The sequence below is a fragment of the Stenotrophomonas sp. YJH_SMC_64 genome (assembly GCF_059371375.1).
This window is the reverse complement of sequence record NZ_JCAFUN010000002.1, coordinates 1-51,410: the sequence shown is the minus strand read 5'-3', so window position 1 is coordinate 51,410 and position 51,410 is coordinate 1. Positions and strand designations below refer to the sequence as shown.

Annotated in this window: 61 protein-coding genes, 1 tRNA gene, 1 pseudogene and 1 riboswitch; of the genes and pseudogenes, 43 read left to right on the top strand and 20 right to left on the bottom strand. The window is 66.4% G+C overall.

What is annotated here, in order from left to right; all coding sequences use genetic code 11:
* Positions 1-302: 302 nt before the first annotated feature.
* Both AC5P9L_RS01915 and AC5P9L_RS01910 read left to right on the top strand, forming a co-directional pair.
* Positions 303-663, top strand: a pseudogene (locus AC5P9L_RS01915) (hypothetical protein); the annotation flags it as partial.
* A 214-nt stretch (positions 664-877) separates the two neighbouring features.
* Positions 878-1,108 (top strand): YybH family protein, encoded by a 231-nt coding sequence (locus AC5P9L_RS01910; RefSeq protein ID WP_227415191.1) that lies wholly within the window; start codon positions 878-880, stop codon positions 1,106-1,108.
* 172 nt (positions 1,109-1,280) lie between these two features.
* Here AC5P9L_RS01910 and AC5P9L_RS01905 read toward each other — a convergent pair whose 3' ends face one another.
* Positions 1,281-1,685, bottom strand: coding sequence for an NUDIX hydrolase (locus AC5P9L_RS01905; protein ID WP_108270455.1), 405 nt, complete (start codon positions 1,683-1,685; stop codon positions 1,281-1,283).
* A gap of 107 nt (positions 1,686-1,792) precedes the next feature.
* Between AC5P9L_RS01905 and AC5P9L_RS01900 the strand changes: the two genes are divergently transcribed.
* The 3 genes from AC5P9L_RS01900 to AC5P9L_RS01890 all read left to right on the top strand — a co-directional run bounded on the left by AC5P9L_RS01900 (position 1,793) and on the right by AC5P9L_RS01890 (position 3,502).
* Entirely contained in the window at positions 1,793-2,290 is a 498-nt protein-coding gene (locus tag AC5P9L_RS01900; RefSeq protein ID WP_111189152.1) for a GNAT family N-acetyltransferase, read from the top strand.
* Positions 2,291-2,429: 139 nt separating this feature from the next.
* Entirely contained in the window at positions 2,430-2,882 is a 453-nt protein-coding gene (locus AC5P9L_RS01895) for a GNAT family N-acetyltransferase (RefSeq protein ID WP_231914702.1), read from the top strand.
* 74 nt (positions 2,883-2,956) lie between these two features.
* Positions 2,957-3,502, top strand: a complete 546-nt coding sequence (locus AC5P9L_RS01890; RefSeq protein ID WP_049449127.1) for a DUF4124 domain-containing protein — start codon at positions 2,957-2,959, stop codon at positions 3,500-3,502.
* 10 nt (positions 3,503-3,512) lie between these two features.
* Here AC5P9L_RS01890 and AC5P9L_RS01885 read toward each other — a convergent pair whose 3' ends face one another.
* On the bottom strand, positions 3,513-4,154 hold the full coding sequence (locus AC5P9L_RS01885) for a flavin reductase family protein (RefSeq protein ID WP_262101691.1): 642 nt from the start codon (positions 4,152-4,154) through the stop codon (positions 3,513-3,515).
* Between the two features lie 290 nt (positions 4,155-4,444).
* Here AC5P9L_RS01885 and AC5P9L_RS01880 point away from each other — a divergent pair, with 290 nt between their 5' ends.
* Both AC5P9L_RS01880 and AC5P9L_RS01875 read left to right on the top strand, forming a co-directional pair.
* Complete coding sequence (locus AC5P9L_RS01880; protein WP_227415193.1) at positions 4,445-4,672, top strand: hypothetical protein; 228 nt, start codon at positions 4,445-4,447, stop codon at positions 4,670-4,672.
* 124 nt (positions 4,673-4,796) lie between these two features.
* Positions 4,797-5,066, top strand: a complete 270-nt coding sequence (locus tag AC5P9L_RS01875; protein ID WP_005408911.1) for a hypothetical protein — start codon at positions 4,797-4,799, stop codon at positions 5,064-5,066.
* 259 nt (positions 5,067-5,325) lie between these two features.
* On the opposite strand, the gene AC5P9L_RS01870 is transcribed toward AC5P9L_RS01875, so the two are convergent.
* A complete protein-coding gene (locus tag AC5P9L_RS01870) occupies positions 5,326-6,402 on the bottom strand; it encodes an alpha/beta hydrolase family protein (protein ID WP_099497499.1) in 1,077 nt (358 codons plus the stop codon).
* A 261-nt stretch (positions 6,403-6,663) separates the two neighbouring features.
* On the opposite strand from AC5P9L_RS01870, the gene AC5P9L_RS01865 reads away from it, so the two are divergent.
* A complete protein-coding gene (locus tag AC5P9L_RS01865) occupies positions 6,664-7,182 on the top strand; it encodes a P-loop nucleotide/nucleoside kinase family protein (RefSeq protein WP_080398518.1) in 519 nt (172 codons plus the stop codon).
* 10 nt (positions 7,183-7,192) lie between these two features.
* Here AC5P9L_RS01865 and AC5P9L_RS01860 read toward each other — a convergent pair whose 3' ends face one another.
* The gene (locus AC5P9L_RS01860) at positions 7,193-8,110 is read right to left on the bottom strand and encodes a LysR family transcriptional regulator (RefSeq protein ID WP_227415194.1); all 918 of its coding nucleotides are present in this window, start codon (positions 8,108-8,110) and stop codon (positions 7,193-7,195) included.
* 103 nt (positions 8,111-8,213) lie between these two features.
* Between AC5P9L_RS01860 and AC5P9L_RS01855 the strand changes: the two genes are divergently transcribed.
* The gene (locus tag AC5P9L_RS01855; protein ID WP_005412841.1) at positions 8,214-9,233 is read left to right on the top strand and encodes an aldo/keto reductase; all 1,020 of its coding nucleotides are present in this window, start codon (positions 8,214-8,216) and stop codon (positions 9,231-9,233) included.
* Positions 9,234-9,253: 20 nt separating this feature from the next.
* Positions 9,254-9,664, top strand: coding sequence for an SRPBCC family protein (locus AC5P9L_RS01850; protein ID WP_005408917.1), 411 nt, complete (start codon positions 9,254-9,256; stop codon positions 9,662-9,664).
* Positions 9,665-9,722: 58 nt separating this feature from the next.
* Here the strand turns inward: AC5P9L_RS01850 and AC5P9L_RS01845 are convergent, their stop codons facing one another.
* Complete coding sequence (locus AC5P9L_RS01845) at positions 9,723-10,217, bottom strand: DUF6265 family protein (RefSeq protein WP_043034343.1); 495 nt, start codon at positions 10,215-10,217, stop codon at positions 9,723-9,725.
* A 134-nt stretch (positions 10,218-10,351) separates the two neighbouring features.
* Here AC5P9L_RS01845 and AC5P9L_RS01840 point away from each other — a divergent pair, with 134 nt between their 5' ends.
* Positions 10,352-11,185, top strand: coding sequence for an AraC family transcriptional regulator (locus tag AC5P9L_RS01840; protein WP_005408919.1), 834 nt, complete (start codon positions 10,352-10,354; stop codon positions 11,183-11,185).
* Positions 11,186-11,188: 3 nt separating this feature from the next.
* On the opposite strand, the gene crcB is transcribed toward AC5P9L_RS01840, so the two are convergent.
* Positions 11,189-11,581: a fluoride efflux transporter CrcB gene (crcB, locus tag AC5P9L_RS01835; protein WP_005412844.1), complete on the bottom strand. Its 393-nt coding sequence runs from the start codon at positions 11,579-11,581 to the stop codon at positions 11,189-11,191.
* A gap of 82 nt (positions 11,582-11,663) precedes the next feature.
* A riboswitch (Fluoride riboswitch) is annotated at positions 11,664-11,727 on the bottom strand.
* A gap of 22 nt (positions 11,728-11,749) precedes the next feature.
* Complete coding sequence (locus AC5P9L_RS01830) at positions 11,750-12,151, bottom strand: transcriptional regulator (protein ID WP_005408921.1); 402 nt, start codon at positions 12,149-12,151, stop codon at positions 11,750-11,752.
* 111 nt (positions 12,152-12,262) lie between these two features.
* Between AC5P9L_RS01830 and AC5P9L_RS01825 the strand changes: the two genes are divergently transcribed.
* Together AC5P9L_RS01825 and AC5P9L_RS01820 are read left to right on the top strand one after the other, a co-directional pair.
* Positions 12,263-12,472: a helix-turn-helix domain-containing protein gene (locus AC5P9L_RS01825; protein ID WP_005408922.1), complete on the top strand. Its 210-nt coding sequence runs from the start codon at positions 12,263-12,265 to the stop codon at positions 12,470-12,472.
* A gap of 352 nt (positions 12,473-12,824) precedes the next feature.
* Positions 12,825-13,061 carry a hypothetical protein gene (locus AC5P9L_RS01820; RefSeq protein ID WP_005408923.1) on the top strand — a complete coding sequence of 79 codons (237 nt, stop codon included), beginning with the start codon at positions 12,825-12,827 and terminating at the stop codon, positions 13,059-13,061.
* Position 13,062: 1 nt separating this feature from the next.
* Here AC5P9L_RS01820 and AC5P9L_RS01815 read toward each other — a convergent pair whose 3' ends face one another.
* The gene (locus AC5P9L_RS01815; RefSeq protein ID WP_227415195.1) at positions 13,063-14,106 is read right to left on the bottom strand and encodes a 4Fe-4S dicluster domain-containing protein; all 1,044 of its coding nucleotides are present in this window, start codon (positions 14,104-14,106) and stop codon (positions 13,063-13,065) included.
* Positions 14,103-14,390: a hypothetical protein gene (locus tag AC5P9L_RS01810; protein WP_005408925.1), complete on the bottom strand. Its 288-nt coding sequence runs from the start codon at positions 14,388-14,390 to the stop codon at positions 14,103-14,105. Before AC5P9L_RS01810 ends, AC5P9L_RS01815 begins: the two co-directional genes overlap by 4 nt.
* A 178-nt stretch (positions 14,391-14,568) precedes the next feature.
* On the opposite strand from AC5P9L_RS01810, the gene AC5P9L_RS01805 reads away from it, so the two are divergent.
* Both AC5P9L_RS01805 and hemN read left to right on the top strand, forming a co-directional pair.
* Positions 14,569-15,006 (top strand): group III truncated hemoglobin, encoded by a 438-nt coding sequence (locus AC5P9L_RS01805; RefSeq protein WP_049396364.1) that lies wholly within the window; start codon positions 14,569-14,571, stop codon positions 15,004-15,006.
* Positions 15,007-15,050: 44 nt separating this feature from the next.
* Complete coding sequence (gene hemN, locus AC5P9L_RS01800; protein WP_043034401.1) at positions 15,051-16,460, top strand: oxygen-independent coproporphyrinogen III oxidase; 1,410 nt, start codon at positions 15,051-15,053, stop codon at positions 16,458-16,460.
* A gap of 23 nt (positions 16,461-16,483) precedes the next feature.
* Here hemN and AC5P9L_RS01795 read toward each other — a convergent pair.
* A tRNA-Leu gene (locus tag AC5P9L_RS01795) sits at positions 16,484-16,570 on the bottom strand.
* A gap of 128 nt (positions 16,571-16,698) precedes the next feature.
* Between AC5P9L_RS01795 and AC5P9L_RS01790 the strand changes: the two genes are divergently transcribed.
* The 4 genes from AC5P9L_RS01790 to AC5P9L_RS01775 all read left to right on the top strand — a co-directional run bounded on the left by AC5P9L_RS01790 (position 16,699) and on the right by AC5P9L_RS01775 (position 20,801).
* The gene (locus AC5P9L_RS01790; RefSeq protein ID WP_172711782.1) at positions 16,699-17,133 is read left to right on the top strand and encodes a BLUF domain-containing protein; all 435 of its coding nucleotides are present in this window, start codon (positions 16,699-16,701) and stop codon (positions 17,131-17,133) included.
* 142 nt (positions 17,134-17,275) lie between these two features.
* Entirely contained in the window at positions 17,276-18,562 is a 1,287-nt protein-coding gene (locus AC5P9L_RS01785) for a nucleotide sugar dehydrogenase (protein ID WP_005408982.1), read from the top strand.
* Positions 18,563-18,617: 55 nt separating this feature from the next.
* Positions 18,618-20,240, top strand: coding sequence for an FMN-binding glutamate synthase family protein (locus AC5P9L_RS01780; RefSeq protein WP_005412910.1), 1,623 nt, complete (start codon positions 18,618-18,620; stop codon positions 20,238-20,240).
* 99 nt (positions 20,241-20,339) lie between these two features.
* Positions 20,340-20,801, top strand: a complete 462-nt coding sequence (locus AC5P9L_RS01775; protein ID WP_109337195.1) for a GNAT family N-acetyltransferase — start codon at positions 20,340-20,342, stop codon at positions 20,799-20,801.
* 52 nt (positions 20,802-20,853) lie between these two features.
* Here the strand turns inward: AC5P9L_RS01775 and AC5P9L_RS01770 are convergent, their stop codons facing one another.
* Entirely contained in the window at positions 20,854-22,101 is a 1,248-nt protein-coding gene (locus tag AC5P9L_RS01770; RefSeq protein ID WP_171968342.1) for a TIGR03862 family flavoprotein, read from the bottom strand.
* Positions 22,088-22,522 (bottom strand): FKBP-type peptidyl-prolyl cis-trans isomerase, encoded by a 435-nt coding sequence (locus AC5P9L_RS01765; protein WP_005408986.1) that lies wholly within the window; start codon positions 22,520-22,522, stop codon positions 22,088-22,090. The genes AC5P9L_RS01770 and AC5P9L_RS01765 overlap by 14 nt, the downstream gene beginning before the upstream one ends.
* A 70-nt stretch (positions 22,523-22,592) precedes the next feature.
* Between AC5P9L_RS01765 and AC5P9L_RS01760 the strand changes: the two genes are divergently transcribed.
* The 4 genes from AC5P9L_RS01760 (at position 22,593) to AC5P9L_RS01745 (ending at position 25,806) form a co-directional block, all read left to right on the top strand.
* Positions 22,593-22,958, top strand: a complete 366-nt coding sequence (locus AC5P9L_RS01760) for a DUF6164 family protein (RefSeq protein WP_005408987.1) — start codon at positions 22,593-22,595, stop codon at positions 22,956-22,958.
* 295 nt (positions 22,959-23,253) lie between these two features.
* Complete coding sequence (locus AC5P9L_RS01755) at positions 23,254-24,021, top strand: sulfurtransferase (RefSeq protein ID WP_005408988.1); 768 nt, start codon at positions 23,254-23,256, stop codon at positions 24,019-24,021.
* Positions 24,022-24,244: 223 nt separating this feature from the next.
* Positions 24,245-25,240, top strand: a complete 996-nt coding sequence (locus AC5P9L_RS01750) for an LLM class flavin-dependent oxidoreductase (protein WP_099561642.1) — start codon at positions 24,245-24,247, stop codon at positions 25,238-25,240.
* 68 nt (positions 25,241-25,308) lie between these two features.
* On the top strand, positions 25,309-25,806 hold the full coding sequence (locus AC5P9L_RS01745; RefSeq protein WP_005412916.1) for a pyridoxamine 5'-phosphate oxidase family protein: 498 nt from the start codon (positions 25,309-25,311) through the stop codon (positions 25,804-25,806).
* A 92-nt stretch (positions 25,807-25,898) separates the two neighbouring features.
* Here AC5P9L_RS01745 and AC5P9L_RS01740 read toward each other — a convergent pair whose 3' ends face one another.
* Positions 25,899-26,558: an exopolysaccharide biosynthesis protein gene (locus AC5P9L_RS01740; protein ID WP_065183389.1), complete on the bottom strand. Its 660-nt coding sequence runs from the start codon at positions 26,556-26,558 to the stop codon at positions 25,899-25,901.
* Positions 26,542-27,846, bottom strand: coding sequence for a hemolysin family protein (locus AC5P9L_RS01735; protein WP_227415196.1), 1,305 nt, complete (start codon positions 27,844-27,846; stop codon positions 26,542-26,544). The genes AC5P9L_RS01740 and AC5P9L_RS01735 overlap by 17 nt, the downstream gene beginning before the upstream one ends.
* Before the next feature lie 292 nt (positions 27,847-28,138).
* Here AC5P9L_RS01735 and AC5P9L_RS01730 point away from each other — a divergent pair, with 292 nt between their 5' ends.
* A complete protein-coding gene (locus tag AC5P9L_RS01730) occupies positions 28,139-28,765 on the top strand; it encodes a DUF47 domain-containing protein (protein ID WP_079221423.1) in 627 nt (208 codons plus the stop codon).
* Positions 28,766-28,778: 13 nt separating this feature from the next.
* Positions 28,779-29,900, top strand: a complete 1,122-nt coding sequence (locus tag AC5P9L_RS01725) for an inorganic phosphate transporter (RefSeq protein ID WP_005408993.1) — start codon at positions 28,779-28,781, stop codon at positions 29,898-29,900.
* Positions 29,901-30,272: 372 nt separating this feature from the next.
* On the opposite strand, the gene AC5P9L_RS01720 is transcribed toward AC5P9L_RS01725, so the two are convergent.
* The 3 genes from AC5P9L_RS01720 to parE all read right to left on the bottom strand — a co-directional run bounded on the left by AC5P9L_RS01720 (position 30,273) and on the right by parE (position 34,540).
* On the bottom strand, positions 30,273-31,769 hold the full coding sequence (locus AC5P9L_RS01720; protein WP_227415197.1) for a S10 family peptidase: 1,497 nt from the start codon (positions 31,767-31,769) through the stop codon (positions 30,273-30,275).
* Between the two features lie 110 nt (positions 31,770-31,879).
* Positions 31,880-32,458, bottom strand: coding sequence for a GNAT family N-acetyltransferase (locus AC5P9L_RS01715; protein ID WP_024956351.1), 579 nt, complete (start codon positions 32,456-32,458; stop codon positions 31,880-31,882).
* A gap of 192 nt (positions 32,459-32,650) precedes the next feature.
* Positions 32,651-34,540, bottom strand: coding sequence for a DNA topoisomerase IV subunit B (parE, locus tag AC5P9L_RS01710; RefSeq protein WP_005408996.1), 1,890 nt, complete (start codon positions 34,538-34,540; stop codon positions 32,651-32,653).
* 172 nt (positions 34,541-34,712) lie between these two features.
* Here parE and AC5P9L_RS01705 point away from each other — a divergent pair, with 172 nt between their 5' ends.
* From AC5P9L_RS01705 to truD, 10 genes are all read left to right on the top strand, one after another.
* On the top strand, positions 34,713-34,946 hold the full coding sequence (locus tag AC5P9L_RS01705) for a hypothetical protein (RefSeq protein ID WP_005408997.1): 234 nt from the start codon (positions 34,713-34,715) through the stop codon (positions 34,944-34,946).
* A gap of 400 nt (positions 34,947-35,346) precedes the next feature.
* Positions 35,347-37,011 carry a CTP synthase gene (gene pyrG, locus AC5P9L_RS01700; protein ID WP_005408998.1) on the top strand — a complete coding sequence of 555 codons (1,665 nt, stop codon included), beginning with the start codon at positions 35,347-35,349 and terminating at the stop codon, positions 37,009-37,011.
* A gap of 89 nt (positions 37,012-37,100) precedes the next feature.
* Positions 37,101-37,931: a 3-deoxy-8-phosphooctulonate synthase gene (kdsA, locus tag AC5P9L_RS01695; RefSeq protein WP_005408999.1), complete on the top strand. Its 831-nt coding sequence runs from the start codon at positions 37,101-37,103 to the stop codon at positions 37,929-37,931.
* Entirely contained in the window at positions 37,928-38,275 is a 348-nt protein-coding gene (locus AC5P9L_RS01690; RefSeq protein ID WP_065183391.1) for a hypothetical protein, read from the top strand. The genes kdsA and AC5P9L_RS01690 overlap by 4 nt, the downstream gene beginning before the upstream one ends.
* Positions 38,275-38,604, top strand: coding sequence for a hypothetical protein (locus AC5P9L_RS01685; RefSeq protein ID WP_005409001.1), 330 nt, complete (start codon positions 38,275-38,277; stop codon positions 38,602-38,604). Before AC5P9L_RS01690 ends, AC5P9L_RS01685 begins: the two co-directional genes overlap by 1 nt.
* A gap of 96 nt (positions 38,605-38,700) precedes the next feature.
* Positions 38,701-39,993: a phosphopyruvate hydratase gene (gene eno, locus AC5P9L_RS01680; RefSeq protein WP_005409002.1), complete on the top strand. Its 1,293-nt coding sequence runs from the start codon at positions 38,701-38,703 to the stop codon at positions 39,991-39,993.
* 4 nt (positions 39,994-39,997) lie between these two features.
* Complete coding sequence (gene ftsB / locus AC5P9L_RS01675) at positions 39,998-40,351, top strand: cell division protein FtsB (RefSeq protein WP_005412924.1); 354 nt, start codon at positions 39,998-40,000, stop codon at positions 40,349-40,351.
* Positions 40,348-41,046, top strand: coding sequence for a 2-C-methyl-D-erythritol 4-phosphate cytidylyltransferase (gene ispD, locus AC5P9L_RS01670; RefSeq protein WP_005409004.1), 699 nt, complete (start codon positions 40,348-40,350; stop codon positions 41,044-41,046). The genes ftsB and ispD overlap by 4 nt, the downstream gene beginning before the upstream one ends.
* A 34-nt stretch (positions 41,047-41,080) precedes the next feature.
* Entirely contained in the window at positions 41,081-41,578 is a 498-nt protein-coding gene (gene ispF, locus AC5P9L_RS01665) for a 2-C-methyl-D-erythritol 2,4-cyclodiphosphate synthase (protein ID WP_005409005.1), read from the top strand.
* Positions 41,575-42,606, top strand: coding sequence for a tRNA pseudouridine(13) synthase TruD (gene truD, locus AC5P9L_RS01660; protein WP_005409006.1), 1,032 nt, complete (start codon positions 41,575-41,577; stop codon positions 42,604-42,606). The genes ispF and truD overlap by 4 nt, the downstream gene beginning before the upstream one ends.
* Before the next feature lie 123 nt (positions 42,607-42,729).
* Here truD and AC5P9L_RS01655 read toward each other — a convergent pair whose 3' ends face one another.
* Positions 42,730-43,269: a Smr/MutS family protein gene (locus tag AC5P9L_RS01655; protein WP_005409007.1), complete on the bottom strand. Its 540-nt coding sequence runs from the start codon at positions 43,267-43,269 to the stop codon at positions 42,730-42,732.
* A 209-nt stretch (positions 43,270-43,478) separates the two neighbouring features.
* On the opposite strand from AC5P9L_RS01655, the gene surE reads away from it, so the two are divergent.
* From surE to AC5P9L_RS01630, 5 genes are all read left to right on the top strand, one after another.
* Positions 43,479-44,258: a 5'/3'-nucleotidase SurE gene (gene surE / locus AC5P9L_RS01650; protein ID WP_005409008.1), complete on the top strand. Its 780-nt coding sequence runs from the start codon at positions 43,479-43,481 to the stop codon at positions 44,256-44,258.
* On the top strand, positions 44,255-44,932 hold the full coding sequence (locus AC5P9L_RS01645) for a protein-L-isoaspartate(D-aspartate) O-methyltransferase (protein ID WP_005409009.1): 678 nt from the start codon (positions 44,255-44,257) through the stop codon (positions 44,930-44,932). Before surE ends, AC5P9L_RS01645 begins: the two co-directional genes overlap by 4 nt.
* Positions 44,933-44,950: 18 nt before the next feature.
* Positions 44,951-45,565, top strand: a complete 615-nt coding sequence (locus AC5P9L_RS01640) for a YqaA family protein (protein ID WP_005409010.1) — start codon at positions 44,951-44,953, stop codon at positions 45,563-45,565.
* Positions 45,562-46,353 (top strand): peptidoglycan DD-metalloendopeptidase family protein, encoded by a 792-nt coding sequence (locus AC5P9L_RS01635; RefSeq protein ID WP_076739961.1) that lies wholly within the window; start codon positions 45,562-45,564, stop codon positions 46,351-46,353. Before AC5P9L_RS01640 ends, AC5P9L_RS01635 begins: the two co-directional genes overlap by 4 nt.
* A 333-nt stretch (positions 46,354-46,686) precedes the next feature.
* Entirely contained in the window at positions 46,687-47,178 is a 492-nt protein-coding gene (locus AC5P9L_RS01630) for a hypothetical protein (RefSeq protein ID WP_088431984.1), read from the top strand.
* A 25-nt stretch (positions 47,179-47,203) separates the two neighbouring features.
* Here AC5P9L_RS01630 and AC5P9L_RS01625 read toward each other — a convergent pair whose 3' ends face one another.
* Both AC5P9L_RS01625 and yhbY read right to left on the bottom strand, forming a co-directional pair.
* Positions 47,204-47,578, bottom strand: coding sequence for an Mth938-like domain-containing protein (locus AC5P9L_RS01625; protein ID WP_005412930.1), 375 nt, complete (start codon positions 47,576-47,578; stop codon positions 47,204-47,206).
* Positions 47,579-47,591: 13 nt separating this feature from the next.
* The gene (gene yhbY / locus AC5P9L_RS01620; RefSeq protein ID WP_004152868.1) at positions 47,592-47,897 is read right to left on the bottom strand and encodes a ribosome assembly RNA-binding protein YhbY; all 306 of its coding nucleotides are present in this window, start codon (positions 47,895-47,897) and stop codon (positions 47,592-47,594) included.
* A 65-nt stretch (positions 47,898-47,962) separates the two neighbouring features.
* Here yhbY and rlmE point away from each other — a divergent pair, with 65 nt between their 5' ends.
* The 3 genes from rlmE (at position 47,963) to AC5P9L_RS01605 (ending at position 50,887) form a co-directional block, all read left to right on the top strand.
* On the top strand, positions 47,963-48,595 hold the full coding sequence (gene rlmE / locus AC5P9L_RS01615; protein ID WP_005409014.1) for a 23S rRNA (uridine(2552)-2'-O)-methyltransferase RlmE: 633 nt from the start codon (positions 47,963-47,965) through the stop codon (positions 48,593-48,595).
* A gap of 69 nt (positions 48,596-48,664) precedes the next feature.
* Complete coding sequence (gene ftsH, locus AC5P9L_RS01610) at positions 48,665-50,599, top strand: ATP-dependent zinc metalloprotease FtsH (protein ID WP_005409015.1); 1,935 nt, start codon at positions 48,665-48,667, stop codon at positions 50,597-50,599.
* A 102-nt stretch (positions 50,600-50,701) separates the two neighbouring features.
* On the top strand, positions 50,702-50,887 hold the full coding sequence (locus tag AC5P9L_RS01605) for a hypothetical protein (RefSeq protein ID WP_005409016.1): 186 nt from the start codon (positions 50,702-50,704) through the stop codon (positions 50,885-50,887).
* The last annotated feature ends 523 nt before the right edge of the window (positions 50,888-51,410 follow it).

Sequence of the window (51,410 nt, the reverse complement as noted above, 5' to 3'; positions counted from 1 at the left end):
GTGCGTGTACAGGGGGGGGCATAGATGGTGCTCGATCTGGGGTGTCTCCGAGTGCCAAGTGCTTTACAGACCTCTATTTGTAAACGGCGACGGGCGGAACCACCCCCGGCCAAGGTGCAACTGAAGTTCATTTTTTGTTCACAATAGTGGCTGGTGGGAGCTTTGCGGCATCGGCGACTGGCTCAGTTACAGGCCGGGGACTTGGGCGCGCCTTGTCGAATCGTTGACGCGGTGGCCGGTCGTGTCCTTCTGGCCATGCGTCCTTCCCTTCCTACGGTTACCAGGGCTTCTGCACTGCGCCCATTCCCTCTGGTTGGGTCCAGACCGGTGAGCGCTGGGCGCTCTGGTAGAACGGTCAGGAGACGGCCGGCGTCACTCCCCTTGGGGTGCGCCTGTGGATGGAAGGCCAGAAGATGGGGCAGGTGAAGGGGGCGCGCGGCCAACGTCCGGCAGGCGAAGCGCTACGCGGAACGCTGGTGCGCGGCCCGGCTGTATCCCGAGCTGCCTCTGCGTGAGGCCGTCGCCCGGCTGACCGACAGCACGCCGATCCAGTTGCCCCCGCCACTGCCCGGTCTGCCGCCGACCCGCGAACAGCAGCAACAGGCCCGACGCCTGGCCGAGGCCAGAGCGAAGGCGGTTGAGCGGATCAAGGCAGCACTCGATCGGTTGGGGCGGTTGGGCCGGTGTCGCCTCCGCTCAGGCTATTGATGAGTAAGGATTTGATTGGGATTACAAATCCGTTTACAGCGGTTCGATTCCGCTTGAGGCCTCCAATTGAAAAGCCCTGACTCCGGGCAGGGCTTTTCGTTTTTCTGCGGTCTGGAATGTGCTGTACGAGCGCTATGATCGGGTCTGGGCCTTAGCGGACTTCATGCGGATGACTCCCAGACACATCGTGGAAACCTGGATCGAGCGCTTCAACGCAGGCGATGCTGCTGGCCTGGCGGAGCTGTATCACCCCGACGCGATCAATCACCAGGTCACCCAGGACCCGATCAAGGGCCGCGATGCGATCCGTGCCACCTTCGAGCGTGAATTCAGCACTGCTGAAATGGTCTGCATTCCCGAAGTCATCCATGAGGCCGGCAATGTCGCTGCGCTGGAATGACGCGACCCTCTTGGCCTGCGTGGATGCGGCTTCTTCACGGTTGACGGAGGATTGATCACGTTCCAGCGCGGCTACTGGGACAAACTCTCGTTCCTGAAGATGCACGGTCTTCCGATCGAGTGAGCCGCAAGGCCGGGCGGCATCCGTGCCGCCTTGGTCGTGGCCTGATCGGCTACAGCCTGGCCAGCGCCTGCACCGTGGCCTGCGTCAGCGGCTGGGGCAGAGCATCCCCGGCAAACCAGCCCAGCCCGGTCTGCACGCCCGGCTCCTGGATGGAAGCCTCGGCACCCGCAGGTGCCCGCGCCTCGTAGATCGGCGCGACCCAGTGCTGCGCAAGCGCCGGCTCGAAATGATCGGCCACGCACAGCAGGCGCAGCAGCTGCACTTCCAAGGCGGTCTCCTCGCGGACTTCGCGGACCACGGCAGCCTCCACCGTTTCCATCCAGTCGACTTTGCCGCCGGGCAGGCCCCAATGCCCGCGCTCCGGATCGCGTCCGCGCTGGATCAGCAGGATGCGGCCGTCGGCATCACGGACGACGGCGCCGCATCCAACGCGGGGAATCTGCAGTTCAGTCATGGCGGTGAATGAAGTAGGGACGGTTTTCATTCTTGCATGCACGCCGCATCAGGCGAACCCGCGCTAGGCTGGGCACCTGTGCATCAACAACCTCGCGGGTGTGTCGCATGGTCATCCGGCAACTTGGTGCTGACGACGCCGACATTCTCTGGCAGGCGCGGTTGCAGGCGCTTCGCGAGTCGCCCGCTGCGTTCCTGTCCACGCTGGCCGAGGCGCAGAATGAGACAGCAGACGTGATGCGCGCCCAGCTTGCTGATCCCGGGACGCGTTATTTCGGCGCTTTCATCGACGGCAAGCTTGCGGGCTTCCTGCGCTACGTACGCCCGATGCGGACGGCGCGACGGCATACGGCGGAAGTGCACAGTGTCCATGTGGGCACCGGCCACCGTGGCCAGGGTATCGCCCGCCACCTTCTTCTTGCTGCGTTTGCATCTGCGCGCGCCGAGGGCATTGAATCGCTCACCCTCACGGTGCTGGAGGACAATGCTGCTGCGCGCGGGCTGTATGAATCGCTGGGTTTCAGCGTACTCGGCAGGGAGCCGCGCGCAGTCAAGCGCGAGGGCATCTACACGGATATCGTCTCGTACTGGATCACATTGCACTGACAGTGAAACGTTACTGCGAGCCCGGTCATGTTTCCTTGGCACGAAGGGCCTGGACACACATTCATTCGACGAAGATAGGGCAATGCACGTTCAGGTATGCCGCTGGCAAAGCGTAGCGCCGCAACACCGTCAGCAGGCGGTGGATCTGCTCCGCCAGGCTTTCCCGGACATGCAGGGCGAGGGCTACGCCATCCCGGGGCCGGTCGCTCTAGTCCTGGCGATGGGAGGTGATCACGTTGTCGCACATCTCGCGCTGTACGAACGCAACGTACTGCTGGACGGCGAGCCGGAACGCATGGGCTTGATTGGCGGCGTGGTGGTGCGTGCCGACGTTCGCCGGCAGGGCATTGCCTCGCGGTTGATCGAAGCGGCCCATGCAGAGCTGCGCCGGCACGGTATCGATTTCGCCGTGCTGTTCGCCCTGGATCATCGGCACTATGCCTCTGCGGGCTATGTACCGATGCAGAACGAGACCTGCTTCATTGAAGACGGCCACGTACGCAGGTTCGTCTACCGCGGCGGCATGGTGGCCACGCTGGGAGCGCGCCGCTGGACCACGGCCTTGCTCGATCTGCAGGGCGAAACGGTCTGAACGGCGCCAGCGTGCAGTCACCACCAAACCACCGTATCGTGGCGGTTGTCCAATGAACCAGGGAGCGGTGCAGGATGAAGGGGAAGGTAGTGATGGCGATGATGCTGCTGGGGTGTTTCCCGCTGGCATCGGCCCAGGTCTACAAGTGCAAGGGCGCTTCCGGTGAAACGGTATACAGCCAGAATCCCTGTGCTGCCGGCGCTGAACCCATGAAGCTGCGTTCCAGCCGTTCCTCCATGGAAACGGCGGGGGAGGCATCGAACCGCGCGGCGGTGTACCAGAACACCGAACTGGCCGACGCTGGTATCGCCGAGCGCAACTGCGTGCAGGGCGAGCGCTCGCGCATCTACGGTCCGCTGGAGTCGCGCAGCCAGCAGATCGGTCGGCAGATCGCCGAGTTGAACCGGCAGATGGCCGCGTCGAGCAACAACCTGGCCGGCGCAACCCGTGACTCGGGCATCCGTACGCAGATTGCCAGCCTGCAGCAATCGTTGAGTGCCGAGCGGATGGCGGCGGATACTCAGATGGCGAGTGCGCGCGAACAGTGCGCCTCGACCCGGCGTGAACGCGAGCGCTCGGTGCGCGACAAGTTCAGCAACGTACCCGCGGGTACGCCATGAGTCGTTCCCGCTAGGCGGGAAGGCGCATGGGTGTCTCCGCACGGAAGTTGCGCCCGACCGGCGCGCTCACGCCCAGGTAGTGCCGGAACAGGTAGATCAGCGGTTTCCAGCGCGCCACATCGATGTGCTGGGTGCCGTCCACGGTGATGTCTTCGTGCGCATGCACGCAGCGGATGCGGCCTTCGACGATCACGAAGCCCTGGCTATCATCCTCGCCGGGTGGATGCATCGCCATGACGGTGGCCTCCACCTGCAGCGGGCACTCGGCAATGGCCATCGGAGCAACATGCGTCGACACGACGGCAGTGAATCCGCCCAGTGCGAACTTGTCGCGCACGTGCACGTAGCCCATCGCCTGCTTGGCGGTCGGCACCGGGTTACAGCCGGTTGCCCGCGCGATTGCCTCGACCTGTGCGGCCTGTGCGGATGAGGGGAAGTTCAGCACGCACTCGTTGCGCAGTTGCAGGTTGCGATAGCCCTGGCCCTGCGTACCGAGACCCAGCACTACCCGGTTGCCCAGCGCCCAGAACGAAGAAAGCGGGCTGATGTTGCTGCTGCCGTCGTCATTCAACGTGGTCATCAGCAGCACGGGCGTGCCTGGGTACAGGACCGAAGGGGTGATGCGGCGGCGATGGATCGAAGCGGTCTTCACGGCAGGTCTCGCGGTTGCGGGCGAGCACTGTGCCGCGCAGTCGGCTGCTGACGCTTCGGCCTGCATCGAACTGTTGGCAGATGACGGCATGCCACAATGGGGCATGGTCCACACCTCCGGTTCCCTTGTCAGTGTCGGTGCCCTGGTCGGGGACCAGGCGCGTGCCGCCATGCTGCTGCAGTTGATGGATGGACGGGCCTACACCGCGATGGAGCTGGCGCGCGTGGCCGGGGTAACGCCGCAGACGGCGAGCACGCACCTGCGCAGGCCTTGCCGGACTGGGCCTGCCGTTGCGCGAGCTCCTGCAGCAGCCGGTGGCGGCCAACCCGGCGCGCTACTGCCGTGGCTGCCTGGACTGCACCGAACGGCGGCCACACCTGGCAGGGCTGGTCGGTGAGGCGATGCTGGACAGTTTCGTGAACAACGATTGGCTGCGGCGCGTCGAGGGCCGGCGCGAACTACGGCTGACGCCACCCGGGCGCGAGGCGTTGTGGCGGCTCTTCAACCTGGCGACCTGAGCGGCGCGGCCAGTCTCAGTCACCCGCGACATGGCAAGGCGTTATGGTCGAGTTCCACGTCTCAGGGAGCTGCAATGGCGAGCAAGGACATCACGGGTCGCTTCGGGCACGGAGCGAATCGGAAATGAGCAAAATCATGGCAGATGTGCGTTGGCTGACCTTTCGGTTGAAGAACGGGCAATCCATCGGGCCGGAGCGGCTGAAGGACGGATGGGTGATAGCCTCGGAAACCGCCCGCTGCGAGGTCCGCCGCGAACATATCGAGGGATCGGGCCTGGTGTATGCCCTGTATGCGCCGGCCAACCTGGCCTCACCGCGGCGCGCGGAAATGCGCATGCGCGAATTCCTGATGAGCTCGGGCTACACCTTCACGATGGGCACGCTGGGCGGCTGATCCCCGCCTGCTGCGGCTACGGGCGCACGGCCAAGACCTGGCCGAGCGCGCCGATCTGACCGCGCGCATCGAACGGCACTGTGCTGGTCGGCCGACACCCGGGTGGCCAAACGGCACCGACATGTCGAAGCCCAGCCACTCGCCTTCGGGCATGCCGAACAGGTGCGCGGTCAGATCGAGGGGAGGCGGCACATGCTGCGCGGGTCCCTGCACCGTAAGCGTTACCAGCGTGGCGGACGCGTTTCGCTACGCGATGGACTCAGCGTTGCACTGTCTTCAAGGCATCGACAACCTGTGCTTCAGAGAAGCCACAATGTCCTTCGCCCACCGATGGCAGTACCCGTGGCGCTGGCCGCGCACCGGCGTGTGCGGCCAACTGCGGATACACCGTCTGCATGTGCGGCACGATGGTCGGGTCGTTGTGGTTGAACTGGATCACCAGCGGGCGCTGCAGTGCGCCGGTCAGCGCCAGCGTCGCGCGCACCCTGGCCTGCGCGGCAGGTACAGCATCGATGCGCCGCACCCCGGCGTTGAATGCGGCGTCATCGCCGAAGCCGCTGTAGACCATGCCCCTGTTGCCGACCGGCATGCCACCGCTGCGTGTGGCCAGCTCGTGCAGGACCAGGGCGTGCAGGCTGATCGTGCCGGCCACTTCATCGGGGGAAACCTGCAGCCGCTGCGCCAGCAACGCGGCATGCGCCGGGTCGCGTTGCAGCGCGGTGACGATGCCCTGGTAAAGCTCGCTCTGGGGCAGCATGGCTGCTTCGCGCGACGCCAACCCGGTGACCGGCAGCCCCTCAGCCTTGGGGAAGAAATAATCGAACGCGACCAGTGTGGTCAGCAGGTCGGCCGCGATCTGTTCGCCACTGAGATTGGCGCCGCACAGCGACACACCACCGGCATAGTGCTGCGGGAAACGCTCGAGGCTGCCAATGGTTACGGCACCACCCATCGAGAAGCCCAGCATCCAGGTGTGTCGCACGCGCTTGAGTTCACCCAGGGCATGCTGTCGCAGGTGTTCCATGTCGGTGATCGCCTCGGCCACCGCCCAGCCTTGGCTGGAATACGCGCTCTGCGCGACGGCGTAGCCCGCGCCCAGCAGTGCTGCGGTGCTGTCACCGGCGGCCATCGGCGTGGTGCGTGGCACGCCCACGGGCTCATAGCCATGGGCCAGCATCACCAGGTCGCCGTTCCAGTCTGCCGGTACATCCAGCCGCCAGGGGGCGCCCTGCAGCTCGCCGCTGAGCGTGCGTGGTGCCGTGGTTGGTGCTGCCAGCGATGCCGTCGAAGCATGCAGCAGGCCAAGGGCGAGGGCACATCGAAGCAAGGGGCGCATCGTGGTCATTCCATGCGGGAATGGCGCCGAGCATAGATGCCAGCGGAATGTTGCGCGCGCTGCACTGCCGCAGGGGATTGCGGGCCGTACAGGCGGCGCTCTACGCTGGTGGCATGGCTCCGCACGTCATCGCGTCGATTATCCGCATTCCCCAAGGGAAGGCGGGGTAGCGCGCGGTCGTCACGGCCCTGCAACCCGCCCGGGAAGGCGGATTGCATGCAGCGCTCTCCCGGGAACTGGAATCCACCGAGGAGATCGCAGATGCAACACCCTTCATCCGCCGATGGCGGCGCAACCCTGCACCTGCTGTGCGGCAAGATCGGCGCAGGAAAATCGACGTTGTCGCAACAGCTGGCGGCCAAGCCTCGCCACGTATTGATCAGCGAAGATGCCTGGTTGGCCACGCTGCACCCGGGCGAAATCCACTCCGTCGCCGATTATCTACAGCGCGCAGCCACGCTGCGCAGCGTGCTGACCGATCATCTGCGTACGCTGCTGCGGGCCGGCGTCTCGGTGGTGCTCGATTTCCCCTTCAACACGCCCGCAACCCGCGGGTGGGCGCGTGAGGTGTTCTCGCCAGTGGGCGCCGCGCATCAACTGCACTTCCTCGATATCGCCGACGAGGTCTGCAAGGCGCGGCTGCGTGCACGCAATGCATGCGGCGAGCATCCCTTCCAGGCCAGCGATGAGCAATTCGAGCAGATCACCCGCCACTTCGTTGCACCGGCCGCAGAAGAGGGTTTCATGGTGATGCGCTACACCGAGGCAGGCCCGGCATAGCGCGGTCGGCTCAGTCGCCGAATGCCGGCTTGCCTTCGGTGGCGGTGCGCACGAGCGTCCTGTGGAAGGTCTCGACCAGGGGGCGCAGGTTGATGCGGTGCCAGGCCGCCCACAGCGGTGTGCGGTAGCTGAACCACGGCAGCTCGCGCAGCACCACGCCGTCCGGCGCCTGGTGATCCAGGCTCTGCTGGACGGTGGTCAGGCCCAGGCCGGCGGCAACCAGGCCAAGCGCGGCCAGTGGCTCGGTCGCTTCCATGGCGATGGTCGGGGTGAACCCGGCTTTCGCACACGCGGCGATGAAGGTGTCGTGGCGCAGTGCGTTTTCCCTGTGCATCACGCCGATCCACTGCTGGCTGGCCAGATCCTCTGGCGTGATGGTCTTTGCACTGGCCAGTGGGTGGTCGGCCGGCACGGCCAGCAGCATCGGGTCGTTCAGCACCTGCGTGGCTTCCAGGTCCGGATCGTCGAACGCCGGTGGTTCGCAGACCAGGGCGATGTCCAGGCTGCGTTGCCGCAGGCCTTCCAGCTGCACGTCCGACTGCTGGTTGTAGAGCGCGATATGCACCGCCGGGCGATCGCCGCGCAGTTCGCGCAGGGCGGTGGGCAATACGCCGGAGTGCATCGCGTACTCCAGATAGCCGATGCACAGGCCGCCTTCGTCGCCGCGGCCGAGCCGGCGCGCCAGCGATTCCAGCCGGTTGGCATGGGTCAGCAGGGCCCGCGCCTCGGCCAGGAAGGTACGGCCATCGGCGGTCAGCCGGATGCGCTGCTGCGAGCGTTCGAACAGCTGCAGCTCCAGCCGTTCCTCCAGCTGGGCGATCTGCCGGCTGAGCGGGGATTGGGAGATGTGAAGGCGCTCGGCAGCGCGGCCGACGTGTTCATCTTCGGCGACGGCCACGAAGTAGCGCAGTTGGCGGAGGTCGAGCATAAGACCTTGCGGGACTCAAGATAATTAAATTATGTCTTGGACAGTCTTATCGGGCAAGCCTAGCCTGTGCGTCAACTTCAACAACCTCCCCAAGGGGGAACTCATGAGCATCAACACGCTGCTGGCTGGCAAGACCCTCGGCTTCGGTACCGCGCCGCTGGGCAACATGTTCCGTGACATCCCGGAAGCCGAGGCCCAGGCCACGGTGGACGCGGCCTGGGAACAGGGCACCCGCTACTTCGATACCGCCCCGTTCTATGGCGCAGGCCTGGCCGAGATCCGCCTTGGCGACGCGCTGGCCAAGCGCAACCGCGATGACTTCGTGCTCAGCACCAAGGTCGGCCGCCTGATCCTGGACGAAGTGGAAGACACCAGCGCCCGCGACCTTGGCGAGAAGGGCGGCCTGTTCGTCGCCGGCCGCCCCAACAAGCTGGTCAACGACTACTCGGCCGATGCCACCCTGCGCTCGATCGATGACAGCCTCAAGCGCCTGAAGACCGATCGCCTGGATATCGTCTGGGTGCACGACATCGCACAGGACTTCTATGGCGATGAGTGGCTGTCGTACTTCGAGACCGCACGCCGCGGTGCCTTCAAGGTGCTGACCCGCCTGCGCGAGGAGGGCGTGATCAAGGCCTGGGGCCTGGGCGTCAACCGTGTCGAGCCGATCGAGCTGACCCTGGACCTGGACGAAGCCCGTCCGGATGGCTTCCTGCTGGCAGGCCGCTACTCGCTGCTCGACCACGAGCGTGCGCTGCAGCGGGTGATGCCCAAGGCGGCCGAGCGCAACACCGGCGTCGTGGTCGGCGGTCCGTACAGCTCCGGCGTGCTGGCCGGTGGCAGCCACTTCGAGTACCAGAAGGCGTCGCCGGAGATCCTGGCCAAGGTCGAGCGCATCAAGGCCATCGCGGCCGAGTACGGCATCAGCATCAAGGCGGCCGCGTTGCAGTTCTCGCTGGCCAACCCGGCAGTGGCTGCGGTGATTCCGGGCGCCAGCCGTCCCGAGCGCATCGCCGAAGACTACGCCGCACTGAAGGAAATCATCCCGGCCGGGTTCTGGCAGGCGCTGCGCGCCCAGGGCCTGGTCGCGGCCAACGCCCCGCTGCCGATTGACAACATCTGAGTCCCGAAGGAGACATTCCCATGGCAACTGCTTCTGTATCCATCACCGTGCCGACCCCGGCCGACCAGGTCTGGAACCTCATCGGCGGCTTCGATTCATTGCCCGACTGGCTTCCGTACATTCCCCAGAGCACGCTCAGCGAAGGCGGTCGCGTGCGCCATCTGGCCAATCCCGATGGCGATGCCATCGTCGAGCGCCTGGAAGCCTTCGACCAGGCCGATCGCAGCTACACCTACTCGATCCTGCAGGCCCCGTTCCCGGTCAGCGGCTATCGATCCACCCTGCGTGTGGTCGAGCAGGGCGACGGTTCGCGGATCGACTGGTCCGGTGAGTTCACTCCGGTGGGCGTCAGCAACGAAGAAGCGTCCGCGCTGTTCGAGGGCATCTATCGCGATGGCCTGAAGGCCCTGGAAACCACGCTGGCCGGGTGAATGCCCGTGTGGCGTTGACCGCATGCAGGCGCCCCGGCCGGTCCGGGGCGTCTGCGTGTCAGGGTGCGGGCGTCGGTGCACCGCAGGCGACGCGATGCATGGGAAAGTCCATTGCCTGCTTCGGATTGTCCTGCGCGATCTCGATGCGCGCATGTGCGCGCTGGTCGTCGAGGCGCCGGTAGTGGATACGTTGTGGGAAGTCGTTGGCAGGATTCTCGAAGACCGCCTCGTTGGCATCGACCCGGGTGGCGTTGAAGTCCGTGGCGTTCTGGCCAGAGGGCAGGGCAGTCAGCACCAGGCGCCCATCATCGTGCTGGCGCAGTTGCATGAACTCGAAGCCGACGGTTCGCCCGTCGCGCAGGCTGCGGCTGCTGCCGAACAGGGTGTTTCCAGCCAGGCTGGTCCATTGCTCGCCGGCACCGGGTGGCTGCCCATCAAGCTGCCAGCAACCGGCCAGCCAGGCCAGGTGTTCGATCTTCGAGGGTGAGGCGGATAGCGCGTGCGGGGCCGCGAGCAGCAGCGGCAACAGGGCCAGGGCGATGCGGAGTGACATCGGTGCCTCCATGCGCGGGAACGTGCGGCCTGTATAGCGCCCGCCAGATCACGCGGCCAGTGCCGTCCTTTCCAGTGCTGATTCCGATACGATCTGTCACATTGAGCTTGTCTCGCTTGACCCGGAGTCCCGTCATGGTCGACCGTCTCGCCATTCTGCTTGAACGCTTCGCGGTCACCGCCTCGGTGTTCCATGCCGGTGCGCTGTGCGGCATCAACACGCTGGAGGGTGAGGATGAAGCCGGGCAGCTGCACCTGGTGCGACGTGGCCCGCTGCAGGTCAGTCATGCCCAGCAGACCGTACAGGTGGATGTGCCCAGCCTGCTGCTGTATCCGCGGCCGATGCCGCATCGCTTCAGTACCGACCCACAGCAGGGCGCCGACATGGCCTGCGCGAACCTGCATTTCGAAGGCGGCCGGCTCAATCCGATCAGCGCCGCGTTGCCGGATTTCATCTGCCTGCCGCTGGCTGGGCTGTATGGCGGCAACGCAGCGCTGGAGTTGTTGTTCGAAGAAGCGTTCGAGCAGCGTTGCGGGCGCGCGGCGATGGTCAACCGCCTGTTCGAGGTGGTGATGATCCAGGTGCTGCGCCAGCTGATGGAAGGTGGCGAAATGCGCGGCGGTCTGTTCGCTGGGCTTGGCCACCCGCGATTGCGGCTGGCGCTGGTGGCGATGCACGAAGCCCCGGCGCAGGGGTGGACGCTGGAAGATCTGGCCGAGGTGGCCGGCATGTCACGCAGCGTGTTCGCCGCCAGCTTCCGCGAAGCGATGGGGACCACCCCGGGCCAGTACCTGCAAGGCTGGCGGGTCGGGCTGGCACAGCAGGCGCTGCGCCAGGGCCGGCCGCTGAAGCGGATTGCCGACGAGGTGGGCTATGGCAGCGAGGCGGCACTCTCGCGCGCGTTCAAGGCGCACACGGGGCAGTCACCACGCGAATGGCGCGGACAGGCGCGTGCTGGCGCGGCCTGAGCCTCAGCCCAGCACCAGCCGGGCCAGCTTCATGCCACCGAACAGGCCGGCCAGGCCCAGCGCCACCGAGCCACCGGCATACAGCGCGGCCAGTCCGTGCTGCCCGCGCTGCAGCAGCAGGCCGATCTCCAGCGCATAGGTAGAGAACGTGGTGTAGCCACCAAGGATGCCGGTGGCGAGCAACAGGCGAAGCTGCGGCGAGGCACCATTGCGCATCGCGAAGACCTCGACCACCACGCCCATCAGCAGGGCGCCACTGATGTTGATCAGGAAGGTCGACCACGGCCAGGGGCTGCCGACGGCCACTCGGGCGCCGATCAGGTTGCAGGCGTGGCGCAGGCAGGCACCGATGCCGCCGCCGACGAAGACCAGGAAATAGTTGTTCAATGCTTGCATGGCGTGCCTCGAATGCGGGTTCGCAGGGTCAATGGCGAACGCCGAGGGCAGGCAAGACCTGCCGTCGACGAACACCGGGTTCGTCCTGGCAGGAGCCATCAGCCTTGTCAGGCGGTTATCGGGGGAGCCCCATCCCCATCGCGGTCCATGCTACCAGCGGCGGTGCATTCACGTCATCGAGGTCGTCAGCACGCGGGCCACCTTGCTGCGGCTGAAGCCATCCATCAGCAGTTCGAACGCGAGCAGGTCCAGCGCCGCGTGGCGGCGGTGGTCGATTTCCAGGCCATTCTCGGCCACCAGGTGACTGACCAGCTCGTAGGCGTCCTGCCAGACGTCAAGGTGGGCCTGGCTGGGAATGTAGGCGTTACCCGGCTCCCCGACGCCGCGCCCGTTCACTCCATACAGCAGCTCGCGTGCGTCCAGCTTGGCCGCATCGGCGATGCGGAACAGCTGCTCGGCTTTCACATGGGACGCACTGACATGGTCGTTGAGCCAGTTGCTGATGGTTGCCGTGGTGGATTTGGCGGCGCGGGCCAGATCGGCCGGGCGGGGGTGCCCGGCTTTCTTCATGGCGGCGGCGAGTCGTTGGCCGAGAGTATTCATCTATGCAAGCCAGCTTAACGCGTGGAATGCGAAGAATCCTTGCCGCAAGAATAAGTCTGGTTAACAAAAGGGCAGACCATGACCGAATTCTGGAACAAGCGGCAGGTGCGCACGCGGCTGGGGTTCCAGACCGATGCGGAGCTGGCGCGCTTCTTCGGCATCAGCCGTTCCGCAGTATCGCAATGGCCGAAAGACTTCCCGATCCCCGCTCTGCGGCAGTACATCCTGCATCAGCGTTACCCGAACCTGTTCCCCGCAACGGGCGCCGCCGAAGTCGAATCCGCCTGAATTACGCCGCCTTTTGTCGCATTTAGCGTGCTAAGCGCATTCTGTTAAGTACACTTAGCAAAATAGGAAAAACTGATCGTTTTGGCAGTACCTATTGTCGACGCCTACCGGCTGCCGGACAGGTGGCTGGGGCGCGTTGTCGGCTTCACCCCATCCGGGAGGGGCGGGGTCCCGGATGGGGTTTCGTGAACGATTAATAATTTCAATCGCGAAAGTCGCTGCATGTAATTGACCTGTCGTGAAATCTGTGACTAATTTGGATCAACCGGGCGTGAAGCCTGGGAGTCTTTCAGTAGCACGCAAGTGAGTCGGTAGACCGTCAACGATGCAGAACAAGTCCAACGGAGGTCGTATGGAATACGGCATGCATGGCTTGGCTGAACGGGTACGCCGCGAACTGGAAGCCAGCTATCACAAACACGGATGCGGTCCGGCGTTCTGGGATACCTACCAGCAGGTGCTGGACCGGCTCGTCCCGCAGGGGACCGAGCGTACCGAGTTCACCAACGAAATGGCGCTGATCATCGAGCAGCTGGGCATTGTCCGACGCGCGCAGCTGGTACCACCGCACGCCGACGGGCCGCGTTGATTCAGAGCAGGCGCCAGGCGCCGCAGGCAAGCAGCGCCAGCAGCAAAGACAGCAGGGCCAGGGTCCGGGGGCGCCACCAGCGCTTCGGTTGTCCGGCCATCGCCTGCGGACTGCAGTAGCGCACCAGCCCCGGACCGAACCCGGCCCGGTGCTGTTGCTGTGCGCAGGCCTCCAGACAGGCGCCGCAGGCCAGGCAGTCGGCCTGCGGCCCCTGGCGGATGTCCAGCTGCATCGGGCAGGCGCTGATGCAGGCCGCGCAATCGGTGCAGTCGCCAAGACGGTCGGCGCTGAAGGTCGGCATCGGTCCGGCCAGCAGCGGATGCGCGGCGCGGAACACGTAGTCCTGTGCAGTAGTCGGGTCGAGCAGGCCGCGGCCACGGCCCAGCACGCCGCCCAGGCCAGATGGGCGAGGTCCGCGTGGCTCGCCGCGGCGGGCGTCGTACAGCATGCGCGGCGTATGTGGATCGGTCAGCAGCGGCTGCATGCGTGCGAACGGGCACAGCGAACGGCAGACCTGCTCGCGCAGGAAGCCGGCGTTTGCCCAGGTGGCGGCGGCATAGAACAGCACCCAGAACGTTTCCCAGCCGCTCCAGCCGGCACGCGGCGCTGCGATCACCAGCTCGGCGATCGGGCTGAACAGGCCCACGAAGGTGATGCCAGTCCACAGCGAGAGCAGCCCCCAGGCCAGCTGTGTGGCCGCGCGCGCAACGCGTGCCGGAAGCGTGCGGGCCATGCCGTCGGCGATCCAGTCGAAGGCACGGCGCCACAGTGTCTGCGGGCAGGCGTGGCCGCACCAGATGCGCCCGGCGAGGTGGGTGAGCAGTGCCAGCCCCACCGCGAGCACCGCCAGCAGGCCGACCAGCACCCCGATGTCTCCCGGCCACAGCGTCCAGCCGAACAGATCGAAGCGGCGGGCGTTGATATCCAGCAGCAAGGCCTGGCGGCCATCCCAGCGCAGCCATGGCAATGCGTAGAACAGCACCAGCAAGGCGGCGCTGAGCGTGCCGCGCCAGTGCCGTGGTCTCGGTGTGCAGGTCGTACTCATCCCAGCGGCAACTCGTCGTCGTCACCGCTGGGCATCGGTCGCTGCAGGTACCAGGTGATCGCGCTGGACAGCGCCGTCACCGTCCAGAACATGAAGAAGCCGGCCGTGTAGCCCATTTCACGGCTGATCTGCGTGCCCGGGAAACTGATGGCCTGCAACCGCAGCGGGTCGACGAAGGCGAAGAACACCACGCTGGCCAGGCCGGCAGCGATGAAGCTGGGCCAGAGGATCGCGCCCCATTGCTGGATCAACTGCTGGCGACGGTTGGGAGAGGGTCTGTTCATGCTGTCCCGGATCGAAAAGTGGGCGGCGCGTATACTCGCCTGGGTTGGCGCGGCATCCGCAGGGCATGCTTCCTGCAAGCGTGCCAGCCTAGGTGCAGCGGACTGCGCCGACATTGATCTGGATCAACGGTGGTGCCGGCCGGCTGCGGCACACTGCCGGCACGCTTTGGGTACCCCGATGAACGCAACGCCGCCTGTCCTTCCTGTCGCCTCGCCCGAGCTGTGCACCGAGCAGGAAGTGACCCGCCTGGTGCACGACTTCTACGCCCGCGTGCGCGGGGAGGAGCGATTGGGGCCGGTGTTCGAGGCCCACGTCCACGACTGGCCGGAGCATCTGGCCCAGCTGGTCGACTTCTGGTCGGCGATGCTGCGCGGCACCCGGCGCTTCAAGGGTTCGCCGATGTCCAAGCACATGGCCATCGAGCTGGACAAGGATCTGTTCGACCGCTGGCTGGTGCTGTTCCGGATCACCACCGCCGAATGCGACAACCCGCCGATGCAGGAGCTGGCCAACGACGTGGCTGCGCGCATCGGTGACACCTTCTGGAAGCGCTACCAGATGCTGCGATGGCCGCAGGTCGGCCTGCCGGTGCTGGGGATGCCCGCCAAGGATTGATCTGGGTCAAGGCGGCGCAGGCCGCCCGGCGCGATGCTGGCGCCATGGACACGTTCTCTCCCGCCGCTGGTGGCCTGGCCTGGACCTTCGACCCCGACCTTCTGCGCCGGCACGACCGGCCGGGCCCGCGCTACACCTCGTACCCGACCGCGCCGCATTTCCATGATGGGTTCGACGCGCCGGCGCTGCGCCAGGCGATCGCCGACAGCAACCAGCTGGCCCGCGCGCTGTCGCTGTACGTGCATGTGCCGTTCTGTTCCAGCCCGTGCTTCTACTGCGGCTGCAACCGGGTGATCACCCGCGATCGCGGCCGTGGCCACAGCTATGTGTCGCGCGTGCTGGCCGAGGCCGATCTGCTGGCACCACAGTTCGAGGACGGTCGCGAGGTCATCCAGCTGCATCTGGGCGGTGGTACGCCGAACTTCCTCGATGCCGAGGCGATGACCACACTGGTGGAAGGGTTGCGCCGGCGCTTCGATTTCAGCGATTCACCGCAGCGCGATTTCTCGATCGAACTCGATCCACGCTTCATCGACACCCGTGACGTCGCCATGCTGGCGCGCCTGGGCTTCAACCGGGCCAGCCTGGGCGTGCAGGATTTCGACCCGCAGGTGCAGGAATCGATCAACCGCATACAGGGCGTGCAGCAGACACTGGACATCCTGCGCGCCTGCCGCGACAGCGGCATGCGTTCGGTCAACGTCGACCTGATCTACGGCCTGCCCGGGCAGAGCCTGGAAGGATTCGGCCGCACCCTCGAACGGGTGCTGGCGCTGCGCCCGGACCGCCTGGCGGTGTATGGCTACGCGCACCTGCCGCATCTGTTCCGGGCACAGAAGCAGATCGACGAAAGCCGGTTGCCGTCGCCGGAAGACAAGCTGGCGCTGCTGGGCCTGGCGGTGGAGAAGCTCTCCGCGGCTGGCTACCAGTACATCGGCATGGATCATTTCGCATTGCCGGAAGAGGATCTGTCACGCGCGCAGCGTGCCGGCCAGCTGCATCGCAACTTCATGGGTTACACCACCCACGCCGATACCGATCTGCTCGGCCTGGGCGTAAGTGCGATCAGCCATATCGGCGCCACCTACAGCCAGAATCCACGTGACCTGGCGTCCTGGGAGGACGCGGTGGACCAGGGGCAGTTGCCGGTCTGGCGCGGTGTCGCGCTGAGTGCCGACGACCAGTTGCGCGCGGAGCTGATCCAGCAGCTGATGTGCCAGGGCGAGGTGGATGGTGCGGTGCTGGGGCAGCGCCACGGCGTGGATTTCCAGCAGTACTTCGCCGAGGACCTGCGTTCGGTACAGCGGCTGCAGGAGGATGGCCTGGCCGAATACCGCGATGGCGTGGTGCGTGCGAGCGAACCCGGGCGACCGTTGCTGCGGTTGCTGGCAATGTGCTTCGACCCGTATCTGCGTGCCGCACATGAGCAGCCACGTTACTCGCGGGCGATCTGAAAGCGGGATGTGCTGCGTGCGTGTGGTGCCCGGAGCCGGAATCGAACCGGCATGGGGTTGCCCCCGGCGGATTTTAAGTCCGATGCGTCTACCAGTTTCGCCATCCGGGCCTGCAGCGCGGCGCCGATTGTAGCCTACCCGTGTCGCTGCAGCCGGATTGCGCGTGAGCGACGTGCTTAACTGTTATCCCTGTTCATGTCATAGTCCCAGCCACCGTTCCCAGGGGGGGAGCCACCCGATGTCGCTGCACGCGATTGCCTATGCCAGTGAGGCCCGCGCCGATCTGCGGACAACCGATCTTGATCGCCTGCTGGCCGACGCCACGGCATTCAATCGTGTAGCCGGTGTCACCGGTGTCCTGATGTTCGACGGCAGCCGCTTCCTGCAGTATCTGGAAGGCCCCGAAGATGGCATCGATTCGGTGTTCCAGCGCATCTTCAATGCACGCAGCCACGCGCAGATCAGGCTGTTGTGCCGCGCGCCGGTGGTGCAGCGTGCGTTCCCGCGCTGGTCGATGGGTACGCGGCGGATCGATGCGGACCTGCTGACCCAGATCGTTGACGCGGCGTGGCCGGGTTTCCTGCTTGGCAGCGGTGGTTTCGAGCGCCTGCTGCAGGCCTGGACCGGTGCCGACGGCGAGCTGGAACCCGCTGCGGTCGCGCTGGGTTCCTGAGCCCGCCTTGGCGGCGGGGTACCGGGGCCGGTAGGCTGTAGCCTTTCTGGTGCGGGTTTTCCGGAGTGGTACAGCGAATGAGTGGGTTGGCCCAAGCCATGGCGGCACGCATCCGGTTTCACCCGGTGCACGGGACATGCCGATGAGCGTGCCCGTTGCGGCGGCGGTGACGCCGCGTTTCGCCGTGATCGGCCTGGGTTACGTCGGCCTGCCATTGGCGGTGGCGTTTGGCCGGCACTGGCCGACACTGGGCTTTGACATCGATGCCGGCCGCATCGCGGAGCTGCGCGGTGGCCGCGATCACACGCTGGAGATGGAGGCCGACGAGCTGGCCGAAGCCACGCATCTGCAGTACGGCAGCGATCCTTCGCTGCTCGATGCCTGCAACGTCTATATCGTCACCGTGCCGACCCCGATCGATGCATACGAGCAGCCCGACCTGGAGCCCCTGCGTTCGGCGACACGGCTGATTGCCAGTCATCTTCGCGCCGGCGATCTGGTGATCTACGAGTCCACGGTGTACCCCGGCACCACCGAGGAAGTGTGCGTGCCGCTGCTGGAACAGGGTTCGGGCCTGGGCTTCAACGAAGACTTCTATTGCGGGTACAGCCCGGAACGGGTCAGTCCCGGTGACCGCCAGCGGCGCCTGGCCGACATCCGCAAGATCACGTCTGGTTCGACCCCGGAAGTCGCTGCGGTGATCGATGGTCTCTACCAGCGCATCATCGACGCCGGTACGTTCCCGGCGCCGTCGATGCGCGTGGCCGAAGCAGCCAAGGTGGTCGAGAACATCCAGCGCGACGTCAACATCGCGCTGGTCAACGAGCTGGCGCTGATCTTCGACCGGCTCGGCATTGATACCCAGGACGTACTGGACGCCGCTGGCAGCAAGTGGAATTTCCTGCCGTTCCGGCCAGGCCTGGTTGGCGGTCACTGCATCGGCGTCGATCCGTACTATCTGCTGCACAAGTCCGAAAGCGTGGGCTACCACCCGGACCTGATCCACACCGCGCGGCAGGTCAACAACCGCGTCGGCGAGCACGTGGCGGCGCGCGTGCTGGCGATGCTGGCCGAGCGTGGCCGTGCACCGGCGGAGGCACGCATCCTGGTGCTGGGCGTGACCTTCAAGGAGGATTGCCCGGACCTGCGCAACAGCCGCGCGCTGGAACTGGCCCAGCGCCTGCGCGATGCGGGGGCGCAGGTGGAGGTGAGCGACCCGTGGGTCGGCCCGGCGGCATTGACCGGCGAGGGCCTGGATTGGCTGGCCGAGCCCGGGGCGGGGCGCTATGACGCGGTGGTACTGGCGGTGGCCCACGCCCGTTTCAAGGCAATGGATGAAGACGCAATCCGGGCGCTGCTGGCGCCAGGCGGCCTGGTCTACGACGTCAAATCGGCCTGGCCGCGCAACGTGGTTGACGATCGTTTGTAAGCCTTGGCAGCGAGCGGCGCGGTAGACTCGGGAACAGTTGCAACCGAGGAAAGCCATGCACCGGTACATCGTCTACCTGCTCGCCATCCTGATGTTCCCGATATGCCTGTGGCTGGCCACGATCTGGCCGGCCTGGTACTGGGGCGTCGGCCTGACTGCCGCGATGGTGGCATTGGGGACCTGGGACCTGCTGCAGAAGCGCAGCACGCTGCGCCGCAACTATCCGGTGATGGCGCACTTCCGCTACGGGCTGGAATCGATCGGCCCGGAGATCCGCCAGTACTTCGTGCAGAGTGACCTGGAGGACGTGCCGTTCTCGCGCCAGCAACGTGCACTGATCTACCAGCGCGCCAAGAACGAGATGGACACGGTACCGTTCGGCACCCTGCGCAGCACCTATGCGGTGGACTACGAATGGATCAACCATTCACTGGCGCCGACTGCCATCGCCAAGCATGACTTCCGCGTGCTGATCGGTCCGAACTGTGCCAAGCCCTATTCGGCCAGCGTGTTCAACATCTCGGCGATGAGCTTCGGTTCACTGTCGGCCAATGCCATCCGCGCACTGAACGAAGGCGCACGGCGTGGTGGTTTCTACCACGACACCGGCGAAGGTTCGATCTCGCCCTATCACCGTGAGATGGGCGGCGATCTGGTCTGGGAAATCGGCTCGGGCTACTTCGGTTGCCGCGACGAGAAGGGTGGTTTCAGCGAGGAACGCTTCGTTGCCAATGCCACCCATGACCAGGTCAGGATGATCGAGATCAAGCTGTCGCAGGGTGCCAAGCCGGGTCATGGCGGCGTGCTGCCAGCGCCGAAGGTGACTGCCGAGATCTCGGTGACCCGTGGCGTGCCGATGGGCGTGGACTGCGTGTCGCCGTCGCGTCACTCGGCGTTCTCGACACCGGTCGAGCTGCTGCAGTTCGTCGCCCGCCTGCGCGAGCTGTCCGGTGGCAAGCCGGTCGGTTTCAAGCTGGCGATCGGCCACCCGTGGGAGTGGTTCGGCATTGCCAAGGCGATGCAGGAAACCGGGTTGCTGCCGGATTTCATCGTGGTGGACGGTGCCGAAGGGGGCACCGGCGCGGCGCCAGCCGAGTTCGTCGACCATGTCGGCGTGCCGATGCACGAAGCGCTGCTGCTGGTGCACAACACCCTGGTCGGCCTCGATCTGCGCGAGCGCATCCGCATCGGTGCAGCCGGCAAGATCACCAGTGCGTTCGACATTGCGCGCACCATCGCGCTGGGTGCCGACTGGTGCAATGCCGGCCGCGGCTTCATGTTCGCGCTGGGCTGCATCCAGTCGTTGAGCTGCCATACCGACAAGTGCCCCACCGGCATCGCGACCCAGGACCCGGCGCGCTGGAAGCATCTGGATGCACCGGACAAGGCCACCCGTGTGTACAGCTACCACGAGCACACGCTGCATGCCTTGAAGGAACTGCTGTGTGCCGCGGGCCTGAACGACCCGGCGGAACTGGGCCCGGAGCATATCCTGCGTCGGGTTTCGCCTGTTGAGATCCGTTCGCTGGCCTCGCTGTACCGCTACCTGGAACCGGGCGAGCTGCTGCACAAGGTGCCGGACCACGCCGTGTTCCATGCGTTCTGGGCCGATGCGCGCAGCGATTCCTTCCAGCCGCCGCCGAAGATCCAGGCGCTGCGGGCCAGCAAGTCGCGATAACGTGTTGCTGTAGAACCGAGCCCATGCTCGGCTGCTTCTCTCATCGCGATGTTGGAACGAAGAACCGTCGAGCATGGCTCGACGCTGCAAGGAGATGCCATGCGGTTCCGGTTCGGCACCACGGATGACGTGGCCACGCTGTGGGCGTTGCGCACGCGTTGCGTGCGCGAGACCTGCAGCAGCCATTATCCGCCCGAAGTGATTGCGCCCTGGTCGGCCTCGCCGCCGCCGTCGCAGTACGCGCGGTTGCTGGGGCAGGGCGGCTGCGTGGTGGCCGAGGATGGGCGGGGTGGCCTTCTTGGCTTCGGTGTGTTCGATGCCGATGCCAATGAAGTCGACGCGTTGTTCGTTGATCCTGATCGTGGCGGCCAGGGAATTGGCCAGGCGCTGATGCAGCGCCTGCTGGCAATGGCCGATCGTGAGCGTGAGGTGGTGCTGTCGGCCTCGCTCAACGCGGTGCCGTTCTACCAACGGCAGGGATTCATCAGCGTGCGCGAAGAGGTCTACCCGCATCCCAGCGGCGTGGCGCTGGCTTCGGTGAGCATGCGCAGGCCATGGTGAGCGCCGGGGACTGTAAGGCAGTCGAGGATGGCTCGACTCCACAATGCAGGCGTCACCGCCCGGCCAGCCACCTGATCACGCCCTCGGCGGCACGCAGGCCACTGGCGTAGCACGCGGTCAACAGGTAGCCACCTGTCGGCGCCTCCCAGTCCAGCATCTCGCCGGCGCAGAACACGCCGGGCACGGCCCGCAGCATCAGGCCATCATCCAGCGCATCCAGGCGCACGCCGCCGGCGGTGCTGATCACCTCGGCCATCGGCCGGGGACGCAGCAGGCGCAGCGGCAGGCGCTTGAGCGTAGCCGCCACGGCAGGCAGGTTGTTGCCGGCTTCCTTACCCAGAATCTCGAACACCAGTGCGGCCTTCACCGCATCAAGGCCCGCCTGGCGACGCAGGTGCTCGCCGAAGCTGCGGCCCTTGCGCGGGCGTGACAGATCGGCCAGCAGGCGCGCCTCGTCGCGGCCCGGCACCAGATCCAGCCACAGCATCGCGTGGCCATCGCGGTTGATGGTCTCGCGCAGGTCCGCCGCCAACGCATAGATCAGGCTGCCTTCGATGCCGTACTCGCTGGCCACGCATTCGCCCTGCAGCGACTGTGGCTGTCCGGCCAGGTCGATCCAGTGCGCGACGACCGGCTTCAACGGTGCACCGGCATTGCGCTGGGCGAAGAACGGGGTCCAGTCCACGTCGAAGCCGCAGTTGGCTGACTGCAGTGGCGCGATGTCCACGCCACGGGCCTGCAGTGGTGCAACCCAGGCGCCGTCGCTGCCCAGCTGCGGCCAGCTGCCGCCGCCCATCGCCAACACGGTGGCATCGGCGTGGACATCGATCTCGCCGGCTTCGGTGGCGAAGCGCAGCGCGCCGTCGTTGCTCCAGCCGATCCAACGGTGGTTGGCATGCAGGCGCACGCCCTGTTCCTTCAGCCGGCGCACCCAGCCACGCAGCAGCGGCGCGGCCTTGCGGTCGACCGGGAACACGCGGCCGGAGCTGCCCACATAGGTCTCCACCCCAAAGCCGCCGGCCCAGTCGCGCAATGCCTGCGCATCGAAGCCATCCAGCCAGCGGCCCACGGTCGTGGACTGCTCGCGGTAGCGGCTGTCGAACAGCGGACGCGGATCGGAATGGGTGAGGTTGAGCCCGCCCTTGCCGGCGATCAGGAACTTGCGGCCGGGCGAACCCTTGGCCTCGTACAGGTCCACCTCCAGACCGGCGGCGCGCAGGCGCTCGGCGGCGAACAGGCCGGCCGGGCCGCCGCCGATGACGGCGACCCGCGGAAGCGGTGCGGCATTACGGTTTGACATCGAGCAGCTCGACATCGAACACCAGCGACGAACCGGCCGGAATCGGGCCAACCCGGCGGTCGCCATAGCCGTAATCCGGCGGGATCATCAGGGTGCGCTTGCCACCGACCTTCATGCCGGCCACGCCCTCATCCCAGCCGCGGATGACCTGGCCGGCGCCGAGCGCGAAGGTGAACGGTTCGCCGTGCTTGAAGGAGCTGTCGAAGGTCTTGCCGTGCTTGGTTTCGGTGCGGTTGTCGTAGATCCAGCCGGTGTAGTGCACGGTGACCTTGCTGCCGGCAACGGCTTCGGTGCCGGTGCCGGGCACGGTATCGATGCGCTCGAAGGTGGTCAGGGTGCCGCCGGGCGGTGGGCCGGACGGTTCGGTTGTGCAGCCAGCGGCGGCGAGGGACAGCAGCAGGGGAAGCAGCAGGCGGCGCATCGGGCGTCTCCGGAAGGGCGCAGGGCGAGGGCGGCAAGGGTAGCGCATCGGCGCCGGGTATCATGGGGGCATGGCAAAACTCCTGCTCAATCTGCGCAATGTCGGCGACGACGAATATGCCGATGTCTGCACGCTGCTCGACCAGCACGGCATCGCCTGGTATCGCACCGAACCCAGCCCCTGGGGCATCTCCAATGGTGGTCTGTGGCTGCGCGAGGACGCCGATCATCCACGTGCGAAGGCGCTGATGGCGGAATACCAGGCCGAACGCGGGCCGCGCATCCGTGCCGAGCGTGAGCAGGCATTGCGAGATGGCACGGCGGAGACCTTCGGCAGCCTGTTCCGGCGGCGGCCGGTCTACGTGGTGCTGGTGCTGCTGGGGATGGCCGGTGCGGCGGCGCTGGTGCTGCTGCCGTTCGTGCTGTTGCGGGGGTAATGGGGCTTCTGGCCGGGTTGCACCCGGCACCCGCAGACGCAACGGCAACAGCAACGTCAAAAGCCGGGCTTCAGTGGGAGGGCGGGGCGGTGTGGACAGGCGGGGGACGGCAAAAGCTGCTCCTGCGTGCCTCGTAGAGCGCCATCCATGGCGCTCTGCGCCCCCGCCTGCCCACACCGCCCCACCCATGACAGATTCCGGTTGCTTGCCGGGCTTGGGGTCGGGTCCCTCTGCTGCGCAGAGGGCTCTGACCCCTGAATCTGCCCGGAGGGGCGGGAGGCGCTAAAATGCCAGGATGATCGCCAATACCGCTGCCTATCATTTCGCCGTCATCGACGCTCCCCAGGCCCTGTGCGACCAGTTGCTGGCGCGTGCCGAGGCGGCGCAGTTGCGGGGCACGATCCTGGTGGCGGGCGAGGGGCTGAACCTGTTCCTGGCGGGTGCGCCGGAGGCGGTCGAGGGTTTCTACGCGGCGCTGCGTTCTGACGTGCGGTTTGCCGATATGCGGGTCAAAACCAGCTTCAGTGAACATCAGCCGTTCGCGCGGCTGAAGGCCAAGGTGAAGGACGAGATCATCAGCTTCCGCCGTGACGACGGTCAGCCGCTGGACTATCCGCGCGCGCCGGCGGTCGATCCGGCCACGGTGCAACGCTGGTTGCGGCAGGGGCATGACGACGCCGGCAAGCCGGTGGTGATGCTCGATACCCGCAACCTGCAGGAAGTGGAGTACGGCACCTTCAAGGATGCGCTGGTGCTGCCGATTCACAAGTTCACCGACCTGCCCGAGGCGCTGGCGCCGCACCGCGAGGCGCTGAAAGACAGCACCGTGGTCAGCTTCTGCACCGGCGGCATCCGCTGCGAGAAGGCGGCGCTGTGGATGGTCAACGACGGCATGGACAACGTGCTGCAGCTGGACGGTGGCATCCTCGGCTACTTCGAGGAGGTGGGTGGCGAAGGCTACGAAGGCCGCTGCTTCGTGTTCGATGAGCGCGTGGCGCTGGATGCCGAGCTGAAGCCGATGGTCGACCAGCCGCTGCCGGAGCCGCGCCCCAGCGCGTTCTGACGCTTCCGCGGTAGAGCCGGCCGCTGGCCGGCTGCGAAGCCATCTACCTGTATGCCGGCCAGCGGCCGGCACTACCAATCGCGCTTGGCGCGGACCAGGGCACCCCGGATCGGCCCGGTCAGCCCTGAACCCGCCACACGGGAATCAGCATCCCGCCACCGTCACTGGCCGCGGCGCCTGGCCGACCCCATGCATGGGGGATCCTGTGACGGAAAAACGCCTGATGATCCCGTTGTCGATCCTTGACCTGGCCCCGGTCTGCGAGGGCAGTGACACCACCGCCGCTTTCGCCAACATGCTGGAACTGGCCCAGCACGCCGATGCGCTGGGCTACCGCCGCTACTGGCTGGCCGAACACCACAACATGCCGGGCATTGCCAGCGCGGCCACCGCCGTGCTGATCGGCCACGTGGCGGGTGGCACAAAGCGCATCCGCGTTGGTGCCGGCGGCATCATGCTGCCCAACCATGCCCCGCTGCAGGTGGCCGAGCAGTTCGGCACGCTGGCTTCGCTGTATCCGGACCGCATCGACCTCGGCCTGGGCCGTGCACCCGGTACCGACCAGCCGACCGCGCGTGCGCTGCGCCGCTACTTCGACAGCGCCGACCAGTTCCCGCAGGACGTGCGCGAGCTGCTGCATTACTTCGAGCCGGTACAACCCGGACAGGCGGTGCAGGCGGTTCCGGGTGGCGGCCTGCGGGTGCCGACCTGGATCCTCGGTTCGAGCCTGTTCGGTGCGCGCATGGCCGCCTCGATGGGCCTGCCGTATGCGTTCGCCTCGCACTTCGCACCCGACGCGATGGATGAAGCCGTTGCTGTATACCGGCGCGAGTTCCGCCCCTCGGCCACGCTGAAGCAGCCGCACGCGATGCTGGCCCTGAACGTCGTTGCCAGCGACAGCGAAATCGAATCGCGGCGCCTGTTCACCAGCCAGCAGCAGAGTTTCGTGAACCTGCGTCGCGGCCGACCGGGCAAGATTCCGGCACCGATCGACGACATCGAGTCCTTCTGGGAGCCGCACGAAAAACTGGGCGTGGAGCGGGCGCTGGCCTGCACCGTGCTGGGCGATCCGCAGCAGGTGGCGGAGGGCATCGCCGCGTTCGTCGAACGGCACAAGCCCGACGAGCTGATGCTCACCGCCAACCTGTACGACCACCGCGCGCGCCTGCGCTCGTTCGAACTGACCATGCAGGCCTGGCACGCCCGCCACGCGGGCTGAACAATTGCGTCACGGCCCATTGCGGCCGAACCGCGTCTGATGGGGGCTCATATCGAAGGAGCCCCCACATGGCCGACACCCGTGCCGAACACATCGCCCAGCTGGCCGAACTGATCAAGGACGTGGAGGTGGCGATGTTCACCACCACCGGCGTCGATGGCCGCCTCTACAGCCGGCCGTTGGCCACCCAGCAGGTCGCCTTCGACGGTGACCTGTGGTTCGTGATCACCGGCGACAGCCCCAAGGTGGCCGAGATCGCGCTCGACCCGCGGGTCAACGTGGCGTATGCCTCGCCCTCGAAGAACACCTATGTGTCGGTGGCGGGGCGGGCACGCGTGGTCGATGATCGCGCGAAGATCGAGGAGCTGTGGTCACCGGCGATGAAGCTGTTCTTCCCCGGTGGCAAGGATGACCCCAACCTTCGCCTGATCCATGTGCGCGCCGACAGTGCCGAGTACTGGGACGGTCCGGGCACGCTGCTGGGCAAGGCGTTGACGTTCGTGCTGTCGGCGGTGCAGGACGAACCGGCGGCGCTGGCCGACAACGGTTTCATTGATCTTCGGTGATGACCGATGTCCGGTATTGGTAGTGCCGGCCGCTGGCCGGCAAACCTGGAAACGTGGCAGCCGGCCAGCGGCCGGCTCTACCGGATTCCGGATCAGAACCAGCGCTGGAACAGCTCCACCGTATAACCCACCAGCTGCCCCGAACTGAAACCGAAGAACGCGATCGCTGCCACGGCGGCGATCCAGTTGAACAGCATCAGCGCGCCATCGCGTTCCAGCAGCGCCAGCGAGAACAGCAGCAGCTGGAAGCCGAACAGGAAATTGGTGAAGGGAATCGGCAACGACAGCAGCAGGCCCAGCAACACCAGCAGCAGGCCACTGAAGGCGTGGGCGGGCAGCGGTGTCAGCAGTTGCGGCAGGCGGGGTTTCAGCATCTTGTCCAGGCGCCGCAGCGGGCGGTCGATGCGGTCCAGGAAACGATGCATGGTGCCGCGCTTCGGCCCGCGGCGGGCAATGAAGCCGGGCAGCCAGGGCCGGCGCAGGCAGAACAGCATCTGCAGGCCGATCAGGACCACCAGTGGGCCGCTGACCGCGCCGCCCATGCCCGGGATCGGGATGAACGACGGCAGGATCGCCACGAACAGGAACACGCCGAACGCGCTCTGCTGCAGGTTGCCGAGGATCTGGCCCAGCGGCATGTGCTCGGCGGGATCGCCAGAGGCGAACATCTCCAGCAGGGTACGGATGCCCTCGTTACGGTAGGCCGGGCGCTCGTCGCCCGGACCCTTGCCGGGCTCAGGCGGTGAGCTCATCGGCCTGCTCGTCGGACAACGTGCGCAGCAGCAGCTTGTCCACGCGCGCACCATCCAGGTCAACCACTTCGAAGCGCCAGCCCGCCCAGTCGAAGTACTCGCCTGCGTGCGGAATGCGGCCGAAGTAATGGATGCACATGCCGGCCAGCGTGTAGTAGTCGCCGTCCTCGGCGTCGGGCAGGTCGTTGCTGCCGATCAGTTCGCGCACGTCTTCGATCGGCAGCGAGCCGTCCACCAGCAGCGAGCCGTCTTCGCGGGTCACCACCAGCGCGTCCTCGTCGGCGTTCTCCACCGCCTGCAGGCGGCCGACCACCGCGCCCATCAGGTCGCTGATGGTCACCAGGCCCTGGATCTCGCCGTACTCGTCCACCACCAGCGCCATCGACTGCTGTTCCTCGCGGAAGATCTCCAACAGCTTCATCGCGTGGGTCGATTCGGAAACGTACAGCGGCTCGCGCAGGGTCTGGAACAGCGCGTTGTCACCGCGCGCCATGCGCGTGGCCAGCGACTTCAGTTCCAGGATGCCGACCACGTCCATGTCGTTGTCGCGCAGCACCGGGTACCGCGAGAACTCGTGCTCGGCCATGATTTCGAGGTTGCGCTCCAGCCCGGCCTGGGTGTCGAGCCAGGCGATGCGGTTGCGCGGGGTCATCAGGCTGTCGGCGGTGCGGTCGCCCAGGCGCATTACACGGTTCATCATGTCGCGCTCGTGGGTGTCGATCACGCCGGCCTCGTGGCTCTCGGCCACCAGCATGCGGATCTCTTCTTCGGTCACCTGGGCAGCCTCGTCCTGGCCCAGGCCCATCACCTTCAGCATCAGCTGGGTGGTCTTGGACAGCAGCCAGACGAAGGGCAGGGCCAGCTTGGCCAGCCAGCTCATCGGCATGGCCACCAGGCCGGCGATGGCCTCGGACCGGGTCAGGGCCAGGCGCTTGGGCACCAGCTCGCCGAAGATCAGGGTGATGAAGGTGATCAGGCTGACGGCCAGCACCGTGCCGATCTTGCCGGCATAGGCAAAGCCGGGCATCAGCCCCTCGATCCAGCCGCCGAAGGCTTCGCCCAGTGCCTCACCGCCCAGATAGCCGGTCAGGACGCCGATGACGGTAATGCCGATCTGGACGGTAGACAGGAAGCTTTCAGGCTTCTCGGAGAGCTCCAGCGCCTTGGCTGCGCGCTTGGAGGTGGCCGCCATCTGCTTCAGGCGGCTCTTGCGCGAGGTCATGACCGACATCTCGGACATGGCAAAGAAGCCGTTCAGAAGAACAAGCGCGAAAACAATCAGGATCATTTCAAACACGGGCGTCGTCCCCGGTTGGTGGCAGGGAGGGCGGGTGCTTGCAGTGGCGGCAGGCGCTCAGGAACGGGGTCCGGCGCGGCGCAGGGGGGTAAGGGTCGTCGTCCATAAGGTGCGCCCGGGGGCGCGCTGGCATCTTAGCAAAGGCCCATGGCAGGGTGGCAACTACCTGTTCAGGTTGGGGGTTTCCACCCCCTCTTGGGGGGCGGGGATACCCGGAATGGTCATCTAGCCGTCATAATTCGTCCTGGTGCCGTCCTTCCCGCGACGGCTGACAGGTTTCTCAATGTTCTCTCTGCAGACCATTTTCGGTTCCGGCAAACAGTTCTACACCCTGCTTGATGAGGCCGCCGTCGCGGCCAACGACGCCGCCAAGGCACTGCATTCGATGCTGCGCGAGGCCGACCGCCAGCCGGCGCTGGACGCCTTCAAGCTGGCCCGCCTGCGCGAGCGCGCGGCCTCGGACAAGATCAGCCAGGCGCTGGTGGACAGCTTCATGACCCCGATCGAGCGCGAAGACATCGAAGCGCTGGGCTCGGCCCTGTACAAGATCCCCAAGCAGATCGAGAAGTTCGCCGATCGCTATTCGCTGGCCACGACCCACCTGGAGCACATCGACTTCGCGCCGCGCGCGGCGATGCTGGAACAGGCCGCCGGCGTGGTGGTGGAGATGGTGGCCGACCTGCGCCACATGAACCTGGACCGGATGACCGCGCTGAACGAGAAGCTGCGTTCGCTGGAGAACGAGGCCGACCGCCTGATGCTCGAGCTGTACCGCGACATCTACTCGGGCCGCCTGGACAACCTGCAGATGTTCCTGCTGAAGGAATTCTTCGAGATCCTGGAAAAGGCCATCGACCGCTGCCGCGAGGCCGGCGTGGTGGCGTACCAGATCGTGTTGAAGAACAGCTGACGGACGCCGCCGCATGTTGACCCTTGTCCTGGTGGTGATCCTGGCCGCACTCGTCTTCGAGTTCATCAACGGCTTCCACGACACCGCCAATTCCATTGCCACCGTGGTCGCGACCAAGGTGCTCTCGCCCGGCTGGGCGGTGATGCTGGCCGCCTTCATGAACCTCATCGGTGCGCTGACCGGCACCGCGGTGGCGCTGACCATCGCTTCGGGCCTGCTCAACACCAACGTGGTCGAGGTCACCCCGCAGGTGATCCTGTGCGCGCTGCTGGGCGGCATCATCTGGAACCTGATCACCTGGTGGAAGGGCCTGCCGTCCTCGTCCTCGCATGCGCTGATCGGTGGCCTCTGCGGCGCCGGCCTGGCGGCCGCCCACAACAACTGGGACGCGCTGATCTGGTCCGAGCGCCTGGGCAGCTGGGCGCAGAACAAGGGCCTGCTGTGGAAGGTGTTCGTGCCGATGATCACCTCGCCGATCGCCGGTTTCCTGCTCGGCATCGTGGTGATGGTGCTGCTGTGGGGCCTGATCGCCGGCCTGGCCAGGATCGGTGGCGCCATCGGTCGCCTGGCCCGCCCGCGCATCGTCAATGCCTTCTTCGGCAAGGCCCAGATCGCCTCGGCGGCCTACATGGGCTTCGCCCACGGCCACAATGATGCGCAGAAGACCATGGGCATCATCGCCATGACCCTGATCGGTGCCGAGGCCACCGGCGCACTGGATGACCTGCCGTCCTGGCTGGCCTTCATGCACCCGGACGCCCACGCCGGTGACGGCATCGCGATGTGGATCGTGCTGACCTGTGCGGTTGTGATGGCCGCCGGTACCGCTTCGGGCGGCTGGAAGATCATCAAGACCCTGGGCCACAAGATGGTCAAGCTGCACCCGATCCACGGCTTCGCCGCGGAGACCAGCTCGGCCACCATCCTGACCCTGGCCGCCCACTTCGGCATGCCGGTCTCGACCACGCACAGCATCTCCACCGCGATCATGGGCGTCGGCTTCGCCAAGAACCCGCGCTCGCTGAAGTTCGGCGTGATCGAACGCATCGTCTGGGCCTGGATCCTGACCATCCCGGCAGCCGGCGGCTGTGCGTACCTGATCCTGAAGCTGTTCGAGCTGTTCGGCTGGACCTGATCGCCACGCCAAGGTTGCAAACGAAAAAGCCCGCCGGTATCCGGCGGGCTTTTTTCATGGGCAGAGAGTTCTTCCGGACACATCGTGTCGACCAAGGTCGACACCTACCAGAGCAGAAACAGGGATCCGATCCCGTGCCGACCAACGGTCGGCACCCACCAACAGCAGCAGGAACCTGTCAGCGGCGGGGTGGCGTGGGGTTGCAGGACCGTTGGCGCCATGGATGGCGCCATCGAGCCCCCAGGGACGGGTTTACGGCGTGTCCTGCAACCCCACCCCACCTCGCCAGCCCACGGAAACCCTGCTTTTGCCGTCGCCGTTGCCGTTGCCGTCGATCCGGCGGGTGCCGGGCCGCAGGCCCGGCCGAACCCCTCAATTACGCTGGAACAGCGCCTGCACATCCTTGCGGAACGCCGCCTGGCTGTCCGTCCGGCTGTAGAACATGTGCCCGCCCGGATAGCTCCGCACCTGCACCCGGTCCGGGTTGCTGCCCATCGCCGGCATCTGGTCCACCGTCAGGATCGAGCCCATGAACGGGCACGACAGGTCGTTCCAGCCATGCACGATCAGCACCTGCAGATGCGGATCGATCGCCACCGCCTGGCGCAGCTGGGTCACCGCACCCTGGCGCAGCTCGCCGTTGCGGTCCCACAAACGATTCACGTCGTAGTTCAGCGCCTGGTAGCGTGCATCCACCTTCCAGCCGACCACGCGCGTCACGAAGTCGACCATCGCCGTGGTGGTCGGCGCAATGATGCTGTCCAGCAGCGGATCATTGGCGCGCTGCTCCGGGTCATTCGGGAATGGATCGAACGCGGTCACATTGGAGTCGTAGCGGCTGCCCAGCGTGCCCTTGTCGCGGAATACTTCGCGCAGGTAGGCCTGGGTTTCAAGACGGCCACCGGCACGGCGCACGAACTGCGGGTCAAGCCCGGTCAGCTCGGTCACCCGGCGCAGCATCGCCTCGGTCGCCTGCGGATCGCTGCGGCCCTTCATCAACGCGGTGGCGTAATCGCCACGGGTGTACTCCACCACCTCGCGCATTGCCGCGTCGGTGAGCCTGCCCTGGCGCTCCAGGTGCGCCGCGGCGATCGACGGCAGCGTCTGCATCCATGCCATCGGCGAGACGTCGGCGTTGTCTTCCAGCGTCGGGCTCAGGTACGGCGAGACCAGCACCAAACCGTTCATCGCCACGCCCAGCCGGGTCTGCAGGAAATGGGTGATGCGCGGGCCGCGATAGCCGCCGTAGCTCTCGCCGGTCAGGTACTTGCGTGACGCCATGCGCTGGTTGCGCAGCAGCCAGTCGTAGATCGAGCGCGACAGGTACTCGATGTCGGCGCCGGGGTTGTACAGCTGCTTCTTCGCCTCGTCATCGCCGATGCGCGCGCGGCTGAAACCGGTGCCGACCGGATCGATGAATACCAGGTCGGTGAAATCCAGCCAGGTGCCCGGGTTGTCATGCAGGGTGGCGGGCGCCGAGGCGCTGTCGCCTTCCGAGCCGAAGGTGACCACCTTGGGCCCGATCGCGCCCATGTTGAGGTACACCGACGAGGCACCGGGCCCGCCATTGAGCGCGAACGTCACCGGCCGGTCCTTGCCCGGCATCGTGTACGCAGTGAACACCACATCGGCGATGACCTTGCCCTTCTCATCGCGCACCGGCAGGGTGCCGACGGTGGCGGTGTAGTCCAGGGTGCGGCCGGCCAGGCGCATGCTCTGGCGCGCCGACGCATCGGCGGGCAGCGCAGGCGCGTCGGTCCTGTCGTCTTTCGAATCGAGCTTGGTGTCAGCGGCGGGCGCGGCCAGCACGCTGGTGGGGGCGATGAGCAGGCCGACGCAGAGCGCGGCAGTGTGCAGCAGGGACTTCATGGCACCGGATCGGCAGCGGAAGGGGGTTCCGATGCTAGGCCGGTGGAGCACCACGCCGTATGTGTCCAAAGGCATGGCCACGTTCTGCAGCGGCTTGCGGCCAGATTGGATCAAACGGGCAGGGCGGCTGCCGCTTCGTCGTTGGCCAGCAGGCCATAGACGGCCGAGTCCGAAAGCTCGCCCTGAATGCGCCAGCGCTGGCGTAGCACCCCCTCGCGGTGGAAGCCGAGGCGGTCAAGCACATGTGCCGAGGGTACGTTGCGTGGATCGATCTCGGCTTCGATGCGGTGCAGGTGCAGGGTGTGGAACAGATAGCCCAGCATCTGCTGCAGGGCCTCATGCATGTAGCCCTGGCCCTGGCGGTCGGGCGCCAGCAGATAGCCGATCTCGGCCCGCATAGCCTCACGATCAATGGCGAATGCGACGCAGACGCCCAGCAGTGGGCCGTTGGGTGATTCGCGCAGGGCCAGCTTCAACTGGGTGCCGATCGCGTGCGCGGCAAGGTCGTCGTCGATCTGTTCGCGGGCTTCGGCCGGTCGTGTCCAGGCCGGATGGTTCCACCAGCGCATCACGTCCGGATTGGATTGCAGCGCGAACAGCGCGGCCGCGTCGTCACGGCGGATCGGGCTCAGCACCAACCGCGCGCTGTGCAGCGGCAGGGCGGGGAACAGCAGCGAGTGGCTGGCCAATACGATGGTCCACACGGGTGGACGCGCATTATGCCGCCGCCGGGTTTGCCGATGGCGGCGTAATGCCAAGGGCGCATGAGCCGGTGGTGCCGGGCGCTGGCCGGCAGTCGAGGTTGCCGGCCAGCGGCCGGCACTACCGGGCAGCGGGTCAGAGCCCTTTGCCAGGCAAAGGGATCCGACCCCGTGCCAGGATCAGACCTCCAGCGAGGCCAGATCGCCCTTCGACTCCAGCCAGCCCTTGCGGTCGGAGGCGCGCTTCTTGGCCAGCAGCATGTCCATCAGCGAGCTCGTCTGCTCGCGATCGTCCACGGTCAGCTGCACCAGGCGGCGCGTATCCGGGTGGATGGTGGATTCACGCAGCTGCGGCGGGTTCATCTCGCCCAGGCCCTTGAAGCGGGTCACGTTGATGGCGCCCTTGATCTTCTCGCGTTCGATCTTGTCCAGCATCGAGCGCTTTTCTTCCTCGTCCAGGGCGTAGAACACCTGCTTGCCCACGTCGATGCGGAACAGCGGCGGCATCGCCACGAACACGTGGCCGGCATCGACCAGCGCCGGGAAGTGCTTCAGGAACAGTGCGGTCAGCAGGGTTGCGATGTGCAGGCCGTCGGAGTCCGCGTCGGCCAGGATGATGACCTTGCCGTAACGCAGGCCGCTGATGTCGTCCTTGCCGGGGTCGCAGCCGATGGCGATGGCCAGGTTGTGTACTTCCTCCGAGGCCAGCACGCTGTTGGATGAGACTTCCCAGGTGTTCAGGATCTTGCCGCGCAACGGCATGATGGCCTGGAAGTCCTTGTCGCGGGCCTGCTTGGCGCTGCCCCCTGCCGAGTCGCCTTCCACCAGGAACAGCTCGGTACGCGACAGGTCCTGGCTGATGCAGTCGGCCAGCTTGCCGGGCAGGGCCGGGCCCTGGGTGACCTTCTTGCGGACGACCAGCTTCTCGGTCTTCAGGCGTGCGCTGGCGCGCTCGATGGCGATCTGCGCGATTTTCTCGCCCAGCTCGACGTTCTGGTTCAACAGCAGGCTGAAGGCATCGTGGGCGGCGCCTTCAACGAAGCCGGCGGCCTGGCGCGAGGACAGGCGTTCCTTGGTCTGGCCACTGAACTGCGGGTCGGTCATCTTCAGCGACAGCACGAACGACACGCGGTCCCATACGTCTTCCGGGGCCAGCTTGACGCCGCGCGGCAGCAGGTTGCGGAAGTCGCAGAACTCGCGCAGCGCCTCGGTCAGGCCGGTGCGCAGGCCGTTGACGTGGGTGCCGTGCTGGGCGGTGGGAATCAGGTTGACGTAGCTTTCCTGCACCAGCTCGCCTTCCGGCAGCCAGGCCACGGCCCAGTCCACCACCTCGGTGTCCTTCTTCAGGTTGCCGACGAACAGGTCGGCCGGCAGCGATTCGCGTTCGCCCAGTTCCAGCTTCAGGTAATCGCGCAGGCCGTCTTCGTAGTACCAGGTGTCGACTTCACCGGTGGCCTCATCGGTCAGCTTGACCGTCAGGCCCGGGCACAGCACGGCCTTGGCGCGCAGCAGGTGCTTCAGCGCGCGCACCGCGAACTTGGGCGTGTCGAAGTATTTCGGGTCCGGCCAGAAGCGCACGCGGGTGCCGGTGTTCTTCTTGCCGACGCTGCCGACCACTTCCAGCGGCGTGGCGCGGTCGCCGTTGCGGAAGGTGATGCGGTGCTCGGCACCTTCGCGCTTGATGTGCACTTCCACCAGGGTCGACAGCGCATTGACCACGCTGACGCCGACGCCGTGCAGACCGCCGGAGAAGGTGTAGTTGTTGTTGCTGAACTTGCCGCCCGCATGCAGGCGGGTGAGGATCAGCTCGACACCCGGGATCTTCTCTTCCGGGTGGATGTCCACCGGCATGCCGCGGCCGTCATCGCTGACCTCCACGCTGCCGTCCTTGTACAGGGTGATCTCGATCGAGCGGGCGTGGCCGGCGAGGGCCTCGTCCACCGAGTTGTCGATCACTTCCTGCGCCAGGTGGTTCGGGCGCGCGGTGTCGGTATACATGCCGGGACGGCGCTTGACCGGGTCAAGGCCGGACAGGACTTCAATATCGGCGGCGTTATAGCGGGCGTTCATCTGTCTTCGAAAGCTTGGAGCGACGGGCAAGTGTGGGGTCTGGCACGGGATTTTGCACGCCTGCGGTTCAGTCTCGGCGACGCAGAGGGGGTAAAATGGCAGCCGCTGGAATCTGAATGCCGGCGACCCCCGTTGGGTCGAAACATCCAAGCCATACCGCGAGGAGGACCTCATGAAGAAGTTGCTGACCATTGCGATCCTGGCCGCTGCCGCCGTTGCAGTGCCGCTGGTGGTGGCGCAGAACGCCGGCCAGCCGGCCCCGCAGCAGGGTGGCCAGGCCGACAAGGCGCAGGCCGAAGCCGATGCCAAGGCCAAGCGCCGCGCCCAGGCCAATGCCGAAATGAAGGCGCAGGGCCAGCCGGCCCCGCAGCAGGAAGAGGAAGAAGAGGCGCGGAAGAAGAAGTAATTCTTCCGCCCTCCGAAGCCCTTGCCGCAAGGGATTCGCCCCCCGACGCCCCGCCCAGCGGGGCGTTTCTTTTGGGTGATGGCCGCAACTGCCCCTTGGGTTGGCGGCCATCAATCTGTAAACTATGGCTTTCCGGGAGTAAGTGCGTGTCCACCCTTTGCGAATGGGCTGGCACGGCCATGCGTGGTCGCCAGCAATGCGGGTCGCAGGTGACGGTCGATTTGACCGGCACGGCCGCCCCGACCTCGCAGGGTGGTCCCCGTCCGGCGCCTGCCGCCGCACGGCCCAGCACCTCCCTCGCTGCCCCAGCGAACCGGAAAACCCCCTTCAAGCTCCATGCCCGCCCTCCGGGTGCGCGTGGTGCTGCCGTTTTCCATTTCCAGACAGGATGCTTGCAGCCATGACTCCCTTGATTTTCGTAACCGGCGGCGTGGTGTCCTCGCTCGGCAAAGGCATTGCCGCTGCGTCACTGGCCGCCATTCTCGAAGCCCGTGGCCTGAAGGTCACGATGATGAAGCTCGACCCGTACATCAACGTCGACCCGGGCACCATGAGCCCGTTCCAGCACGGTGAGGTCTACGTCACCGACGACGGCGCCGAGACCGACCTCGACCTGGGCCACTACGAGCGCTTCGTGCGCACCCGCCTGAGCCGCAAGAACTCGGTCACCACCGGCCGCATCTACGAGAACGTGATCCGCAAGGAGCGCCGTGGCGACTATCTGGGCGCGACCGTGCAGGTCATCCCGCACATCACCGACGAGATCCGCCGCTGCATCGATGAAGCCACCGAAGGTTACGACGTGGCGCTGGTCGAGATCGGCGGTACTGTCGGCGACATCGAGTCGCTGCCGTTCCTGGAAGCGATCCGCCAGGTGCGCACCGAGCGTGGCCCGGAGAAGGCGCTGTTCATGCACCTTACCCTGGTGCCGTACATCGGCGCCGCCGGCGAGCTGAAGACCAAGCCGACCCAGCATTCGGTGAAGGAGCTGCGCTCGATCGGCATCCAGCCGGACGTGCTGCTGTGCCGCTCCGAGCAGGCGGTGCCGGATTCGGAGCGCCGCAAGATCGCCCAGTTCACCAACGTCTCCGAGCGCGCGGTGATCAGCGTGCCGGACGTGGACGTGCTGTACCGCATTCCGTCGGGCCTGCACGCGCAGGGCCTGGACGAGATCGTGGTCAACCAGCTGAAGCTGGCCGACAAGGCCGGCCCGGTCGACCTGTCGATGTGGGAAGACGCGGTCGACGCGACCCTGCATCCGCTGGACGAAGTGACCATCGCCGTGGTTGGCAAGTACGTCGATCACCAGGATGCCTACAAGTCGGTCGGCGAAGCCCTCAAGCACGGTGGCCTGCGCCAGCGCACCAAGGTCAACCTGAAGTGGCTGGAAGCACAGGACCTGGAAGGCACCGACATGGCCGCACTGGCCGATGTCGACGGCATCCTGGTGCCGGGTGGTTTCGGTGACCGTGGTTTCGAAGGCAAGGTGCTGACCTCGAAGTTCGCCCGCGAGCAGCAGGTGCCGTACTTCGGCATCTGCTACGGCATGCAGGCGGCCGTGGTCGACTACGCGCGCAACGTGGTCGGCCTGGAAGGTGCCAACAGCACCGAGAACGACCGCCAGTCGCCGAACCCGGTGATCGGCCTGATCACCGAATGGCGCACCGCGACCGGTGACGTGGAAAAGCGCGACGACAAGAGCGACCTCGGCGGCACCATGCGCCTGGGCCTGCAGGAACAGCGCCTGAAGCCGGGCACGCTGGCCCGCGAGCTGTATGGCAAGGACGTCGTCGCCGAGCGTCACCGCCACCGTTACGAGTTCAACAACCGTTACCGCACCCAGCTGGAAGATGCCGGCCTGGTGATCGCCGGCAAGTCGATGGACGACACCCTGGTGGAAGTGGTCGAACTGCCGCGCGACGCGCACCCGTGGTTCCTGGCCTGCCAGGCGCACCCGGAATTCCTGTCCACGCCGCGTGACGGCCATCCGCTGTTCATCGGTTTCATCCGCGCCGCACGCGAGCGCAAGGCCGGCGGCAAGCTGCTTTCCGAAGCGCGCGCCTGACTTGTGAATGGGGGCTTCGGCCCCCATCCTGCATGCTTCAACCCCCAGCGCACCGGCCCGGCCGGTGCTGCGGACAACAAGGAAACGCCATGAAACTGTGTGGATTCGAGGTCGGGCTGGACCAGCCCCTGTTCCTGATCGCCGGCCCCTGCGTGATCGAGTCGATGCAGCTGCAGCTCGATACCGCCGGCAAGTTGAAGGAAGTCACCGACAAGCTCGGCGTCAACTTCATCTTCAAGTCCAGCTTCGACAAGGCCAACCGTACTTCGGGCACCGCGTTCCGTGGCCCGGGCATGGAAGAGGGCCTGAAGGTCCTGGCCGAGGTCAGGAAGCAGATCGGCGTGCCGGTGCTTACCGACGTCCACGAATACACCCCGATGGACGAAGTGGCCTCGGTGGTGGACGTGCTGCAGACCCCGGCGTTCCTGGTCCGCCAGACCGACTTCATCCGCAAGGTGTGCTCGGCCGGCAAGCCGGTCAACATCAAGAAGGGCCAGTTCCTGGCGCCGTGGGACATGAAGCCGGTCGTGGAGAAGGCCAAGGCCACCGGCAACGAGCAGATCATGGTCTGCGAACGTGGTGCCAGCTTCGGCTACAACAACCTGGTCAGCGACATGCGTTCGCTGGCGGTGATGCGCGACACCGGTTGCCCGGTGGTGTTCGACGCCACCCATTCGGTGCAGCTGCCGGGCGGGCAGGGCACCAGTTCCGGTGGCCAGCGTGAGCACGTGCCGGTGCTGGCGCGTGCCGCCGTGGCGGTGGGCATCTCCGGCCTGTTCGCCGAGACCCATCCGGATCCGTCCAAGGCGCTGTCCGATGGCCCCAATGCGTGGCCGCTGGACCAGATGGAAGCACTGCTTGAAACCTTGATGGAACTCGACGCAGTGACCAAGAAGCACGGCTTCTCGCGCTTCGCGTGAGTCGTGACCCGTGGCTGGCGCTGGAAACCCAGCGCCGCCGCCGGCACTGGAAACAGTGGCCATGGGGCCTGATTGCACTGGGCCTGGCCGTGCTGTTCACTGTGGGCATGTTCGGGCTGGTGCTGATCGGTGCCGCGTCCGTGCGGCCGCCGGGTGATGGCAGCAGCGCACTCGATCTGCGGGCGTACTTCATTGCGCTGCTGGTGGCAGAGCTGCTCGGTGCAGTGGGATGCGTCGCTGCTGCTGTGCAGGCCTGGAGGCTGAATCGCGGCAAGGTGGCCGCTCGCCTGGCGATCATCCTGCTCTCGCTATGGCTCGGCGCCCTGTTCTACGGAGTGCTTTGATGAATGCGACCACATCGGCGCGAGGCTGGCCCTGGGGCCTGATCGCCCTGGGGCTGTCCGTGTTGACCTGGATCGCCCTGGTGGTGGGCGTACTGGCCTTCACCGCCGGTTTCCGGCCGCCGGGGGACGGGAACAACGGCGTGCAGGCCACGCAGTGGTGGTTGCTGGGCGCACTGGTCACGATGGTGCTGTCCTTCCTGGGCAGCCCGGTGGCGATGGTGCTGGCCTGGCGACGGCGGCGTGGCCCCATCCTGGCGGCGCTTGCTGGTGCATTGCTGGTGATGCTGGTGTCGATGGTCCTGATCGTGATCGGGTCCAGCTGGGGCTGAAGCCGCCCACGCCATTTGGCAAGTGGCGGGCAGCCGGGGATAATCACGCGGCATTCGTTTTGTCGCCCCCTCTCCAGACAGGTAACCGGTCCGACCATGAGCACGATCCGCAGCATCCACGCCCGTGAAATCCTCGACAGTCGTGGCAACCCCACGCTGGAAGCCGAAGTCATCCTGGAGGACGGTTCGTTCGGTCGTGCCGCGGTTCCCTCCGGCGCCTCGACCGGCACCAAGGAAGCGGTCGAGCTGCGTGACGGCGACAAGACCCGTTACCTGGGCAAGGGCGTGCGCAAGGCCGTCGACAACGTCAACACCACGATTGCCGCCGCGCTGAAGGGCTTTGAGGCCACCGACCAGGCCGGCCTCGACCGTCGCCTGATCGACCTTGACGGCACCGAGAACAAGGGCCGCCTGGGTGCCAACGCGCTGCTGGGTGTTTCGATGGCCGCTGCGCACGCCGCCGCCGCATCGAACAAGCAGGCGCTGTGGCAGTACCTGGCCGCCAGGACCGGCGTGACCCCGTCGCTGCCGGTGCCGATGATGAACATCATCAACGGCGGCGCGCACGCCGACAACAACGTCGACTTCCAGGAATTCATGGTGTTGCCGGTCGGCTTCACCTCGTTCTCCGAAGCGCTGCGTGCCGGTACCGAAATCTTCCATTCGCTGAAGTCGGTGCTGAAGGGCCACGGCCTGAGCACGGCGGTCGGCGACGAAGGCGGCTTTGCTCCGGACTTCCGCAGCAACGTCGAAGCGCTGGACACCATCCTTGAAGCGATCGGCAAGGCCGGCTACACCGCCGGTGAAGACGTGCTGCTGGGCCTGGACGTCGCCTCCAGCGAATTCTTCGAGAACGGCAAGTACAACCTGGTCGGCGAGAACAAGCGCCTGACCTCCGAGCAGTTCGTCGACTTCCTCGCCGACTGGGCCGCGCAGTACCCGATCATCACGATCGAAGACGGCCTGGCCGAGAACGACTGGGCTGGCTGGAAGCTGCTGACCGACCGCATCGGCAAGAAGGTGCAGCTGGTCGGTGACGACCTGTTCGTGACCAACCCGAAGATCTTCCAGGAAGGCATCGACTCGGGCACCGCCAACGCGATCCTGATCAAGGTCAACCAGATCGGCACCCTGAGCGAAACCCTGGAAGCGATCGCCATGGCCGACCGCGCCGGTTATGCCGCGGTGGTCTCGCACCGTTCGGGCGAAACCGAAGACACCACCATCGCCGACATCGCAGTGGCTACCACCGCCACCCAGATCAAGACCGGTTCGCTGTGCCGCAGCGATCGCGTGGCCAAGTACAACCAGCTGCTGCGCATCGAGGAAGCCCTCGGTGCCGGCGCGCGTTACGCCGGTCGTGACGCGTTCGTTTCGCTGAAGCGCTGAGCCGATGCGCGACTGGCGCTGGATGCTGCTGGTGCTGGCCCTGCTGCTGGGCTGGCTGCAGTACCGCTTCTGGTTCGGTCCGGGCAATTCGGGCGAAGTGATGATGCTCGAAGCCCAGGTCGCCAACCAGGAGCGGGACAATGAGGGTCTGCAGCAGCGCAACGACGCGCTCGCTGCCGAAGTGAAGGACCTCAAGGAAGGCCAGTCCGCCATCGAGGAGCGCGCACGCAGCGAGCTGGGCATGATCAAGCCCGGCGAGAAGTTCTATCGTGTGGTCGAGGATGCGCCGGTCCACCCGGCGCAGCCTGCGGCAGGTGTCAGTGCGCAGGTTGGCGACCACCCGGCGGACGTGCCATGAGTGCGGCCATCTGGGTCGTGGTTCCGGCTGCGGGCCGTGGCACCCGCTTCGGCGCGCCGTTGCCCAAGCAATACCTGCAGGCAGGGGGACAGATCCTGCTTGCCCATACCCTGGACGCCCTGCTGGCGCACCCGGCCGTGGCCGGGGCGATGGTGGTGATCGGCCAGGACGACGCCGACTGGCCCGGCTGGAACGAGTGGGCGGGCAAGCCGGTGCTGACCTGCATCGGTGGCGCGACCCGTGCCGCTTCGGTGCTGGCTGGCCTGCAGGCGCTGCCGGAGACGGTGCGCGCTGATGAGTTCGTACTGGTCCACGATGCCGCGCGGCCGAACCTGTCGCCGGCCGATCTCGGCCGCCTGCTTGAAGTCGGTCGTACCGACCCGGTGGGGGCGATCCTGGCCGCACCGGTACGTGACACGCTCAAGCGTGCAGGCGACGACGGTGGCATCGATGGCACCGAGCCGCGTGAGCGCCTGTGGCGTGCACTGACCCCGCAGCTGTTCCGCCGCCACCAGCTCAGCCGCGCGCTGTCCGACGCCGCTGCCGCCGGTGTTGAAGTCACCGACGAGGCGATGGCCATGGAGCGCCAGGGCCAGCGCCCGCTGCTGGTAGAAGGCAGCGAGGACAACTTCAAGGTCACCACCCCGGCCGATCTGGACCGGTTCGAATTCGTACTTTCCCGCCGCGCCGGCTGACCGTCCGCGTGGCCCTGCTGCAAGGGTTGCATCCATGAGCACCGCACCGTTCCCGCCCGTCCGCATCGGCCAGGGCTACGACGTCCATGCCTTCGGCGAAGGCGATCACATCATGCTTGGCGGCGTGAACGTTCCACACAGCTGTGGCGTGCTTGCGCACAGCGATGGCGACGTGATCCTGCACGCCTTGTGCGATGCGATGCTCGGTGCGCTTGCGCTGGGCGACATCGGCCAGCATTTCCCACCCAGTGACGACCGCTGGAAGGGCGCCGACAGCAGCGACTTCGTGCGTCATTGCGACAGCCTGCTGCGCGAGCGCGGCTGGCGCGTCGGCAACACCGACATCACCGTGATCTGCGAGCGGCCGAAGGTTGGCCCGCATGCGCTGGCGATGCGTGAGCGCATCGGCGGCCTGCTGCAGTTGCCGCTGGATGCGGTCAGCGTCAAGGCCACCACCTCGGAAAAGCTGGGCTTCACCGGCCGTGGTGAAGGCATTGCCGCACAGGCGGTCGTGTTGCTGGTGGCGGCATGATTCCGCTGCCGTTGGCATTTGGTGCGCCGTTGTTGACGGCGCGCATCCGCACCACGCCAGACGATTTCCAGGTTGACGAGCTGCCGGCCTTCGAGGCCACCGGCGAAGGCGAGCACCTGTTGCTGCACATCCGAAAGCGCGGTGCCAACACCGTGCATGTGGCCAAGGTGCTGGCCAAGTGGGCGGGCCTGCCGGAAATGGCGGTGAGTTACGCCGGCATGAAAGACCGCCACGCGGTCACCACCCAGCGTTTCAGCGTGCACCTGCCCAAGCGCATTGCGCCGGACTTGGCCGAGCTGGCCAGTGACGAGATCGAAGTGCTCGAAGCGACCTGGCACAACCGCAAGCTGCAGCGTGGCGCACTGGCCGGCAACCGCTTCAAGCTGGTCCTGCGCGAGGTGCAGGGCGATGCCGCAGCGATCAGCGAACGCCTGCAGCAGATTGCCGGGCGCGGCCTGCCGAACTGGTTTGGCGAGCAGCGCTTTGGCCGCGACGGCGGCAACGTGCCGGCGGCACTGGCGATGTTCGGTGGCCGCCGCATGCGCAAGGACCAGCGTTCACTGCTGCTGTCTGCCGCCCGATCGGCGCTGTTCAACCGCGTGCTGGCTGCGCGCGTGGAGCAGGGCAACTGGGATCAGCCACTGGACGGCGAGGTGTGGATGCTGGACGGCAGCCGCAGCGTGTTCGGCCCGGAGCCGTACACCGACGTGCTGGCCGAGCGCCTCGCGCGGTTCGACATCCATCCCAGCGCACCGCTGTGGGGCGAAGGCGAGCTGCGCAGCACCGAAGCGGCACGCGAGCTGGAGCTGGCCGCGCTCGACGACGAGGAATCGAAGGCACTGCGGGCCGGCCTGGAAGACGCGCGCCTGAAGCAGGAGCGCCGCGCGCTGCGCCTGCGCCCCGCGTTGTTGCAGCACCAGTGGCTGGGCGATGACGTGCTGGAGCTATCGTTCGCGCTGCCGCCGGGCTGCTACGCCACCGCCGTGCTGCACGAGCTCGGCCCGGTCGAAGACGCCTCGCAGGCCTGAGCAGGGCGCGCGGTAGAGTCGACTGTCAGTCGACTTGCGCGCGCAGCGCGGGGTATTCGCTTGCCGCTGGAAGAGCAGTCGACTGACAGTCGACTCTACCTGGACTCATGGCGTCCCCTTTTTTCAGCGCCGCGCCAGCAGCACCAGCACCGCGCCGGTGCCGCCTTGCCCGGTCGGCGCCGAATGGAATGCCAGTACGTCGTTGCGCAGCCGCAGCAGGCGGTCGACCAGGTTCTTCAGTACCGGTGCACCGCCGTCGGACTGCAATCCCTTGCCGTGGATGATGCGCACGCAGCCATACTCGTGTGCATGCGCTTCCAGCAGGAACTGGCGCAGCAGCGTCTCCGCCTGCGCGGCGGTGGCGCCATGCAGGTCCAGTTCGTCCTGCACCGAATACTGGCCACGCTTGAGGCGCTGGAACAGGCGAGGTGGCAGGTTGTCGCGGCGATAGCTGGCCACGTCGCCGGCTTCCAGTGGCGTGCTGTCGCGCAGCAGCCGGGCGAACTCGCCGGCGGCTTCGGCCTCGTCACGTTCGGCCATGCGCGCGCGCGGCTTCGGCCGGGGCGCAGCCGGTGCCGGCTCGGCATCCTTGCGCAGCGGCGTCACTTCGCCGATGGCCGCGCGGAACAACGCGGCCGGATCTTCGTCTTCAGGGTGCGACATGCGCACAGGGTAAACCGCTGGCGCAGGTCTGCCTATGACGGTTCGATGTCGGCCGTGACCGCCGGCAGGGTAGGACCGGCGGCTCGCATGCGGCACAATAGACGATGCCCTTGCAGGGTCGACGGCTTCCGCAGGGGAGTACGACGGTCCCGCCCACACTGCACGGTGATGGAATCGAATTCTTGGAAAATCAAGCGGTTAAATCGAAGATGCGAATCCTGGTCAGTAACGACGATGGCGTCGACGCCGCAGGCATCCGGATGCTTGCTTCGGTGCTGCGTGAGGCCGGTCACGAAGTCACGGTGGTCGCGCCCGACCGCGATCGCTCCGGCGCCAGCAATTCGCTGACCCTGGACCTGCCGATCCGCCTCAAGCGCATCGACCATTACACCGTCTCGGTGGCCGGTACCCCGACCGACTGCGTGCACCTGGCGCTGACCGGGCTGCTCGAGTTCGAACCCGACATTGTCGTGTCCGGCATCAACAACGCCGCCAATCTCGGCGATGACGTGATCTATTCCGGCACCGTCTCGGCGGCGATGGAAGGTCGCTTCCTCGGCCTGCCGGCGGTGGCGGTCTCGCTGGTTACCCGCAACCACGATCCGAAACACTTCGAGACCGCCGCGCGCGCTGCGGTGGAGATCGTCGCCCGGCTCAAGGCCGATCCGTTGCCGGCTGACACCATCCTCAACGTCAACGTGCCGGACCTGCCGTGGAACGAGGTCAAGGGCTTCGAGGTCACCCGCCTGGGCAACCGCCATCGTGCAGAAGGCTGCATCGCGCAGAAGGACCCACGCGGCAACGAGGTGTACTGGATCGGCCCGGCCGGTCGTGAGCAGGACTCCGGCCCCGGCACCGACTTCCACGCGGTGCGCACCGGGCATATCTCGATCACCCCGATCCAGGTCGACCTGACCCGCTACCAGGCACTGGAGAAAGTGGCCAGCTGGGTCGGCGGCCTCAGCGCCGCGCTGGACCAGCCGGCATGAGTCCACGCCTGCGCCTGCAACCGGAAGCCGTCGGCATCGGCATGACCTCGCAGCGTGTGCGCGACCGCCTGGTCGATCGCCTGCGCGAGGCTGGCATCGTCGACGAGTCGACCTTGAATGCGATCCGGGTGGTGCCACGTCATCTGTTCATCGACGAAGCGCTTGCGTCACGCGCCTACGAAGACACCGCCCTGCCGATCGGCCACGGCCAGACCATCTCGCAGCCGTGGGTGGTGGCGCGCATGACCGAAGCCGTGCTGCAGGTCTCGCCGAAGAAAGTGCTGGAGGTCGGTACCGGCTCCGGCTACCAGGCCGCCGTGCTCGGCGCGCTGGGCCTGGAGATCTACACCGTCGAACGCATCGGCGACCTGCTGCGACAGGCGCGCAAGCGCTTCCGTGCGCTGGGCATGAATATCCGCACCAAGCATGATGATGGCCGCGCGGGCTGGGCCGAGCACGGCCCGTTCGATGCCATCGTCGTCACCGCCGCGGCGCCTGCACTGGTCGATGAACTGGTCGGGCAGCTGGCCGAGGGCGGCCGCCTGGTGGCGCCGGTCGGCGGGCCGGGTGGGCAGTCGCTGGTGCAGCTGGACCGCAGGGCTGACGGCAGCATCGAACAACGCGTGCTTGCGCCGGTCACCTTTGTGCCGCTGCTGTCCGGCATGCTCGACTAATCCACGGAGCAGGGTTGCATGAAGATTTTCGGGCCGCTGTACGAGCGGGCGATGAAGTGGGCGGCGCACGAACGCGCGCCGACCTACCTGACGGTGTTGAGCTTCTTCGAGGCGATCATCTTTCCGGTGATGCCGGAAGTGATGCTGGCGCCGATGTGCGTGGCCCAGCCGAAACGCGGCTGGTGGTTCGCCACCCTCAGTCTGGCCGGCTCGATGGTCGGCGCGCTGATTGGCTATGCATTGGGTCATTACGCCTTCGAAGCGATCAAGCCGTTGTTCGAAGCACTGGGCATGCTGCCGGCCATCGAGCAGGGCATCACCACCGTGCAGGCCAAGATGGCCGAGTCGCCGTGGGCGGTGTTCACCTTCCTGGTGCTGGGCGGCTTCATGCCCATCCCGATGAAGGTCTTCACGTGGGCATCGGGTATCGTCGGCGTGCCGATGCCGCAGTACCTGTTGAGCATGCTGATCGGTCGCGGCAAGCGCGTGTTCGTGCTGGCTGCGGTCATCCGTATCGGTGGTGCGCGTGCTGAAGCGGCACTGCGTCGCTGGATTGAACCGCTGGGCTGGATCGCCACCGCGTTGGTGGTGGTGCTGATCGCCTGGCTTGTATGGAGGTCGAAGTTCGCATGAATCCTGATCGTCTGAGCAAGGGAGTGCGCATCGGCGCGCTGGCGTTGCTGGTTTCCACCCTGGCCGCCTGCGGCACCGCAACCGTGGTTCGTCCTGGTGGTGGCAGCACCGGTGGCGGTGTGACCACGCCGAAGACCTCGGTGCCCAAGCCCGGGCAGACCGTGGTGGTGCGCAAGGGCGATACCATCTATGCGCTGGCCCGCATCCATGACATCACCCCGGCCGACCTGATTGCCTGGAACAGCCTGGACAACCCCTCGACCATCCATCCGGGGCAGGTGATCCGACTGTATCCGGCCGGTGCCAGCGGCGGCCGCGCGCCGACCACGGTGGTCACCCCGCCACGCTCGGGTGGCAGCAGCGGCGGCAGCACCACATCGACCCCGGCCCCGGCGCCGGTGGGTCCGGTGAAGAGCAACATCGCTTGGCGCTGGCCGGCCGATGGCGCGATCGTCGGTCGCTACGTGGCCGGTGACGCGACCAAGCAGGGCGTGGACATCGCCGGTACCAGCGGCCAGCCGGTCAAGGCCACCGCCAACGGTGTGGTGGTGTACTCCGGCGCCGGCCTGGTTGGCTACGGCGAGCTGATCATCATCAAGCACAGCGACCAGTGGCTGTCGGCCTATGGCCACAACCGCAAGCGCCTGGTGAATGAAGGGCAGAGCGTGAAGGCCGGTGAGCAGATCGCCGAGATGGGCCGCACCGGTGCGAACCGCGACATGGTCCACTTCGAGATCCGTTACAACGGTAAGCCGGTGGACCCGCAGCAGTACCTCCCGGCACGCTGATCGTCGATTCGCCATCTGGGCGGATCCCCGGCCCGGCGCAGCGCGCCGGGCGTTCGCCAACGGTGCGGCCCATGGGCCGCAAACACCGCCGGCTCACCCGCTACAACGGCAAGCCGGTGGACCCGCAGCAATACCTGCCGGCGCGTTGAGACTGTGGGATCGGGTGGCGCCGGGCAATGCTCGGCGTTGCCGACCTGTAGCGTCGAGCCATGCTCGACTCGCTGTACGCTGGCCGCCGTGGGTGGCCATTTGCGACCATGAGTGGCGCATCTCAAGCTTCCCGGCGAGCCAGGGAAGCGGCATGCTTCAACGGCCCCCCCACTCCGGTGCCGCATGTCTCGCCCAACAGCCCTTTTCGTGCTGCTCATCGTCGCGCCATTGGCGGCCGCCGCCAGCAGCGATCCACGTGACGTGGTCACCCGCCTCTACGACGCCATCCAGGCACCGACGTCGAACGAAACGGCCATTTCCCCGCTGCTGGGTGAGGCCCTCCGCTCAGCCATCGCTGGGCAGCGTGCATATGAACAGGCCTGCACCGCACTGGCGGCGCCTGATGAAAAGCCGCACATGCTGGACCAGAGCCCGTATCTGCTGGCGCCGGATCGACCGGAAACGATATCCGTGGGAATGCCCGGATCGAGCGGTGACGCCACCTGGATCCATGTCGACATGGCCGTGGGCGACTATCGCTGGACCGACCGGGTCCTGCTGCAGCGGCAGGACCGGGACTGGAAGGTCATGGATATCCGCTGGGGGCAGGGCGGCAACCTGATTGGCCGGCTCAAGGCGTTCTCGGCATTCCGCTGCACACCTTCGCGCAGCTAGCCGGGAGCCACCCGGCGACTCGAACTCAGCCTTCCAGAATGAAGGCGGCGGCGACCTTGCGGCCTTCGCCGGCCAGGATGTTGAAGGTGCGCGCGGCGGCTGGATTGTTCATCACTTCCAGACCGATGCCGCGTGACAGGCAGGCGGCCATCACCACCGCCGGCGGGAACACCTGACGGTCACCCGTGCCGAGCACGATCAGCGCCGGATTCAGCGCCAGGATCGGCTCCAGGTCAGCCAGCTGCAGCGCAGTGGCGCTCACCACCGGCCATTGCGTGACCAGCTGGTCCGGGGTCAGGAAGAAACTGCTGCCCAGCGCCTGGTCATTCACCTTGGCCGAGCGGCCATCGGCGGCACGGAGGCTATAGGCGTAATCCGGCGGTTCGTGGTTCAGCTGCATGGCAGTAGGGCGATCAGCCGCGCGGCAGCACGATCTGGCGCTGTTCCTTGCTCGGGCGGTACAGCACGGCGACGTGGCCGATGCGCTGCACCAGCGCGCTTTCGGTGGCTTCGACGATCTCGCCGATCATCACGTCACGGGCGTCGCGGTCTTCGGCAGCGACCTTCACCTTGACCAGCTCGTGGCGCTCCAGCACTTCGTTCAGCTCAGCGATGAAGGCCGGGGTCACACCCTTGCCGCCGGTCTGCAGCAGGGCCTTCAGGTCGTGGGCTTGGCCGCGCAGGAAACGGGTCTGGGAGGCGGTCAGGGCGATGGACATGCAGGAAAACACGGTTGAATGGGGCGATCAGGGTATCATGAGGACCCCATCAGCCCCTATTTTCAATGGCTACCCGCAGCAAAAGCAGCCAGCGCTGGCTCAAGGAACACTTCTCCGACCCCTTCGTGAAGAAGGCCCAGGCCGAAGGCATGCGCTCGCGCGCCGCCTACAAGCTCGAAGAGCTGCTGGAACGTGACCGGTTGCTGAAGCCGCACATGGTGGTGGTCGACCTCGGTGCCGCCCCGGGCGGCTGGTCTCAGCAGGTGCGGAGACAGATCGGCGACACCGGTCGCGTGCTGGCGCTGGACATCCTGGACATGCCGCCGCTGGCCGGCGTGGAGTTCCTTCATGGTGACTTCAGGGAAGAAGCCGTCCTATCGCAGTTTGAAGCCATGCTCGGGGATCAGCCGGTAGACCTTGTGCTGTCGGACATGGCCCCCAATAAGAGTGGTGTAGGCGCGGTCGACCAGCCGCGGATGATGCACCTGGCGGAGCTGGCCCTGGATTTTGCCGACAACCACCTGAAGACCGGTGGGGCGTTCCTGATCAAGCTGTTCCAGGGTGAAGGCTTTGACGACTACGTGCGCGACATGCGCCGCCGGTACGACAAGGTCTCCATCCGCAAGCCGGAAGCGTCGCGCAAGCGCTCTCCCGAGGTGTATGCCTTGGGTCAGGGAAAACGCGCCCACATGAAGTAAGCTCGCAACGTACGCAAGTTCGACCCCAACGCAACGCCAGCACTGAGAGGAACACCGGAGCCAATGAGGATGAACGACTTGACCAAGAACCTCCTGCTATGGGTGGTCGTCGCCGTCGTGCTGATGGTGGTCTTCCAGAGCTTCTCGCCGAAGTCCTCCGGGGCCGGCGCGCAGGGCGCGTCCTACTCGCAGTTCCTGGACCAGGTGGACAGCGGCAACGTGCAGAAGGTCGCCTTTGGCGGCGACATGCGTGGCGGCACCAGCCAGCTGACCTACACCACCCGCGGTGGGCAGTCGTCCACCATCACCGCGCCGTTCGATCGTGACCTGATCAACGTGCTGCGTACCAAGAACGTGGAGATCGTGCAGGAGGAGCCGTCCAGCGGCATTTCCCTCGGCGCGATCCTGATGAATTTCCTGCCGGTCATCCTGATCATCGGCTTCTGGTTGTTCATCATGCGCCAGATGCAGGGCGGTGGCGGCGGTGCCAAGGGCGCGATGTCCTTCGGCAAGTCGCGCGCCAAGCTGCAGGGCGAAGACCAGATCAAGGTCACTTTCGCCGACGTCGCCGGCTGCGACGAGGCCAAGGAAGAAGTGGGCGAACTGGTCGACTTCCTGCGCGACCCGTCCAAGTTCACCAAGCTGGGCGGCAAGATTCCGCGCGGCGTGCTGATGGTGGGCCCGCCGGGTACCGGCAAGACGCTTCTGGCCAAGGCCATCGCCGGCGAAGCCAAGGTGCCGTTCTTCTCGATCTCGGGTTCGGACTTCGTGGAAATGTTCGTCGGCGTCGGCGCCAGCCGCGTGCGTGACATGTTCGAGCAGGCCAAGAAGCACGCGCCGTGCATCATCTTCATCGACGAAATCGACGCCGTCGGCCGCCACCGTGGCGCCGGCCTGGGCGGCGGTCACGACGAGCGCGAGCAGACCCTGAACCAGCTGCTGGTCGAAATGGACGGTTTCGAGGGTGGCGAAGGCGTGATCGTGATCGCCGCGACCAACCGTCCCGACGTGCTGGACCCGGCGCTGCTGCGCCCGGGCCGTTTCGACCGCCAGGTCGTGGTCGGCCTGCCGGACGTGAAGGGCCGCGAGCACATCCTCAAGGTCCACATGCGCAAGCTGCCGCTGGCTGACGACGTCGAGCCGATGGTGATCGCGCGTGGTACCCCGGGCTTCTCCGGTGCGGACCTGGCCAACCTCTGCAACGAGGCGGCCCTGTTCGCCGCGCGCGGCAACGAGAAGGAAGTCCGCATGGACCACTTCGACCGTGCCCGCGACAAGATCCTGATGGGTGCCGAGCGCCGCTCGATGGCCATGAGCGAGGACGAGAAGACCCTGACCGCGTACCACGAGGCCGGCCACGCCATCGTCGGCCGCCTGGTGCCCGAGCACGACCCGGTCTACAAGGTCACCATCATTCCGCGCGGCCGTGCGCTGGGTGTGACCATGTACCTGCCGGAAGGCGACAAGTATTCGATGAACCGCGTGGCGATCCAGTCGCAGCTGTGCTCGCTGTACGGCGGCCGCGTCGCCGAAGAGCTGATCTTCGGCGAGGACAAGGTCACCACCGGCGCCTCCAACGACATCGAGCGTGCCACCAAGATGGCCCGCAACATGGTCACCAAGTGGGGCCTGTCCGAGCAGCTCGGCCCGATCGCCTATGGCGAAGAGGACGACGAGGTGTTCCTGGGCCGTTCGGTCACCCAGCACAAGAGCGTGTCCAACGACACGGCGCGCCGGATCGACGAAGAAGTGCGCAACATCCTCGACAAGGCCTACGCCCGCACGACCCAGCTGCTGACCGAGAACATCGACAAGCTGCACGCGATGTCGCAGCTGCTGCTGCAGTACGAGACCATCGACGCGCCGCAGATCGACGCGATCATGGAAGGCCGCGATCCGCCGCCGCCGGCGGGCTGGAGCAAGTCGAACAAGGATGGTGGCAACGACAAGGGCGGCGACGCCCGTCCGCTGCCGCCGATCGCAGGCCCGGCCGAATCGCACTGACGGCCCGCTGCAGGTGACACCAGACGAGGCCGGGGCAACCCGGCTTCGTCGTTTCCGGGCCACTGGCCCATCCCGAAGATCCGATCTGACGCTGGAGCCCGCATGTCCGCCCCGAAGCCCGAACCGATTTCCCACACTGCCGAAATGGTGATCGCCACCGTGGTCGGCGTGGGTGTGGGCCTGGGGGCCGACAACCTGCTGCTGGGCTGCGTGGTGGGTATCGGGGTCGGCATCGTGCTGAGCATCGCCAAGACCCTGTACGTGGACCGCAAGCGCCGCCGCCGTTGAGGGGGTGTCGGCAGGGCTTCGCCCTGCACCCGTAGTAGTGCCGGCCGCTGGCCGGCAACCTCAACAGCAACAGCGACAGCGGCATTCCGTGGTTTGGCGGGGCGGTGTGGGTTAGCAGGACACGCCGTAAACCCGTCCCTGGGGGCTCGATGGCGCCATCCATGGCGCCAACGGTCCTGCCAGCCCACACCGCCCCACCTCTGACAGATTCCTGCTGCTGTTGGTAGGTGTCGACCTTGGTCGACACGGTAGATCCACGCCATGCGTGGATGCATTTCGATTCCAATTCGAAATATTCGATTCCGATGGAGATTCATCCACGCATGGCGTGGATCTACTGCAGATCGCGGAGATCTGTCGAAGGCGGGGCGGGTCCGGTTGCGGGGGCGTGAGCCGCATGGATGCGGCGACCGAGCCTTATCTGATGAAAATCTGTCAGCGTAGGTGTCGAGAGCCGGCGTGGGCCGCCGTACGAGCCTGGATCTCGACGATCGCCATGTAGCTTGGCGCCCACGCCGGAATC

Excerpts from the sequence above, each read along its gene's own strand:
- AC5P9L_RS01910 (WP_227415191.1), top strand. The coding sequence starts at position 878 with ATGACTCCCAGACACATCGTGGAAACCTGGATCGAGCGCTTCAACGCA.
- AC5P9L_RS01905 (WP_108270455.1), bottom strand. The coding sequence starts at position 1,685 with ATGACTGAACTGCAGATTCCCCGCGTTGGATGCGGCGCCGTCGTCCGT.
- AC5P9L_RS01900 (WP_111189152.1), top strand. The coding sequence starts at position 1,793 with ATGGTCATCCGGCAACTTGGTGCTGACGACGCCGACATTCTCTGGCAG.
- AC5P9L_RS01890 (WP_049449127.1), top strand. The coding sequence starts at position 2,957 with ATGAAGGGGAAGGTAGTGATGGCGATGATGCTGCTGGGGTGTTTCCCG.
- AC5P9L_RS01875 (WP_005408911.1), top strand. The coding sequence starts at position 4,797 with ATGAGCAAAATCATGGCAGATGTGCGTTGGCTGACCTTTCGGTTGAAG.
- AC5P9L_RS01870 (WP_099497499.1), bottom strand. The coding sequence starts at position 6,402 with ATGCGCCCCTTGCTTCGATGTGCCCTCGCCCTTGGCCTGCTGCATGCT.
- AC5P9L_RS01865 (WP_080398518.1), top strand. The coding sequence starts at position 6,664 with ATGCAACACCCTTCATCCGCCGATGGCGGCGCAACCCTGCACCTGCTG.
- AC5P9L_RS01860 (WP_227415194.1), bottom strand. The coding sequence starts at position 8,110 with ATGCTCGACCTCCGCCAACTGCGCTACTTCGTGGCCGTCGCCGAAGAT.
- AC5P9L_RS01855 (WP_005412841.1), top strand. The coding sequence starts at position 8,214 with ATGAGCATCAACACGCTGCTGGCTGGCAAGACCCTCGGCTTCGGTACC.
- AC5P9L_RS01850 (WP_005408917.1), top strand. The coding sequence starts at position 9,254 with ATGGCAACTGCTTCTGTATCCATCACCGTGCCGACCCCGGCCGACCAG.
- AC5P9L_RS01845 (WP_043034343.1), bottom strand. The coding sequence starts at position 10,217 with ATGTCACTCCGCATCGCCCTGGCCCTGTTGCCGCTGCTGCTCGCGGCC.
- AC5P9L_RS01840 (WP_005408919.1), top strand. The coding sequence starts at position 10,352 with ATGGTCGACCGTCTCGCCATTCTGCTTGAACGCTTCGCGGTCACCGCC.
- crcB (WP_005412844.1), bottom strand. The coding sequence starts at position 11,581 with ATGCAAGCATTGAACAACTATTTCCTGGTCTTCGTCGGCGGCGGCATC.
- AC5P9L_RS01830 (WP_005408921.1), bottom strand. The coding sequence starts at position 12,151 with ATGAAGAAAGCCGGGCACCCCCGCCCGGCCGATCTGGCCCGCGCCGCC.
- AC5P9L_RS01825 (WP_005408922.1), top strand. The coding sequence starts at position 12,263 with ATGACCGAATTCTGGAACAAGCGGCAGGTGCGCACGCGGCTGGGGTTC.
- AC5P9L_RS01820 (WP_005408923.1), top strand. The coding sequence starts at position 12,825 with ATGGAATACGGCATGCATGGCTTGGCTGAACGGGTACGCCGCGAACTG.
- AC5P9L_RS01815 (WP_227415195.1), bottom strand. The coding sequence starts at position 14,106 with ATGAGTACGACCTGCACACCGAGACCACGGCACTGGCGCGGCACGCTC.
- AC5P9L_RS01810 (WP_005408925.1), bottom strand. The coding sequence starts at position 14,390 with ATGAACAGACCCTCTCCCAACCGTCGCCAGCAGTTGATCCAGCAATGG.
- AC5P9L_RS01805 (WP_049396364.1), top strand. The coding sequence starts at position 14,569 with ATGAACGCAACGCCGCCTGTCCTTCCTGTCGCCTCGCCCGAGCTGTGC.
- hemN (WP_043034401.1), top strand. The coding sequence starts at position 15,051 with ATGGACACGTTCTCTCCCGCCGCTGGTGGCCTGGCCTGGACCTTCGAC.
- AC5P9L_RS01790 (WP_172711782.1), top strand. The coding sequence starts at position 16,699 with ATGTCGCTGCACGCGATTGCCTATGCCAGTGAGGCCCGCGCCGATCTG.
- AC5P9L_RS01785 (WP_005408982.1), top strand. The coding sequence starts at position 17,276 with ATGAGCGTGCCCGTTGCGGCGGCGGTGACGCCGCGTTTCGCCGTGATC.
- AC5P9L_RS01780 (WP_005412910.1), top strand. The coding sequence starts at position 18,618 with ATGCACCGGTACATCGTCTACCTGCTCGCCATCCTGATGTTCCCGATA.
- AC5P9L_RS01775 (WP_109337195.1), top strand. The coding sequence starts at position 20,340 with ATGCGGTTCCGGTTCGGCACCACGGATGACGTGGCCACGCTGTGGGCG.
- AC5P9L_RS01770 (WP_171968342.1), bottom strand. The coding sequence starts at position 22,101 with ATGTCAAACCGTAATGCCGCACCGCTTCCGCGGGTCGCCGTCATCGGC.
- AC5P9L_RS01765 (WP_005408986.1), bottom strand. The coding sequence starts at position 22,522 with ATGCGCCGCCTGCTGCTTCCCCTGCTGCTGTCCCTCGCCGCCGCTGGC.
- AC5P9L_RS01760 (WP_005408987.1), top strand. The coding sequence starts at position 22,593 with ATGGCAAAACTCCTGCTCAATCTGCGCAATGTCGGCGACGACGAATAT.
- AC5P9L_RS01755 (WP_005408988.1), top strand. The coding sequence starts at position 23,254 with ATGATCGCCAATACCGCTGCCTATCATTTCGCCGTCATCGACGCTCCC.
- AC5P9L_RS01750 (WP_099561642.1), top strand. The coding sequence starts at position 24,245 with ATGATCCCGTTGTCGATCCTTGACCTGGCCCCGGTCTGCGAGGGCAGT.
- AC5P9L_RS01745 (WP_005412916.1), top strand. The coding sequence starts at position 25,309 with ATGGCCGACACCCGTGCCGAACACATCGCCCAGCTGGCCGAACTGATC.
- AC5P9L_RS01740 (WP_065183389.1), bottom strand. The coding sequence starts at position 26,558 with ATGAGCTCACCGCCTGAGCCCGGCAAGGGTCCGGGCGACGAGCGCCCG.
- AC5P9L_RS01735 (WP_227415196.1), bottom strand. The coding sequence starts at position 27,846 with ATGATCCTGATTGTTTTCGCGCTTGTTCTTCTGAACGGCTTCTTTGCC.
- AC5P9L_RS01730 (WP_079221423.1), top strand. The coding sequence starts at position 28,139 with ATGTTCTCTCTGCAGACCATTTTCGGTTCCGGCAAACAGTTCTACACC.
- AC5P9L_RS01725 (WP_005408993.1), top strand. The coding sequence starts at position 28,779 with ATGTTGACCCTTGTCCTGGTGGTGATCCTGGCCGCACTCGTCTTCGAG.
- AC5P9L_RS01720 (WP_227415197.1), bottom strand. The coding sequence starts at position 31,769 with ATGAAGTCCCTGCTGCACACTGCCGCGCTCTGCGTCGGCCTGCTCATC.
- parE (WP_005408996.1), bottom strand. The coding sequence starts at position 34,540 with ATGAACGCCCGCTATAACGCCGCCGATATTGAAGTCCTGTCCGGCCTT.
- AC5P9L_RS01705 (WP_005408997.1), top strand. The coding sequence starts at position 34,713 with ATGAAGAAGTTGCTGACCATTGCGATCCTGGCCGCTGCCGCCGTTGCA.
- pyrG (WP_005408998.1), top strand. The coding sequence starts at position 35,347 with ATGACTCCCTTGATTTTCGTAACCGGCGGCGTGGTGTCCTCGCTCGGC.
- kdsA (WP_005408999.1), top strand. The coding sequence starts at position 37,101 with ATGAAACTGTGTGGATTCGAGGTCGGGCTGGACCAGCCCCTGTTCCTG.
- AC5P9L_RS01685 (WP_005409001.1), top strand. The coding sequence starts at position 38,275 with ATGAATGCGACCACATCGGCGCGAGGCTGGCCCTGGGGCCTGATCGCC.
- eno (WP_005409002.1), top strand. The coding sequence starts at position 38,701 with ATGAGCACGATCCGCAGCATCCACGCCCGTGAAATCCTCGACAGTCGT.
- ftsB (WP_005412924.1), top strand. The coding sequence starts at position 39,998 with ATGCGCGACTGGCGCTGGATGCTGCTGGTGCTGGCCCTGCTGCTGGGC.
- ispD (WP_005409004.1), top strand. The coding sequence starts at position 40,348 with ATGAGTGCGGCCATCTGGGTCGTGGTTCCGGCTGCGGGCCGTGGCACC.
- ispF (WP_005409005.1), top strand. The coding sequence starts at position 41,081 with ATGAGCACCGCACCGTTCCCGCCCGTCCGCATCGGCCAGGGCTACGAC.
- truD (WP_005409006.1), top strand. The coding sequence starts at position 41,575 with ATGATTCCGCTGCCGTTGGCATTTGGTGCGCCGTTGTTGACGGCGCGC.
- AC5P9L_RS01655 (WP_005409007.1), bottom strand. The coding sequence starts at position 43,269 with ATGTCGCACCCTGAAGACGAAGATCCGGCCGCGTTGTTCCGCGCGGCC.
- surE (WP_005409008.1), top strand. The coding sequence starts at position 43,479 with ATGCGAATCCTGGTCAGTAACGACGATGGCGTCGACGCCGCAGGCATC.
- AC5P9L_RS01645 (WP_005409009.1), top strand. The coding sequence starts at position 44,255 with ATGAGTCCACGCCTGCGCCTGCAACCGGAAGCCGTCGGCATCGGCATG.
- AC5P9L_RS01640 (WP_005409010.1), top strand. The coding sequence starts at position 44,951 with ATGAAGATTTTCGGGCCGCTGTACGAGCGGGCGATGAAGTGGGCGGCG.
- AC5P9L_RS01635 (WP_076739961.1), top strand. The coding sequence starts at position 45,562 with ATGAATCCTGATCGTCTGAGCAAGGGAGTGCGCATCGGCGCGCTGGCG.
- AC5P9L_RS01630 (WP_088431984.1), top strand. The coding sequence starts at position 46,687 with ATGTCTCGCCCAACAGCCCTTTTCGTGCTGCTCATCGTCGCGCCATTG.
- AC5P9L_RS01625 (WP_005412930.1), bottom strand. The coding sequence starts at position 47,578 with ATGCAGCTGAACCACGAACCGCCGGATTACGCCTATAGCCTCCGTGCC.
- yhbY (WP_004152868.1), bottom strand. The coding sequence starts at position 47,897 with ATGTCCATCGCCCTGACCGCCTCCCAGACCCGTTTCCTGCGCGGCCAA.
- rlmE (WP_005409014.1), top strand. The coding sequence starts at position 47,963 with ATGGCTACCCGCAGCAAAAGCAGCCAGCGCTGGCTCAAGGAACACTTC.
- ftsH (WP_005409015.1), top strand. The coding sequence starts at position 48,665 with ATGAACGACTTGACCAAGAACCTCCTGCTATGGGTGGTCGTCGCCGTC.
- AC5P9L_RS01605 (WP_005409016.1), top strand. The coding sequence starts at position 50,702 with ATGTCCGCCCCGAAGCCCGAACCGATTTCCCACACTGCCGAAATGGTG.